Annotated in this window: 44 protein-coding genes (2 of these 44 cut by a window edge); 15 read left to right on the forward strand and 29 right to left on the reverse strand. The window is 63.4% G+C overall.

Features of this window, described 5'->3' with window-relative positions; all coding sequences use genetic code 11:
• The 5 genes from hydA to aptA all read right to left on the reverse strand — a co-directional run.
• Nucleotides 1-906 carry the 5' portion of a dihydropyrimidinase gene (gene hydA, locus AC0L3E_RS14180; protein ID WP_128309932.1) on the reverse strand. It extends 546 nt beyond the left edge of the window, so 906 of the gene's 1,452 nt are visible here — the first part of the coding sequence; its start codon is at nt 904-906; the stop codon falls past the left edge of the window.
• Between the two features lie 34 nt (nt 907-940).
• Complete coding sequence (locus AC0L3E_RS14185) at nt 941-1,381, reverse strand: contact-dependent growth inhibition system immunity protein (protein ID WP_473604996.1); 441 nt, start codon at nt 1,379-1,381, stop codon at nt 941-943.
• On the reverse strand, nt 1,378-2,628 hold the full coding sequence (locus AC0L3E_RS14190; protein WP_128309930.1) for a Zn-dependent hydrolase: 1,251 nt from the start codon (nt 2,626-2,628) through the stop codon (nt 1,378-1,380). Before AC0L3E_RS14190 ends, AC0L3E_RS14185 begins: the two co-directional genes overlap by 4 nt.
• 3 nt (nt 2,629-2,631) lie before the next feature.
• Nucleotides 2,632-3,051 carry an endonuclease domain-containing protein gene (locus AC0L3E_RS14195; protein WP_473601268.1) on the reverse strand — a complete coding sequence of 140 codons (420 nt, stop codon included), beginning with the start codon at nt 3,049-3,051 and terminating at the stop codon, nt 2,632-2,634.
• A gap of 139 nt (nt 3,052-3,190) precedes the next feature.
• Complete coding sequence (aptA, locus tag AC0L3E_RS14200) at nt 3,191-4,519, reverse strand: omega-aminotransferase AptA (protein WP_128309823.1); 1,329 nt, start codon at nt 4,517-4,519, stop codon at nt 3,191-3,193.
• Between the two features lie 227 nt (nt 4,520-4,746).
• Between aptA and AC0L3E_RS14205 the strand changes: the two genes are divergently transcribed.
• Nucleotides 4,747-5,376, forward strand: a complete 630-nt coding sequence (locus AC0L3E_RS14205; RefSeq protein WP_128309822.1) for a TetR family transcriptional regulator C-terminal domain-containing protein — start codon at nt 4,747-4,749, stop codon at nt 5,374-5,376.
• 273 nt (nt 5,377-5,649) lie between these two features.
• On the opposite strand, the gene AC0L3E_RS14210 is transcribed toward AC0L3E_RS14205, so the two are convergent.
• Complete coding sequence (locus tag AC0L3E_RS14210; RefSeq protein ID WP_128309821.1) at nt 5,650-6,537, reverse strand: helix-turn-helix transcriptional regulator; 888 nt, start codon at nt 6,535-6,537, stop codon at nt 5,650-5,652.
• 103 nt (nt 6,538-6,640) lie between these two features.
• Between AC0L3E_RS14210 and AC0L3E_RS14215 the strand changes: the two genes are divergently transcribed.
• Both AC0L3E_RS14215 and AC0L3E_RS14220 read left to right on the forward strand, forming a co-directional pair.
• Nucleotides 6,641-7,486, forward strand: coding sequence for an SDR family NAD(P)-dependent oxidoreductase (locus tag AC0L3E_RS14215; protein ID WP_473604997.1), 846 nt, complete (start codon nt 6,641-6,643; stop codon nt 7,484-7,486).
• Entirely contained in the window at nt 7,483-8,205 is a 723-nt protein-coding gene (locus AC0L3E_RS14220; protein WP_128309094.1) for an SDR family oxidoreductase, read from the forward strand. The genes AC0L3E_RS14215 and AC0L3E_RS14220 overlap by 4 nt, the downstream gene beginning before the upstream one ends.
• A gap of 30 nt (nt 8,206-8,235) precedes the next feature.
• Here the strand turns inward: AC0L3E_RS14220 and AC0L3E_RS14225 are convergent, their stop codons facing one another.
• The 11 genes from AC0L3E_RS14225 to AC0L3E_RS14275 all read right to left on the reverse strand — a co-directional run bounded on the left by AC0L3E_RS14225 (nt 8,236) and on the right by AC0L3E_RS14275 (nt 19,818).
• Nucleotides 8,236-8,484 (reverse strand): hypothetical protein, encoded by a 249-nt coding sequence (locus AC0L3E_RS14225; RefSeq protein ID WP_128309095.1) that lies wholly within the window; start codon nt 8,482-8,484, stop codon nt 8,236-8,238.
• 60 nt (nt 8,485-8,544) lie between these two features.
• Nucleotides 8,545-9,270: a trehalose-phosphatase gene (otsB, locus tag AC0L3E_RS14230; protein ID WP_164873974.1), complete on the reverse strand. Its 726-nt coding sequence runs from the start codon at nt 9,268-9,270 to the stop codon at nt 8,545-8,547.
• A 53-nt stretch (nt 9,271-9,323) separates the two neighbouring features.
• The gene (locus AC0L3E_RS14235; protein ID WP_128309097.1) at nt 9,324-11,105 is read right to left on the reverse strand and encodes an alpha,alpha-trehalose-phosphate synthase (UDP-forming); all 1,782 of its coding nucleotides are present in this window, start codon (nt 11,103-11,105) and stop codon (nt 9,324-9,326) included.
• A 141-nt stretch (nt 11,106-11,246) separates the two neighbouring features.
• Complete coding sequence (locus AC0L3E_RS14240) at nt 11,247-13,409, reverse strand: amylo-alpha-1,6-glucosidase (protein WP_127331184.1); 2,163 nt, start codon at nt 13,407-13,409, stop codon at nt 11,247-11,249.
• Nucleotides 13,410-13,459: 50 nt separating this feature from the next.
• Nucleotides 13,460-14,521, reverse strand: coding sequence for a glycosyltransferase family 4 protein (locus AC0L3E_RS14245; protein ID WP_473604998.1), 1,062 nt, complete (start codon nt 14,519-14,521; stop codon nt 13,460-13,462).
• Nucleotides 14,522-14,635: 114 nt separating this feature from the next.
• Complete coding sequence (locus AC0L3E_RS14250) at nt 14,636-15,013, reverse strand: DoxX family protein (protein ID WP_473604999.1); 378 nt, start codon at nt 15,011-15,013, stop codon at nt 14,636-14,638.
• A 62-nt stretch (nt 15,014-15,075) separates the two neighbouring features.
• Nucleotides 15,076-15,534 carry a carboxymuconolactone decarboxylase family protein gene (locus AC0L3E_RS14255; protein ID WP_473605000.1) on the reverse strand — a complete coding sequence of 153 codons (459 nt, stop codon included), beginning with the start codon at nt 15,532-15,534 and terminating at the stop codon, nt 15,076-15,078.
• Nucleotides 15,535-15,576: 42 nt separating this feature from the next.
• Nucleotides 15,577-16,080 carry an RrF2 family transcriptional regulator gene (locus AC0L3E_RS14260; RefSeq protein ID WP_024501511.1) on the reverse strand — a complete coding sequence of 168 codons (504 nt, stop codon included), beginning with the start codon at nt 16,078-16,080 and terminating at the stop codon, nt 15,577-15,579.
• Nucleotides 16,081-16,278: 198 nt separating this feature from the next.
• Nucleotides 16,279-17,592, reverse strand: a complete 1,314-nt coding sequence (gene preA / locus AC0L3E_RS14265) for an NAD-dependent dihydropyrimidine dehydrogenase subunit PreA (RefSeq protein ID WP_473605001.1) — start codon at nt 17,590-17,592, stop codon at nt 16,279-16,281.
• Nucleotides 17,593-17,594: 2 nt separating this feature from the next.
• Complete coding sequence (locus tag AC0L3E_RS14270; protein ID WP_127272618.1) at nt 17,595-18,959, reverse strand: NAD(P)-dependent oxidoreductase; 1,365 nt, start codon at nt 18,957-18,959, stop codon at nt 17,595-17,597.
• 142 nt (nt 18,960-19,101) lie between these two features.
• Nucleotides 19,102-19,818, reverse strand: coding sequence for a gamma-glutamylcyclotransferase (locus tag AC0L3E_RS14275; protein WP_292336986.1), 717 nt, complete (start codon nt 19,816-19,818; stop codon nt 19,102-19,104).
• A gap of 164 nt (nt 19,819-19,982) precedes the next feature.
• Here AC0L3E_RS14275 and AC0L3E_RS14280 point away from each other — a divergent pair, with 164 nt between their 5' ends.
• Nucleotides 19,983-20,759, forward strand: coding sequence for a VOC family protein (locus AC0L3E_RS14280; protein WP_473605002.1), 777 nt, complete (start codon nt 19,983-19,985; stop codon nt 20,757-20,759).
• 81 nt (nt 20,760-20,840) lie between these two features.
• Here AC0L3E_RS14280 and AC0L3E_RS14285 read toward each other — a convergent pair whose 3' ends face one another.
• Nucleotides 20,841-21,329, reverse strand: a complete 489-nt coding sequence (locus tag AC0L3E_RS14285; protein WP_206631254.1) for a hypothetical protein — start codon at nt 21,327-21,329, stop codon at nt 20,841-20,843.
• A 198-nt stretch (nt 21,330-21,527) separates the two neighbouring features.
• On the opposite strand from AC0L3E_RS14285, the gene AC0L3E_RS14290 reads away from it, so the two are divergent.
• A complete protein-coding gene (locus AC0L3E_RS14290) occupies nt 21,528-21,920 on the forward strand; it encodes a DoxX family protein (RefSeq protein ID WP_127270196.1) in 393 nt (130 codons plus the stop codon).
• Nucleotides 21,921-22,030: 110 nt separating this feature from the next.
• Here AC0L3E_RS14290 and AC0L3E_RS14295 read toward each other — a convergent pair whose 3' ends face one another.
• Both AC0L3E_RS14295 and AC0L3E_RS14300 read right to left on the reverse strand, forming a co-directional pair.
• Nucleotides 22,031-24,457 carry a GcvT family protein gene (locus AC0L3E_RS14295; protein WP_473605003.1) on the reverse strand — a complete coding sequence of 809 codons (2,427 nt, stop codon included), beginning with the start codon at nt 24,455-24,457 and terminating at the stop codon, nt 22,031-22,033.
• A gap of 57 nt (nt 24,458-24,514) precedes the next feature.
• A complete protein-coding gene (locus tag AC0L3E_RS14300) occupies nt 24,515-26,053 on the reverse strand; it encodes a trimethylamine methyltransferase family protein (RefSeq protein ID WP_164898724.1) in 1,539 nt (512 codons plus the stop codon).
• Between the two features lie 216 nt (nt 26,054-26,269).
• Between AC0L3E_RS14300 and AC0L3E_RS14305 the strand changes: the two genes are divergently transcribed.
• Nucleotides 26,270-26,860: a transglycosylase SLT domain-containing protein gene (locus AC0L3E_RS14305; protein WP_023813211.1), complete on the forward strand. Its 591-nt coding sequence runs from the start codon at nt 26,270-26,272 to the stop codon at nt 26,858-26,860.
• A 392-nt stretch (nt 26,861-27,252) separates the two neighbouring features.
• Here the strand turns inward: AC0L3E_RS14305 and AC0L3E_RS14310 are convergent, their stop codons facing one another.
• The 7 genes from AC0L3E_RS14310 to AC0L3E_RS14340 all read right to left on the reverse strand — a co-directional run bounded on the left by AC0L3E_RS14310 (nt 27,253) and on the right by AC0L3E_RS14340 (nt 42,293).
• Nucleotides 27,253-27,471: a CopG family transcriptional regulator gene (locus AC0L3E_RS14310; RefSeq protein WP_127270554.1), complete on the reverse strand. Its 219-nt coding sequence runs from the start codon at nt 27,469-27,471 to the stop codon at nt 27,253-27,255.
• Nucleotides 27,472-27,542: 71 nt separating this feature from the next.
• The gene (locus AC0L3E_RS14315) at nt 27,543-29,891 is read right to left on the reverse strand and encodes a dipeptide ABC transporter ATP-binding protein (protein WP_473605004.1); all 2,349 of its coding nucleotides are present in this window, start codon (nt 29,889-29,891) and stop codon (nt 27,543-27,545) included.
• Between the two features lie 65 nt (nt 29,892-29,956).
• On the reverse strand, nt 29,957-31,114 hold the full coding sequence (locus AC0L3E_RS14320) for an ABC transporter permease (protein WP_027035013.1): 1,158 nt from the start codon (nt 31,112-31,114) through the stop codon (nt 29,957-29,959).
• 12 nt (nt 31,115-31,126) lie between these two features.
• Nucleotides 31,127-32,161: an ABC transporter permease gene (locus tag AC0L3E_RS14325; protein ID WP_027035014.1), complete on the reverse strand. Its 1,035-nt coding sequence runs from the start codon at nt 32,159-32,161 to the stop codon at nt 31,127-31,129.
• Between the two features lie 227 nt (nt 32,162-32,388).
• On the reverse strand, nt 32,389-34,041 hold the full coding sequence (locus AC0L3E_RS14330; RefSeq protein WP_127381765.1) for an ABC transporter substrate-binding protein: 1,653 nt from the start codon (nt 34,039-34,041) through the stop codon (nt 32,389-32,391).
• Nucleotides 34,042-34,307: 266 nt separating this feature from the next.
• Nucleotides 34,308-40,361: a translocation/assembly module TamB domain-containing protein gene (locus AC0L3E_RS14335; RefSeq protein ID WP_473605005.1), complete on the reverse strand. Its 6,054-nt coding sequence runs from the start codon at nt 40,359-40,361 to the stop codon at nt 34,308-34,310.
• Nucleotides 40,362-40,364: 3 nt separating this feature from the next.
• Nucleotides 40,365-42,293 carry an autotransporter assembly complex protein TamA gene (locus AC0L3E_RS14340; RefSeq protein WP_473605006.1) on the reverse strand — a complete coding sequence of 643 codons (1,929 nt, stop codon included), beginning with the start codon at nt 42,291-42,293 and terminating at the stop codon, nt 40,365-40,367.
• Between the two features lie 272 nt (nt 42,294-42,565).
• On the opposite strand from AC0L3E_RS14340, the gene AC0L3E_RS14345 reads away from it, so the two are divergent.
• The 7 genes from AC0L3E_RS14345 to AC0L3E_RS14375 all read left to right on the forward strand — a co-directional run bounded on the left by AC0L3E_RS14345 (nt 42,566) and on the right by AC0L3E_RS14375 (nt 55,230).
• Nucleotides 42,566-48,064, forward strand: coding sequence for an alpha-2-macroglobulin family protein (locus tag AC0L3E_RS14345; RefSeq protein ID WP_473605007.1), 5,499 nt, complete (start codon nt 42,566-42,568; stop codon nt 48,062-48,064).
• Nucleotides 48,065-48,276: 212 nt separating this feature from the next.
• Nucleotides 48,277-50,367: a penicillin-binding protein 1C gene (gene pbpC, locus AC0L3E_RS14350; RefSeq protein ID WP_127395669.1), complete on the forward strand. Its 2,091-nt coding sequence runs from the start codon at nt 48,277-48,279 to the stop codon at nt 50,365-50,367.
• Nucleotides 50,368-50,427: 60 nt separating this feature from the next.
• On the forward strand, nt 50,428-51,180 hold the full coding sequence (locus tag AC0L3E_RS14355) for a M15 family metallopeptidase (protein WP_473605008.1): 753 nt from the start codon (nt 50,428-50,430) through the stop codon (nt 51,178-51,180).
• Nucleotides 51,181-51,400: 220 nt separating this feature from the next.
• Nucleotides 51,401-52,426 (forward strand): sulfate ABC transporter substrate-binding protein, encoded by a 1,026-nt coding sequence (locus AC0L3E_RS14360; RefSeq protein ID WP_127271865.1) that lies wholly within the window; start codon nt 51,401-51,403, stop codon nt 52,424-52,426.
• 21 nt (nt 52,427-52,447) lie between these two features.
• Nucleotides 52,448-53,299: a sulfate ABC transporter permease subunit CysT gene (gene cysT, locus AC0L3E_RS14365; protein WP_013530875.1), complete on the forward strand. Its 852-nt coding sequence runs from the start codon at nt 52,448-52,450 to the stop codon at nt 53,297-53,299.
• Nucleotides 53,292-54,176: a sulfate ABC transporter permease subunit CysW gene (cysW, locus tag AC0L3E_RS14370; protein ID WP_127270916.1), complete on the forward strand. Its 885-nt coding sequence runs from the start codon at nt 53,292-53,294 to the stop codon at nt 54,174-54,176. The genes cysT and cysW overlap by 8 nt, the downstream gene beginning before the upstream one ends.
• A 13-nt stretch (nt 54,177-54,189) precedes the next feature.
• The gene (locus tag AC0L3E_RS14375) at nt 54,190-55,230 is read left to right on the forward strand and encodes a sulfate/molybdate ABC transporter ATP-binding protein (protein ID WP_127381770.1); all 1,041 of its coding nucleotides are present in this window, start codon (nt 54,190-54,192) and stop codon (nt 55,228-55,230) included.
• Nucleotides 55,231-55,245: 15 nt separating this feature from the next.
• Here AC0L3E_RS14375 and AC0L3E_RS14380 read toward each other — a convergent pair whose 3' ends face one another.
• Both AC0L3E_RS14380 and AC0L3E_RS14385 read right to left on the reverse strand, forming a co-directional pair.
• Nucleotides 55,246-55,644: a PIN domain-containing protein gene (locus AC0L3E_RS14380; RefSeq protein ID WP_473605009.1), complete on the reverse strand. Its 399-nt coding sequence runs from the start codon at nt 55,642-55,644 to the stop codon at nt 55,246-55,248.
• Nucleotides 55,645-55,917 carry an antitoxin gene (locus AC0L3E_RS14385; protein WP_127271402.1) on the reverse strand — a complete coding sequence of 91 codons (273 nt, stop codon included), beginning with the start codon at nt 55,915-55,917 and terminating at the stop codon, nt 55,645-55,647.
• Between the two features lie 228 nt (nt 55,918-56,145).
• On the opposite strand from AC0L3E_RS14385, the gene AC0L3E_RS14390 reads away from it, so the two are divergent.
• On the forward strand, nt 56,146-57,132 hold the full coding sequence (locus AC0L3E_RS14390) for a sulfate ABC transporter substrate-binding protein (protein ID WP_128307923.1): 987 nt from the start codon (nt 56,146-56,148) through the stop codon (nt 57,130-57,132).
• Between the two features lie 257 nt (nt 57,133-57,389).
• Nucleotides 57,390-57,671, forward strand: the 5' portion of a protein-coding gene (locus AC0L3E_RS14395; RefSeq protein ID WP_013530871.1) for an RrF2 family transcriptional regulator. The gene runs 168 nt beyond the window's last position; the window shows 282 of its 450 coding nt (coding positions 1-282); the start codon lies at nt 57,390-57,392; the stop codon falls past the right edge of the window.

Here is a 57,671-nt window from a genome sequence, read left to right on the forward strand (position 1 = left end):
CTGCAGGCCGGCCCACAGCGAATCCTGGTGCAATTTGTTGCGGAAGGGCGGGCTCATCACGCGGCGCGCCGCATGGTCCCAGTCCTTGTCGAAATACTCGCTCTCGTCCAGCGTCAGGTGCTGGATCAGCGGTTCTCCGAACACCCGCATGCCCTTCTGGCGCGCCCGACGGATCGCTTCGTGGCTCTGCTCGCAGGAGACATGCACGACATAGAGCGGCACGCCGGCCATGTCGGCGATCATGATGGCGCGGTTGGTCGCCTCGCCTTCCACTTCGGGCGGCCGTGAATAGGCGTGGCCCTCGGGGCCGTTGTTGCCGGCAGCCAGCAGCTTCTGCGACAGGGCGGCGACCACATCGCCATTCTCGGCATGCACCAGCGGCAGCGCGCCGAGATCGGCGCAGCGCTGGAACGACGCATACATCTCGTCGTCGTCGACCATCAGCGCGCCCTTGTAGGCCATGAAATGCTTGAACGACGTGATGCCCTTGTCGACGACAGTGGCCATCTCGTCGAACACCTGCTTGCCCCACCAGGTGATCGCCATGTGGAAGGAATAGTCGCACGATGCCTTCGAGGTCTTGTTGTCCCACATCTGCAAGGCTTCGAGCAGCGACTGCTGCGGCGCCGGCAGGCAAAAATCGACCACCATCGTGGTGCCGCCGGCAAGCGCTGCACGCGTGCCGGATTCGAAATCATCGGCCGAATAGGTGCCCATGAACGGCATTTCGAGATGGGTGTGTGGGTCGATGCCGCCTGGCATGACGTAGCAGCCGGTGGCGTCGAACTCATGATCGCCATGCAGGTCCGAGCCGATGGCGACGATCTTGCCATGCTGCATCAGCACATCGGCCTTCCACGTGCGGTCGGCGGTGACGACGGTGCCGTTCTTGATGACTTTGGTCATTTTTCTTGTTCCCCTGTAATTCGCGCTGGCAGGCCTAGGCTTTCTTCGACCTCGCGCCCTGACTGTTCCAAGCTTCCCACGCGGACTCAAATTGTGGCCGGTGCTTGCCAATGTCCGAAACGGTTTGATCAAGCGACCGCAAGATCCCGTCGAGCTCCACCCACAGGTGTTGGTTCTCCATCCAGAACTTTTGCGGAATCTTGAGGCAGTTCATGAGCAGATCGCCGTCGTAGAACGCCACCCCTATCAGCGGGTTTTCAATCAGGATGGAGATTGCTTTCGGAACCACATATTCCAGCCCGAAACCCTGGCTGACCAAGAGCCTCACCTGATCCTTGGTGAGATCCCGCAACGACGTTGCCAAGGCAATGCTGGCCTGTTCGACAAGAGATGTTGGATATGGAGGTGGATCCGCCTTCCAGCCCAGCAGCACGTTGAGCGTTCGGTCCTCATCAAGATTGCGCCGACCTCTCACCCGACGATCTCCGCCGTCTCCACCACCGCGTGGAACAAAACGTCGGCCCCGGCCGAGGCCCATTCCTTGGTGATCTCCTCCGCCTCGTTGTGGCTGAGGCCATCGACGCAGGGACACATCACCATGGCGGTGGGCGCGACGCGGTTGATCCAGCAGGCGTCGTGGCCGGCGCCGGAGACGATGTTGCGATGGGAATAGCCGAGGCGGTCGGCGGCATCGCGGATCGCCTTGACGCAGCCGGCATCGAAGGTCACCGGATCGAAAGCGCCGACCTGTTCGATCTCGTAACGGATGTCGAGTGCATCGCAGATCGTGTCGATGCCTTCCCGGATGCGGCCGTCCATGGCGTCCAGCACTTCCTTTTCCGGCGAGCGGATGTCGATGGTGAAGACGGTGCGGCCGGCGATGATGTTGCGCGAGTTAGGATAGACCTCCATGTGGCCGACCGCGCCGACGGCGTCCGGCTGGTAGTCCATGGCGATCTCATGCACCAGTTCGATCACCCGGGCCATGCCGAGCCCGGCATTGCGGCGCTTGGGCATCGGGGTCGAGCCGGTGTGGGCTTCCTTGCCTGTCAGCGTCACCTGCAGCCATTTAAGGCCCTGGCCATGAGTGACGACCCCGATGTCGATATCTTCGTCCTCGAGGATCGGACCCTGTTCGATATGCAGTTCGAAGAAGGCGTGGATCTTGCGATCGCCGACCTTCTCGCTGCCTTTCCAGCCGATGCGCTCGAGCTCCTCACCGAATTTCTTGCCCTGCTTGTCGACATGCCCGTACACATCGGCCTGGTCGAGCACGCCGGCGAACACGCCGGACGCCATCATCGCCGGCGCAAAGCGCGAGCCCTCCTCGTTCGTCCAGTTGGTGACGACGATCGGATGTTTGGTCTTGATGCCGAGATCGTTGAGCGAGCGCACCACTTCAAGCCCGCCGAGCACGCCGAGCACGCCGTCGTACTTGCCGCCGGTCGGCTGCGTATCGAGATGGCTGCCGACATAGACCGGCGGCAGGCTGGGATCGGTGCCTTCGCGGCGGGCAAACATCGTGCCCATTTCATCGACGCCCATTTCGAGCCCGGCCGCATCGCACCAGCGCTTGAACAGATGCCGCCCTTCGCCGTCTTCGTCGGTCACGGTCTGGCGATTGTTACCGCCGGCAATGCCGGGGCCAATCTTCGCCATCTCCATGATGGAATCCCACAAACGGTCTGAATTGATTCGCAAATTCTCGCCGGGTGCGGCCATGCTCTAAAACCTCATCGATTGCGGGGCGCCGGCGTCCCCCTCCCCCTCGAGGGGAGGGTGGCCGCGAAGCGGTCGGGTGGGGTCGGCTGACATATGCTCAACCTTCCCCTTGACCATCTGCGCGACATGCCACGCGCTGTTTATGACATCGGGCTCGTCAACACGGAAGACGTGAAACCCGAGAGAGCGCAGATAGGCATCACGAACAGCATCGTGCCGTTTACCCTTCTCGTGTTCGTGCAGATCACCGTCGACCTCAACGATCAGCTTCACCGCCAAGCAAACGAAGTCAACGATATAAGGCCCAATCGGGCACTGACGGCGAAACTTGATGCCTCCCGATTTCAACTCCCGCAGTTCATACCACAGAAGGGATTCGCCCTTGGTCGCGTGAACTCGAAGCGCGCGCGCCTTCTGGCGCATTTCGAAGCTCACGCGGGTACGGGGCATCAGACGCGGCCACGCAGCAAAAGATCAGGTCGGCACCCAGTCGCACCGACCCCACCCGACCGCTTCGCGGCCACCCTCCCCTCGAGGGGGAGGGATATCCGCGTCCAGTTCGTCAATCTATCGCTCGCAAGACTTCTCTGACATGGTCGATCAATTCGTTGATCTGGCCCTTGGTGATGATCAGCGGCGGCGACAGCGCGATGATGTCGCCGGTGGTGCGGATCAGCGCGCCGCGCTCGAACGCCTTGACGAAGGCCGAGAAGGCCCGCTTGGTCGGCTGGCCGGCGATCGGCGCCAGCTCGATCGCGCCGATCAGGCCGATGTTCCTGATATCGATGACGTTCGGCTCGCCTTTCAGCGAATGCAGCGCGTCTTCCCAGTACGGCGCCAGCTCCTCGCCGCGGGTCAGCAGGCCCTCTTCCTTGTAGGTGTCGAGCGTGCCGAGTGCGGCCGCGCAGGCGATCGGGTTGCCCGAATAGGTGTAGCCGTGGAAGAACTCGATCATGTGCTCGGGGCCGGTCATGAAGGCGTCGTGGATCTCCTTCTTGACGAACACCGCGCCCATCGGGATGACGCCGTTGGAGACGCCCTTGGCGGTGGTCATGATGTCTGGCGTGACACCGAAATAGTCGGCGGCGAACGGCGTGCCGAGACGGCCGAAACCGGTGATGACCTCATCGAAGATCAACAGGATGCCATGCTTGGTGCAGATCTCGCGCAGCCTCTCGAGATAGCCCTTCGGCGGCAGGATGACGCCGGTAGAGCCGGCGACCGGCTCGACGATGACAGCGGCGATGGTGGAAGCGTCGTGCAGGGCGACGATGCGCTCCAGTTCGTTGGCGAGTTCCGCACCATACTCCGGCACGCCCTTGGTGAAGGCGTTCTTTTCCGGCAGATGCGTGTGCGGCATATGGTCGACGCCGCCGAGCAGCGTGCCGAACATCTTGCGGTTGGTGACGATGCCGCCGACCGAGATGCCGCCGAAATTGACGCCGTGATAGCCGCGCTCGCGACCGATCAGCCGGGTGCGCGAGCCCTCGCCCTTCACACGATGATAGGCGATGGCCATCTTGAGCGCGGTCTCGACCGATTCCGAGCCGGAATTGGTGAAGAAGACATGGTCCATGCCCTTGGGCGCGAGGTCGACCAGGCGGTTGGCCAGTTCGAACACGATCGGGTGGCCCATCTGGAAGGCGGGCGCATAGTCGAGCTCGGCGGCCTGCTGCTGGATCGCCTCGGTGATCTTGGGACGGCAGTGGCCGGCATTGACGCACCACAGGCCGGCGGTGCCGTCGAGAACCTTGCGGCCGTCGCTGGTCATGTAATGCATGTCCTTGGCGGACACCATCATGCGCGGCGCCTGCTTGAACTGCCGGTTTGCCGTGAACGGCATCCAGAATGCGCTGAGATCGTTCGGCGTGACTTTCAGCCGGTTGGACATGACCAGGACTTCCCCTTGTAATTTGTTTCGGTGCGCCCAACGCTTGGTCTTTGCCGCGTTTTCATGCTACGCAAATTTTTGACCGATTGGACAAACGTTAGCACCGCCCTGTCGGCGGTCAAGGGATTACTAGCGGAAATGCGGCACCTGAAGTGCGTTCCACAGGCTAGGGAAAAACTGGTCCAGAGAATTGGTCCAGATGACCCTCAACGCGAGGGCTGGCAACGGTGACCACGGACGCCCCTCGTCGCACTCGCATCCAGCAGGAAAAGCGCGAACTCATCCTGGAGGCGGCGCTCGAGGTTTTCTCGACCAACGGTTTTCGTGGCTCGACCATTGACCAGATCGCCGAAGCCGCCGGCATGTCGAAGCCGAACCTGCTCTATTATTTCCGCCGCAAGGAAGACATCCACGAGACGCTGATGCAGCGCCTGCTCGACACCTGGCTGGCGCCGCTGCGTGAACTCGATGACATCGGCGATCCCCTCACCGAATTGCGCAGCTACATCAGGCGCAAGCTGGAGATGGCGCGCGACTTTCCGCGCGAGAGCCGGCTGTTCGCCAACGAGATCCTGCAAGGCGCGCCGCGCATCATGCCGCTGCTGGCCGGCGAGTTGAAGACGCTGGTCGACGAGAAGGCCGCCGTCATCAAGGGCTGGATGCGCGCCGGCAAGATCGCCAAGACCGACCCGTGGCACCTGATCTTCTCTATCTGGGCGACGACGCAGCATTATGCCGATTTCGACGTCCAGGTCCGCGCCGTGCTCGGGCCGAACCGCGGCGGCGACGGCCGCTTCGAGGATGCCGCAAGATTTCTCGAGCAGTTGTTCCTCGATGGCCTCAAGCCGAAGGGGTAGCAGCGAGATCACGTCTTGGGTCAACTTGGCAGTCGTCGGGCTATCCCAGACGGTGGGGATTGGCCGAAGCGCACATTGATTTCGTCATTCTAGGGCGAAGCAAGGAGCGAAGCGACGCGGCGCAGACCCTAGAATCCATGCCGCGACTTCAACGCGCCGCAACGGTACAAATTCTGCTCCGCTGTACCCTTCGACCAATGTCACGGAATGGATCCCAGGGTCTCCTCGACGCCGCTTCGCGGCTGCTCCGCCCTGGGATGACGAAGTGGAGGGTTACGCGCTGCGCCGCTCAACCGGCAGCGCGTCCAGCAACGTCTGCAGCTTGGCGATCGAATTCTGCTCGGCGAGCGGCGTGTAGACGATCAGCTTCATGTCGGAGCCATCGCCGATCGACAGGCTCATATGCTCGAAGGTCATGGCGCCCGCGCTCGGGTGCCGGACATGCTTCACCCCCGACAACCGGTGCGCGACATCGCGCTGCGGCCACCAGGCGCGAAATTCGGGGCTCGAACGCGTCATCAACTCGATCAGCCGCTCGAAATCCGGATCGCCGACATAACGCGCACTCGCGGCCCGGAAGGAGGCCAGCACGGTGAGCGCCAGTTGCTCCCAGTCGACCAGCAGGCGCCGGTGGTGCGGGCTCGTGAACACCATGTGGACGATGTTGCGGGCGTCACCCTCCAGCAAGCCATAGTCGCCGAACACCGCGACGGCAGCCGGGTTCCAGGCCAGCACATCCCAGCGCCGCCCGACAACATAGGCCGGCTGCAGCACCAGGCTCTGCAGCATGTGCAGCAAGGGGCCGTCGACTTTTTCCGGCGCCACGGCACGGCGCTCCGGCTGCTGGCGGTCGGCGAGGATGAACAGATGCTGTTTTTCGGCGGCGTCGAGGCGCAGTGCTTCGGCAAGTGCCGTCAGCACCTCGACCGAGGGCCTGACCTCCCGCCCCTGCTCCAGCCATGTGTACCAGGTGGTGCCGACACCGGCGATCATCGCCACCTCCTCGCGGCGCAAGCCCGGCGTACGCCGCCTGAGACCGGTGGCGATGCCGGTGGCCGAGGGCGTCAGCCTTTCGCGGCGCGAGCGCAGGAAGGCGCCGAGTTCGCGCCGGCGGCTGTCTTCAGCCGAATGTGTGGGGGCAGCGTGGGGTTGGGACTCCATGCGGGTATTATAGCAGTATTGATACCAGGATAAAGTTTGAACTGTTTGGCCCGCGCCAACTGTCCCATCTTCGGTTCAGAGCAACAGAACGGAGGCTCTGAACATGGAACTCAAAGACAAGACGATCCTCATCACCGGCTCTACCGATGGCGTCGGCCGGGTCGTCGCGCAACGGCTCGGCGCCGCGGGCGCCCGTGTGCTGGTGCATGGCCGCGATGCGACGCGCGGCAAGGCTGTTGTCACCGGGATCGAAGCCGCCGGCGGCAGGGCGGAGCTTCTGGTCGCCGACCTCTCTTCGCTGGGCGAAGTGCGGCGGCTTGCCGAAGCCGTGCGCGCCCGGACGGATCGGCTCGACATCCTCATCAACAATGCCGGAATCGGCACAGCGGGCCAAGGTGCCAAAAGGCAGGTCAGCGCCGACGGCTACGAACTACGCTTCGCGATCAACTACCTCGCCGGTTTCCTACTGACATCGGAGCTTTTGCCATTGCTGAAGGCGAGTGCGCCGGCCCGCATCGTCAATGTCGCCTCTGCGGGGCAGCAGGCGATCGATTTCAGCGATGTCATGCTGACCCGCTCCTATGACGGCGTGCGTGCCTATTGCCAGAGCAAGCTGGCGCAGATCCTGTTCACCGTCGACCTTGCGGAGCAGCTGAAAGGCACCGGCGTCACCGTCAACGCGCTGCATCCGGCGAGCTATATGAACACCACCATGGTCCGGCAAGCAGGCGTGACGCCGTGGAGCTCGGTCGAGACCGGTGCCGAGGCCATCCTCAACCTCGCCGCCTCACCCGCGCTCGACGGGAAAAGCGGCCTCTATTTCGACGGCCTGCGGGAATCCCGCGCCGATACCCAGGCCTATGACGCCAAGGCAAGGCAAAGTCTGCGAGCCTTGAGCCTTGATCTCATCGGCACGGCCTCCCCCACATCGAAGGAAGACCATTCATGACCCAGACAATCGAACACACCGTCATCATCGGCGGCTCGTCCGGCATCGGCCTGGCGACGGCGCGAAAACTGCTTGGCCCGGGCATGAAGGTGACCATCACCGGGCGCAACGAGGACAAACTGAAGAGCGCTTGGAAAAGCCTTGGCGGCGCTGCCGGGAAGGCTGCGTTCGACGCCGCGAAGCCGGATGAGGTCCGCCGGTTCTTCGAGAGCCTCGGACCTTTCGACCATCTGGTGCTGGCGGCCAGCGGCGGCAAGGGCCTTGGCCCCTTCCCGACGCTTGACCTGAGCGACATCGGCAGCGGCGTCGAGGAAAAGGTCCGCCCGCAGCTGTCCTGCCTGCAGGCCGCCTTGCCGACACTCAACAAGGCCGGATCGGTCACCTTCATCTCGGCGGTGTCGGCGCAGCTCGCGACGCCCGGCGTCGCCGGTATCGCCGCCATCAACGGCATGCTGTTGACTGTGGTGCCGATCCTGGCCCTGGAACTGAAACCGCTGCGCGTCAATGTCGTGGCGCCGGGCGTCATCGACACGCCCTGGTGGGATTTTCTGGCCGAAGAGCAGAGGCAAACGATCTTTGCCGACTATGCCGGCAAGACCCCGGTCGGCCGCGTCGGTCGGGCCGAAGACGTGGCCGACGCAATCGCCTTCCTCGTCTCCAACGGCTTCATGACCGGCCAGGTGCTGACCTGCGACGGCGGGCTGAGATTTGCGGCATAGGAACAGCGACTATCGGGCTCCGACGGGACCTTAATTGGCCTTCTTTGGAACGCGGTCGTTCTCGTCCGCGGGCCTGTCGCCTGCCGGTTTTGCCGAAACAGGCTTTTCCGGCGCATGGGAATAGTCAGATGTATCCGCCCCATACATCTTGTTGTCGATCGCCTCTTGCCAGCTGTAGTCCGCGTCGGACGGTGAAACGTCGGCGATCTCATGGCGGGAGGAGCGAGCGTGAAGCCAGTTCGGGGTGATCTCTCGAACCAATTGTGCAAAGCGTCCCATCGAAACCGTTCCTTTCCTTGTCCTTTCCAGGAGGCGCGATCACGGTTGCGTCGGCTGGACCTAGAGTTGACCTCTCAGCCAGGCCAGCGTCTCGGCAACGCCGGCCAGCCCGTACTGCGCGGTGGTTTGCGCCGGTGGTTTGACCCGTATCGATATGCCGCCGGCATCATTGATCGTTTCGAAGCCGTTTTCGTCCGACGTGTCGTCGCCCAGGAAGACCGGGCGGCGACCTGCGAATGGCGCAATCTCCATGAAACGCCGGATAGCGGCACCCTTGGCCGCCTCCAGCGGCAGCAATTCCACGCCGGCGTTGCCGGCAACCACCCGGTAGCCCTTTGGCAGGCCGGCCAGCGCCTGCTCGACAAGCTGCGTCGCGCGCGGAAGCAGATGCGGGGCGGCGCGCGTGTGGATGGCCAGCACCCGTCCCTTGCGCTCGATATAGGCCCCACGACCGAGCTCGGCCTCGATCTCGTCGGCAAGGGCTGCGATATCCGCCGGCTCGTCCGCGATTTCGACGTCGTCGTCCGGCAGGAGCCGATGTTCCAGGCCATAGAGCCCGGCGGCGCGTAGTTTCAAAGGCTGAAACAGATGGTCGACGGCCGAAACGGACCGGCCCGTGATGAACGCCAACGCCCCGTTCAGCTTGCGGTCCAGGCCTTGCAGCAAGGAGCGAAGCTCGTCGCTGACCGAGACTGCGTCCGGGTGCTCGGCATGTTCCAGCAACGTGCCGTCGATGTCGAGGAACAATGCCCACTCGCCGGCCAGCACAGGCTGCGGTTTCTCCATGTCGGCCTGCGGCTTTTGCAGGGTCTCGCCAATAATCTTCTGCAGCGTATCGCTCATGACATCGCCATCCGTCTGCGCTCAAAGATGGAGACGACATTGTCGACGCTGGGCGGCGGGTCGCCGGCGGCACCGGTTACCCGATCGAGGTCTCCGCGCTTGCGCAAACGTGCCGCATCCAGAAGCATGCTGCCGGCCCAGCGATAGACGTTGTTGTTGCGGATCGTCTCGCGCATGGGTCGCATGCGCTCGCGCTGTTCTTCGGGCGCCATGGTCAATGCCTGCAACAGCGCTCCGCTCATCATGGCGGCATCGTAAGGGTTGACGATCAGCGCCTCCAGCAATTCGCGCGAGGCGCCGGCGAATGTGCTGAGCATCAAAACACCCTGCTCGTCGTCGCGCGCGGCGACGAATTCCTTGGCGACGAGGTTCATGCCGTCATGCAGGCTGGTGACCATGCATATGTCGGCGGCCCGATAGATCTCGTAGACCTGTTCTTGCGAGTGATGCTCGGCCACCATGATCACTGGCCTGTAGCCCTCGCTGCCATAACGCCGGTTGAGCTCTTCGGCATAACGGTGGCACTCGTCATGGAGCAATTTGTAGGCCGGCAGCGTGCCGCGGCTGGGTGCTGCGACCTGCAGGAAGACCAGTTTTCCGATCCATTCAGGCTGTCGCTTGAACAATTCGTTCAAAGCGTGAAACCGATCAAGAATGCCTTTGGTGTAATCGAGGCGCTCGACTCCGACGGCAAGCTTCACATCCGCTTTGAGACCGAACCTCTCGCGCATGCGAGCGCGGCAATCGTCGACATCGGGAAGTTTCGCCAGCAGGTCCGCCGGCCATTCTATCGAGATCGGATAGGCGTGCACCAATGTGGTCCGTCCGCCGTAGGAGATGGCCGCATCGGCCCGCTCGATGCGGCTTTCCAGGAAGCGATCGACGCTTTCGGTGAAATTGTTGGCGTGGAACTGGGTGTGGAAGCCGATGATCGAACTGCCGAGCAGCCCTTCGAGAATGCGTTCACGCCAGGGACAGATGCTGTACACTTCCGAATTCGGCCACGGGATATGCCAGAAAGTGATGACGATCGCCTCCGGCAGGCGCTCGCGGATCATGCGCGGCAGCAGCGCGAAATGGTAGTCCTGGACCAGCACGATCGGCCGCTCGTTGCGGGCCTCGGCAACCACCGTATCGGCAAACTTGCGGTTGACGGCTTCATAGGCAGCCCAGTCGGAGGCGCGAAAAATCGGCCGGGTGAAGGCGATATGGCAAAGCGGCCAAAGGCCCTCATTGGCGAAACCGAGATAATAGCCCTGATGCTCTTCCTCCGTCAGCCAGACCCGGCGCAGCGTGTAGGACGGGTTGCCAGGCGGCACCTGCACACGATCGTGGTTGTCAACGGTGAGCCGGTCCGCCGTTCCGCCGCCATAGGCGATCCAGGTGCCGGCACAGGCGCGGGTAATGGGCTCGAGCGCCGACACCAGTCCGCTGGCCGGGACGAGCAACTCGACGCCGTCGCCCTTCACATTGTGGATGTACGGTTCGCGATTGGACACCACGATGACCTGCGCATCGGGCAGATCGTCGGCCAGGATCTTGCGCAATGTTTCGGGCGACCAGGTCACCAGCGCGGCATCGGCCGATTGGCCATTCTTTTCGAACTCCCGTATCACCTTGCGCGCGGCTTCCGCGGCCACATCTTCGCCTGCCGTATGTGCGACCGCGGGTGGATGACGGCGACGGTGCCGCGATATGGAGAGGAAAACGGCAAAAGCGGAAAAACCGAGGCTCGCGAAGATCAGAACCCAGAGCAGGTCCGCACCGTAGTTTGTCATTGAATGTCAACTCACCCCGGCCGTCGGCGACCGTTTGTTCGTGTTCCCGTTTGAAATGGTCTGCCGACCACGTGGTCAGCGTTCGGACCTGTATTTTTGCAACGCACAAAGCTCGGATCGGTTCCGGCAATTTTGTTCGGATCATGTCCTTACGATGAGCGGCACCAGTCCTTCATGGCGGTCGGCAAGGAAAGCGACGACCCGGTCACCGACGCGCTGGAAGGTGAGATCGACGACCCGGTCGCCGACGCCCAGGTGCCGCAGTGTCAGCGTGTCGATGCCGATCGGCAGTCTCGGGCGGGTGACGCGGATTTCGCCATCCCAGCCGTCGATCTCCAGGCCAAGGCAGGCCTGCATCAGCATGAAGGCGGATCCCGCCGACCACGCTTGCGGCAGGCAAGCGACGGGATAGGCGATGGGTGCTTCGCCCGGCGCGCGTGTAAACCCGCAGAACAGTTCGGGCAGCCGCATGTTGAAATGGACCGCGGATTCGAATGTGCCGCTCATCAGGCGAACCACGCTTTCACGCTCGCCATAATGCGCCAGGCCGGCACCGCATATGGCGGTGTCGTGCGGCCAGATCGAGCCATTGTGGTACGACATCGGGTTAAAGAACACCGCATCGTCGGCAAGCGTCCTCAGCCCCCAGCCGGAATGGAAGGAGGCGGAAAGCAGCTGGTCGGCGACCATCTGTGCCCGCGCCGGCTCAGGCAATCCGACAAAGAGCAGATGCCCGGCATTCGAGGTCCGCACCTTGCAGGGCTCGCCGGCACCGTCGATCGCGAGGGCATAGAAGCCGAGATCGTCAAGCCAGAAATCGCGTTCCACCGCCACCCGCATCGCCTCGGCGCGGTCCTCCCAGTGATCGGCTTTGTCGTCCTCGCCACGGCGGCGGGCAAGCTTGGCCAGCCCGCGGAAGGCGGCAAAGACATAGCCCTGCACTTCGACCAGGGCTATCGGGCCCTTGGGAATGCGGCCATCGGCATGGAAGACCGAATCGAAACTGTCCTTCCATCCCTGGTTTGCGAGGCCGGACTCGGCCGCTCGCTGGTAAGTCACGAATCCGGTCTCCCGGCCCGCCTCCTCCGTCCATTCGGCCGCCGCGCACAGCGAAGGCCACAGGCCGTCGATGAATGCCATGTCACCGGTACGATCGGCGTAGGCGCAAGCAAGATAGATGTAGAGCGGTGTCGTATCGACGCCACCGTAGTAGCGGCCGAAGGGAAGCTCCCGCAGCGCCACCATTTCGCCTTTGCGGGTCTCGTGCATGATCTTGCCCGGCTGCGAATCGCTGAACGGCGATGTCTCGGTCGCCTGATGCTGGGCCAGAAAGGCCAACACGCCCCGCGCCAGCCCGGGATTGAGCCACAGCATCTGCAGCGCCGAGATGACGCCGTCACGACCGAACGCCGTCGAGAACCAGGGGATGCCGGCATAGGGATAGGGGCCGGTCGCCAGTTCGGTGGTCAGCAGCGCGACATCGGCGCGGGCGCGCTCGACCCAATCGTTGAAGACACGGCCCGAGCTGCGCACCGTCGCGCCATGACGACGTTTGGCCCGCATGCCAAAGCGGGCGCGTGCGGCAGCGGCGCGGAACCGGTCGCGGTCGGGCTTGTCGGCCACCTCGGGACCGACCTCGACATAGAGCACCTTCCGGCTGCGCTTGGTCACGGCGATCAGGAAATCGGCACGGTTGGCTGTCAGTTGGTCCGGCGCCTGCGAGAACGATATCGCAGAGAGGCGGGCCAGGCCATCGAGCCCGTCATAGCGCAGCAGGACCGACGTCGCGTCTGTTTCGGCGGCATGGGCCAGCCCACGCTTCAGCCGTGTCGAGCCGCGCACTTCGAACATGTCGCGGAAATCGGCGGAATAGTGCAGGGAAACGCTGATCGTCGAATGTTCCCGGCTGTAATTGGAAAGGGTGATGCGTTCGAACAGCCTGTCCTGCCAGAGCAGTCTGACGCGTTCGATGTGAATGGCTCCCTGCGGGATGTCGCGTCCGCCGGCGCTCTGTATCGGCAGATTGGTCAAATTGGTGGTGAACAGCACATTGTCCTGGCTGAGCGAGGCGCCGAGCAGCGATGTCTGCCTGCCGCCGACGGTCAGCCGGAACTCGGAAAGAACCCGTGTGTCGTCGCGAAAGAAACCGTCGCCGGCTCCACGTATGTCGCCATAGGCGTCGGCAACCGCGAAGCAATCGCCCTGTTTGAGCGCAAACAGCCGATGCGGCTCGCGAGGTGCGGTGGCGTCGAGCGATGCAAGCGCAACCGCAGGATCGAGCTGGCGCTCATCGAGTTGGGCCATTCGTCAAAGATCCCTGTTGTTTCGTTGTCGTGGCTCGAGCACGTCGTTGCTCAAGACGCCTTCGCCTCGGTCGGCACGCCGATCAGGCGTGCATAGGCGGCCAGATAGTCGCCGGCCATTCTTCGAGCGGAAAAACGCTTTTCAAAAACGGCCCTCACCTTGCGCCTGTCGAGTTGCAGCAAATCAGGCACCGCGGCGACCGCGCCATCCAGCGTGTCAGCGATGAAACCGGTCACGCCTTGATCGATGATCTCGGGCAGCGCACCGCAATTCCAGGCGATCACCGGCGTACCGCAGGCCATGGCCTCAATGGCGGCGAGCCCGAACGGCTCCGGCCAGTCGATCGGGAACAGCAGGCCGGCCGCCTTGCCGAGAAATTCCGCCTTCTGGTCCTCCTCGATCTCGCCGACATAGACGATGCGATCGCCGTCGATCAACGGTTCGACCACCTCGTGGAAATAGGCGCGGTCGTCGTCGCCGATCTTTGCCGCAAGCTTCAGCTTGAGCCCCGACCGCAAGGCGATCTCGATGGCACGATCCGGGCGCTTGTCGCGTGAGAACCGGCCGAGGAAGGCAAGGTAGGGTTCTTCCGCCGTCGTCTCGCAAGTCGGTTCGTAGAGGGTGGTCGGCAATCCATGATGGATCGTCGCCAGCCAATTGGCCTTGGCAAGGCCCGCCTTCTGGCTGTGCGAAATGGAAATCAGGGGAAAACGCGGGAACCGTTCATAGGCCGGCGCCAGGTCCACATAATCCAGCCTGCCATGCGGCGTCGTCACCGTGCGGTCGGCGAGATCCTCGAAGAAGGAAAAGTGCAGGAAATGGCTGAGGTGAAAGTGGATGACATCGAACTCCGACGCCCGGTCCCTCACCTGCGCAAGCATCGAAATATGCGCCGCGATCTCGGATTTGAGCGGACGCGGATCGAGGCGCAGCGCGCGCTCCCGGCTGGGTACCAGCGTCGCGGAAGTCTGGCTGTCGCCACTGGCGAACAGCGTCACCTCATGGCCCAGATCGACCAGCGCTTCGGTCAGATACGAGACGATGCGCTCGGTGCCGCCATAGAGCCTTGGCGGCACCGATTCATAAAGCGGCGCGACATGGGCGATTTTCATATTCCATCCTGGATGCTGGGCATGCAGGTGTGAAATGCGTCAACGGCTCGATTGGTTCCGATTTTATGATCGAGCCGTCGGCACCAGAGGCCGCAGTCGGCATGCAACTGTGCGTCAAACGGATTGTGCGATCAGGGTCAGAAAGCCACCGCTCAGGGCGACATTGCCGACGAAGCCATTGATGCGGGACGCACGGTCCGGACCCTGATGGTCCCAGAAATTGTGGAACATCGGCGTGGCAACGATCAGGAACACCAGCAGCACCGCGGCCGCGAGTGCCGTCCACAATCCTGCGATGACCAGCGCGCCGGCGGCGATCTGAAGCACGATGCCGAGCCACAGCGCCAATCTCGCCTGCGGCACGCCGCGCGCGGCCATCAGCTGGGCCAGGAAGGCCGCGTTCTGGATGTTGCGCAGGCCGGCGAAGACGAAGGCGCCGCCGAGCAACAGGCGAGCGAGAAACAACAAGGTCGAAGGCAAATCGGCAGGCATCAAACGCTCCCTTGGAAAGTGGAGCGCCGCCTTTCGACGGCGCTCCCAACATAACTGGACAATCAGGCGGCCTTGGCCGCCGGCATCGGGTGAATGGCCTGGAACGGAATGCACAGCCGGTTCCAGGTGTTGATCATGCCGAGCGCAACGGACAGCTTGACCAATTCCTCTTCCGAGAAATGCTCGAGCGTCTTTGCATAGAGCTCGTCCGGCACGCCATTGTTGGCGATCAGGGTGACGGCCTCGGTCCAGGCCAAGGCGGCGCGTTCGCGCAGGGAAAACAGCGGCGATTCCTTCCAGGCTGAAACCAGGTAGAGCCGCTGCTCGGTCTCGCCGTCGCGCCTCGCCTCGCGGCTGTGCATCTCCACGCAGAACGAGCAGCCATTGATCTGCGACGCTCTGAGCTTGATCAGGTGCAGCAGGCTCACCTCGAGCCCGCATTCGTCCACCGCCTTGTTGAGCGCCGAAACCGCTTTCATGATCTCCGGCGCCTTGGCGAAAAATTGCAGCCTCTGTTTCATCTTCTTGTCCTTTCAAATCTGCTTGGGTTTGGGTCTGCGGGGTTAACTGGATTTCTGCGGCCGCTGGTGGCGCTCGACGAAGGCGCAGCTCGCGGCAAGCGACCTGGGATCGCCTTCTGCCGCATAGGTGGCCACGATATCGGACAGCTTGGTCTCGGCGAGCGCGGCGCGATAGGCGCGCTCGGCCTTCAGCATCGCCGCGTTGATGCCGCAGGGTTTGACATAGGCTGAAGCATCGAGCTTCACCGGACCGCGCTGGCGGATCTCGCCGCAACGGAAGGCCGGCTCGCGGCCCTCGACGGCCAGCACGATGTCGAGCAGCGTGATGCGCTCGGCCGGCCGCGCCAGCCGATAGCCACCGGCAGGCCCGGGCACCGATTCCAGGATGCGCGCGGCGCTCAGCATGTTGAGATGCTTCAGCAGATAGCTAGGCGACAGGCCAAAGGCCTCGGCGAGAGCAGCGCCAGGCATGGTGCTGTTCCCCTCCACACTCGCCAGCGTGGCAGCGCAATGGATGGCTGCCTCAACGCCCTCGCCCAGCTTCATTGGATCGGCTCCTTTATCATGGATACAAAGTATCGTGGATAATTCTTATCTGCAATAGGAAAATGCAGAGTCGTCCGCTTTCGAAAAAGGAATACGTTGGTGATTGGCGAAATCGGCGATGACAGCGTCTTTCTCCCCGTCACTATACGGGGAGAAGAGAAGCTGCTGCGCCCTCGGCGCTCTTCTCGTGACGTGTCCCTATTCCCCAGCCACCTTGGCCATCGGATTGTTCGGGTGCGTCGTCCAGTTGGCATAGACCGGCGATACCGGCCTCCCAGTGCGCTGGTCCATCACGCCGGCTGCCAGCGGCTCCATGGTGATGCAGTTCTCGACCGGGCAGACATTGACGCAGAGATTACAGCCGACGCATTCGGCCTCGATCACCTCGAAGTGCCTGACGCCGTCGACCATGCTGGTGATCGCCTGGTGCGAAGTGTCCTCGCAGGCGATGTGGCAGCGGCCGCATTTGATGCAGGCATCCTGGTCGATACGCGCCTTGGCGACGTAGTTCAGGTTGAGATACTGCCAATCGGTCACATTGGGCGTGGCGCGGCCGACGATGTCGTTGAGCGAGGCGTGCCCCTTCTCGTCCATCCAGTTTTCGAGGCCCGCGATCATTTCCTGCACGATCTTGAAGCCATAGGTCATCGCCGCCGTGCACACCTGCACATTGCCGGCGCCGAGCGCCATGAATTCGGCCGCGTCACGCCAGGTGGTGATGCCGCCGATGCCGGAGATCGGCAGGCCGCGGGTTTCGGGATCGCGCGCGATCTCGGCCACCATGTTCATGGCGATCGGCTTCACCGCCGGGCCGCAATAGCCGCCATGCGAGCCCTTGCCGTCGATTGTCGGCTGCGGCGCGAAGCTGTCGAGGTCGACACCGGTGATTGAATTGATGGTGTTGATCAGCGACACCGCGTCGGTGCCGCCGGCATGTGCCGCCCGTGCGGGCTTGCGCACATCGGTGATGTTGGGCGTCAGCTTGGTGATGACGGGCATGCGGGTGTTCTGCTTGCACCAGCGCACCACCATTTCGATATATTCCGGCACCTGGCCGACAGCGGCACCCATGCCGCGTTCCGACATGCCGTGCGGGCAACCGAAATTGAGCTCGATACCGTCGGCCTCGGTCTCCTCGACCACCGGCAGGATCGCCTTCCAGGCCTCCTCGACGCAAGGCACCATCAGCGAGACGACGATGGCGCGGTCGGGCCAGTCCTTCTTGACCTGCTTGATCTCGCCCAAATTGACCTGCAGGTCGCGGTCGGTGATCAGCTCGATGTTGTTGAGGCCGAGCAGGCGGCGGTCGGCGCCCCAGATCGCGCCATAGCGCGGGCCGTTGACGTTGACCACCGGCGGGCCTTCCTCGCCGAGCGTCTTCCACACCACGCCGCCCCAGCCGGCCTTGAAGGCGCGGATGACGTTGTAGGCCTTGTCGGTCGGCGGCGCCGAGGCAAGCCAGAACGGATTGGGCGACTTGATGCCGACGAAATTGTTTCTGATATCTGCCATGCTCATGCCCTCCCGTTCGAGGTCAGTGCCCGGTTGATGCTCTCCGCAGCGTCGCGCCCCTGCGCGACCGCCGAGACGGTGAGGTCGTCGCCACCGAAGATGCAGTCGCCGCCGGCCCAGACCCTGGCAAGCGACGTGCGCCCTTCCGCATCCACCTTGATGCGGCCGGCTTCGAGATCGATCGACGCACCGCTGCCGTTGAGGGCTGCCGGCACAAAACTCTGTCCGATCGCCTTGAACACCTGGTCGGCAACGAGCGTCAGGGTCTCGCCGGTGCCGGCAAGCCTGTCGCCGTTCATGGCGGTGTATTCGAGTTCGATGCCCGACACTTTGCCGCCCTCGGCGATCACCCGCTTCGGCTGCAGCCAGTGGCGGATGGTGACGCCATTGGCGGCGGCCAGATCCTGCTCGAACTCGGACGCATTCATGTGCTCCTGGCCGCGCCGGTAGCAGATCGTCACCTCCTCGGCGCCGAGCAATTTCGACTGCACGGCCGCGTCGATCGCCGTCATGCCGCCACCGATGACGACGACGCGGCGGCCAACCGGCAGGCCGGAAAGGTCGCTGGCCTGGCGCAGTTCGGCAATGAACTCGACCGCGTTGATGACGCCGTCGGCGTCCTCGCCATCGGCACGCAGCGCATTGACGCCGCCAAGGCCCATGCCGAGAAACACCGCATCGTAATTGCGGATCAGATCCGACAGCTGATAGTCGCGGCCGAGGGCCTTGCCGTTCTGGATGTCGATGCCGCCGATCGCGGTCACATAATCGACTTCGGCCTGGGCGAAATCGTCGACACTCTTGTAGGCGGCGATGCCGTATTCGTTGAGGCCACCGGCCTTCGCGCGCGCCTCCAGAATGGTCACGTCATGGCCGTGGCGGGCGAGCCGGTGCGCGGCGGCAAGGCCGGCCGGCCCGGCGCCGACCACGGCGACAGTCTTGCCGGTCGGCTCGGCGCGCGGATAAAACTGCTTGTTCTCGCTCATGGCGACATCGGTGGCATAGCGCTGCAGGCGGCCGATCTGCACCGGCTTGCCTTCCGCCACTTCGCGCACGCAGACTTCCTCGCACAGCGTTTCGGTCGGGCAGACGCGGGCGCACATGCCGCCCAATATGTTCTGGTCGAAGATGGTCTTGGCCGAACCGATCGGATTGCCGGTCGAGATCTGGCGGATGAACAGCGGAATGTCGATCGAGGTCGGGCATGCATTCATGCACGGCGCGTCGTAGCAGAAATAGCAGCGATCGGATTCGACCAGCGCCTCGTGGTGATCGAGCGGCGGATGCAGGTCGGAAAAATTATCCGCATACTGGTCGGCCGAGAGCCTGCCGCCCGCAATGCCTTCCCTGAATTGGCCTTCTGGCATCGTCAGTTCCCCATGTTTTCTTTTGGGGAAGGCTAGCACGTTTTATTTTTTTATCAATTGGTCAATTTTCGGCGCAAGTCCCTGAAAAGGCTGGATAATAACATGATTTTTTTACTCATGTTATCGGAGGCCGAGGCTGCTTTTACAGTGCGAGCGAATGGCCGGGTTCAAGCTTACAGCCATGAATAGCCCTGACCTCGTCCGCGACCAGCTGCTGCAACCGCCACAGATTGCGGTCATGGATGCCGAACGCCTCGAGGTGACTGACCGTGTTGTAGAGATATTCGGCGCCGGATCCGATATGCCCGCAGGCTCTGGCCAGCACGCTCGCCACTCTGTCCAACGGCTGGTTCAGCGACGTTCCCCTGCCCTTCACGCCGACCCAAAAACCGAGCGCGCGCAGCGTGCCTTGCGGCGTATGCACCGGCAGCCACCGGACCGTCTCGATGCTTTCGTGGTCGCTGATCTCGCGCCGCAGCAGCCTTTCGATCTGCGCCGGCTTCTCACCCTCAGGCAAGCGATAGATCACGCCGTTGCAGCGCCCGCCCCGTTCGAGCGCCATCATCAACCCAGGCTGCTCGGCGCTGCCGCGCCACCGCACCATGTCGAGGCAGAAAGAGCGGTGCCAGCCAAAGGCCGTGGCGAGCTGTTGCTCCACCGACTCGAATTCCGGCTTCCAGATCAGCGACCCATAGGCGAACACCCATAGTGGTCCCTCATCGGCTTCATTGGACAGCCGCAAGGCAAGGGTTCGAAAGTCCTCGTCGTTCATGTCTGTCCAGCTCGGGTCCGGGCCGGGATCGGCCTCCTCCCGATGGCACAGAGCGACAAGCTCGGGCGTGAGCGACATCAAGCGCATGAACGACAACCCTTCATAGCCGTAGAGAAATCGAAAACCGCTGGGTGCGCAACCAGGGAACGCTTGGCACACACACCCATTGTTTTCCGGGCGGTGTCGGATTCCCGTCGTGAGGATCGTCCTATGATGGACGACGATCACGTATGAAAGGTGAGGAGACCGAAATGCCAAAAGCCCCGATGCCCTTCTTCTGGTACGAATTGATGACATCAGATCTCGATGCCGCCGAGGCATTCTACACCCAAGTCATCGGCTGGACGGCGCAGCCCTTCGACAAGGCGCCCGGCATGCCGCGCTATGTCGTCATGAATGTCGGCGAACGTGGCGTCGGCGGCCTGATGACCTTGCCCGAGGATGCCGCCAAGATGGGCATGCCGCCCGCCTGGCTCGGCTATATCCACACCAGGGATGTCGACGCTGCCACGGCATCGCTGGAGAAAGCCGGCGGCACCGTTCACCGCCAGCCCGACGACATTCCGGGCGTCGGCCGCTTTGCCGTCGTCGCCGATCCGCAAGGCGCGACCTTCATGTTCCTGCAGCCGAACGGTCCCGACCAGCCTGTCGTGCCGGCCGGCACGCCGGGCCACATCGGCTGGCACGAGCTTTATACGAGCGACTGGAAAGCCGCGTTCGATTTCTATTCCGAGCAGTTCGGCTGGGTCGACGCCGGCGATTTCGACATGGGCCCGATGGGCACTTACCAGACCTTTACAGCCGGCCCCGAATCCGGCGGCGGCATCATGAACAAGCCCGAGCAGATTCCGGTCCCGGTCTGGCAGTTCTATTTCAATGTTGCGGCCATCGATGCGGCGGCCAAACGGGTGACCGACAATGGCGGCAAGATCCTGATGGGGCCGATGGAGGTCCCGGGCGGCAGCTGGATCGTCCAATGCCAGGACCCGCAGGGCGCGCATTTCGCCTTGATGGCGCCGGTCCGCTGACCGCGATCGAACATCGCTGAAACAAAGCGCCGGCTTCCATCGAACCACCGATGAAGGCCTCTACCCCTGCCTGGCGCCGTCTCATTCCGGCGCCAGCACCGCGACCTTCAGCTCTGCTTTTTTCGCACCGCTGAACTGAACGGTGGCCGGGCCAGGCGCAAGCTTGAAGCGCACGCTCTTGCGGATGCCAGGGCATGTTTTCACGCCACTATAGCCCGCCGACTTGATGGCCTGGCCATCCTGAATGACATCTATCCAGGCCTCGCCCGAGAGACTTATCTGGATGGCTCCCTCGGATGGCACTTCCACGCTGGTGACGGCCCCAAACGTGTCCGATGCCGGCGCACGTTCGGGCGCCACTGCAAAACCCGCTTTCTCTACCGGCACCAGCGCCAGGTCCGCAGCCGCACCAACCGCCAGCGCCGCTCCTGACGGCGTTGCCGGTGCTGCGGCAAACAGGGTCTGCTCCCGCGTCACCGGCCACTTGAACGCCTCACAGCCGGCGTCCTCGGCCATGGCGAAGCTGGTGCCTGCGAGTATCGCGAAAAGGCTGATGACGACTTTTTTCATGGCAAAGGCCCCCACACATTCAGGATTGTTGTACACGCATCAATACAACCATAGAGATACTAATGCAACCTTGGCGAGAAAAATTTAAATGGGAATTGGGAACATTCCAATCACCGATTGTTGACGGCAGGCCATGCGAAGTGAATGGTCATTCCTGGGCGATAATCTATGGCCGGGCGGATTGAAAATGGAGTCATTATGAAGCTTTTCGAAAGCCTCTCCAGATACCAGCCGCAGGCGCTCGGCGTGTTGCGCATCATGACCGCGCTGCAGTTCATCGAGCATGGCAGCCAGAAACTGTTCAACTTCCCCGTCAGCGCCGATCCCCACGCCCTTTCCGGGCTGACCATGACCGCCGGCATCCTCGAATTCGCCGGCGGCATCCTGCTGGCGCTCGGCCTGTTCACGCGGCCCGTAGCTTTCCTTCTGGCCGGCGAAATGGCGATCGCCTATTTCATGGCGCACATGCCGCGCGACTTCTTCCCGGTCAACAATGGCGGCGATTCGGCGATCTCTTTCTGCTTCATCTTCCTCTATCTGGTGTTTGCCGGCGCCGGCGCCTTCGCGCTGGACAACCGCCGCAGCGCCTGACGCCCAGAAGAAGGGGCGTGACTAGTGCATGTCGCCCAAAGTGCCCAGCGGTTTTGGGACACGACATGCACAAACAGGAATCTGAAGCGCATCGGCGAAGCCGAAGCGCTTCAGGCACGCATCCGTTCGAAATTGGCGTCGAAAAGCGGCACCGCCTGAATGCGCGCCGCATGACGCTTGCCCAGCAGCTCGATTTCGAAGCCGTCGCTCTCATCTGCGATCTCCTTCGGCACATAGCCGACGGCGACGGACTTCTTCGAATGATGTGCATAGCCGCCCGACGTCACCCAACCGCGCACGGCGCCATCGAACCAGATCGGCTCGTCGCCAATGACATCGGCATCGTCGGCATCGACGATAAAGGCGCGCAGGCGCAATTTGCCGCCCTGCCTGCGCTCGGCCAGCGCCGCGGCCTTGCCGATGAAATCGGCGTCCTTGCCGTAAGCAACAAAGCGGTCGAGCCCCGCTTCCAGCGGCCCGTAGATCGGCCGGTACTCGCGCCCCCATGAGCCGTAATTCTTGTCCAGCCGCAGCGCATTGAGCGCGCGCGAGCCGAAGAGGCCGATGCCGAATTCCTCGCCCGTCGCCATCAGCGCTTGATAGGCGGCGCGCTGGTATTCCGGCGCCACCCAGATTTCGTAGCCGAGATCGCCGGTATAGCTCACACGGCCGACCAGGCACGGCGCCATGCCGATATCCATCCGGCCAATGGCCATGAAGGAAAATGCCGCGTTGGAGACATCCGAGCGCGTGGCCTTTGCCAGCACATCCCGCGCCTTCGGGCCGGCGATCGACAGACCGGTGAGCCTCGCGCCCAGCGCTTCGATGCGGACCGATCCATCGTCAGGCAGGTGCTTCTCGAACCAGCGCATGTGGTATTGCTCGGCGATGCCGGAGCCGGCGAGGAACCAGCCATCCTCCCCCAGATTGGCCAGCGTGAAGTCGCCGATGAGCCTGCCGTCCTGCTTCAGCATCGGCGCCAGCGTCATGCGGCCGGGTTTCGGCAGTTTGCAGGTAAGCATCCGGTCGAGCCAGGCGGCCGCTCCCTCACCCGTCACCTTGTATTTGGCGAAGCTCGAAATCTCGGACAGGCCGACACTGTCACGTACCGTCGCGACCTCCTTGGCGACCTGCGTGAAGTCGCTCGAGCGGCGCCACGAGAACTCGTCCTTGACGCCTTCCGGCGCGTACCACAGCGGCACTTCCAGCCCATAGGCAACGCCCCATTGCGCACCCCCAGCAGACAGCAGATCATAGATCGGCGTCGTCTTCAGCGGCCGCCCGGCGGGCAGCTCCTCATTGGGGAAGCGGATCGAAAAGCGCCTGGAATAATTCTCGCGCACCTTGGCGTTGGTGTAGGCCATCGTCGCCCAGTCGCCATAGCGCGCGACATCCATCGCCCAGATATCGGCGCCGGGATCGCCCTCGATCATCCAGTTCGACAAAGCAAGGCCGACGCCGCCGCCTTGCGAAAAACCGGCCATGACACCGCAGGCGACCCAGAAGCCCGGCAGGCCGCGCACCGGCCCGACCAGCGGGTTGCCGTCAGGGGCGAAAGTGAAGGGGCCGTTGATGATCTGCTTGATGCCGGTGTTCTGGAAGGCGGGGAAATGGCGGAAGCCGACTTCCAGAGACGGCGCGATGCGGTCGATGTCCGGCTCCAGCAATTCATGGCCGAAATTCCATGGCGTCTGGTATTCGGACCACGGCTTGTTGGCCTTCTCATAGGTGCCCATCAGCATGCCGCCGCGCTCCTGGCGCAGGTAAAGCTCGCCGTCGAAATCGACCGCGTGGATGATCTCGGTGCCGGTCTTGGCATTCCAGGCGGCGACCTCAGGCATGTCCTCGGTGATCAGGTACATGTGCTCCATGGCCAGCACCGGCAGTTCGAGACCAACCATGCGGCCGACCTCGCGCGCCCACAGGCCGCCGGCATTGACGACATGCTCGGCCACCACCTCGCCCTTGTTGGTGATGACGCGCCATAGCCCGTCGGGCCGGCGCACGATGTCCTCGACCTTGGTGAAGCGCTCCACTTCCGCCCCAAGTTTCCGCGCGGCCTTGGCATAGGCATGGGTAACGCCTGAGGGATCGAGATGGCCGTCCTCCTTGTTCCTGACGGCGCCGACGAACTGCTTGGGATCGAGCAGCGGCATCAGCTCGGCCGCTTCGTTGGGCGAGATCTCCTCGAGCTCGATGCCGAGATAACGGCCCTTGGCGACGACGCCGCGCAGCCAGTCCAGCCGCGCCTCGGTTGCCGCCAAAAGCACGCCACCGGTCAGATGCACGCCGGTCGCCTGGCCGGAAAGCTCCTCGATCTCCTTGTAGAGGTTGATCGTGTATTTCTGCAGCTTGGCGACGTTGGGGTCGCCATTGATGGTGTGCATGCCCCCGGCCGCGTGCCAGGTCGAGCCGGACGTCAATTCGTCGCGCTCCAGCAGGACAACATCGGTCCAGCCGTGGCGGGCGAGATGGAACAGCACGGAGCACCCGACGACGCCACCGCCAATGACCACGACCTTTGCATGCGATTTCATGAGTTTTGCTCTGTTATCAGTGAGTTGGATGGGTGAGTGGATTCAAGCTGGGAGGCATCACGGCTCGCCCTGCCCGATCGCTTCCTTGCGCCTGGCCATGTAAGCCTCCAGCGCCTCGCGCACGGCGATATCCATCACCGGCTCGACATAGTCTTCCAGCGCCTTCTTCCACAGCCGCGTCGCGCGCGCCGTCGCGTCGAGCCCGCCGGCTTCCTGCCAGGCCTCGTAATTCTGCCAGTTGGACAGCATCGGCTGGTAGAAGGCGGTGGCGTAGCGCTCCAGCGTGTGCGGCTCACCGAAGAAATGGCCGCCGGTCGGCACCGCGCCTAAAGCCTCGACGGCAAGCTCGGCCTCGTTGACCTCGATCGGGCGCAAGAACTCCATCATGTGCTGGATCATCTCGACATCGATGATGAGTTTTTCGAATGACGCCGTCAGCCCGCCCTCCTGCCAGCCGGCGGCGTGGTAGACGAGGTTGCCGTGGCCGAGCACCGCGCCCCACAGCGCCATCAGCGTCTCATAGGCGCCCTGCGCATCGGCGGCGTTGGAGGCCGAGCCCGGCGTCGTGCGGTAGGGCAGCCCGTAGCGCCGCGCCAGTTGCCCCGAAGCGATGTTGGCCTTGGTGTTCTCAGGCGTGCCGAAGGCCGGCGCGCCCGACTTCATGTCGACATTGGAGGTGAAGGCGCCATACATGACCGGCGCGCCCGGACGGACAAGCTGGGTCAGTACGACGCCGAACAGCGCCTCGGCATTCTGCTGCGCCAGCGCGCCGGCCAGCGTCACCGGGCTCATCGCCCCCATCAGCGTGAACGGCGTCACCGCCACCGACTGGCCGAACTCGGCCATGGTCATCAGGCCCTCGGCCATCATCTCGTCGAAGCGGCGCGGCGAGTTGACCGAGATGATCGTGGTGATGCCGGGATCGTCGCGCATCTGGTCGAGCGTCAGCCCGCGCGAAATCGCCATCATCTCGATGCCGTCAAGCGCCCTGCCCCGGCCGATAGCCGAGACATGGAAACTCTTGTCGGTCAGCGTCAGATTGGTGAAGTAGGTGTCGAGATGGCGGGAGTTTGCCGGCAGCTCCACCGGTGCGCAGACCTGGTTGCCGAGCATGTGGATGCAGTTGAAATGCTGCGCCAACCGGGTCAGATCCGAATAGTCGCGCAAATTGCCGGCACGGCGGCCGCGCTCCATATCGTGCACATTCGGCGGCCCGGCAACGAGCGTGAAATTGATGGTGTTGCCGCCCAGATGAACCGCGTTGGCCGGATTGCGCGGCGTCAACACATAGCTGGACTGCGTGGTCTTCAGCACGTCTTCGATCAGGCCGCGATCGATGCGGACATTCGCCGATGCATGATCGACCCTGGCGCCAGCCTTCTCGAACAGCGACAGCGCCCGCGGGCTCATCACCTCGATGCCGAAATTCTCCAATATGTGCATCGACGCCTGATGGATCTGCTCGATCTGGTCGGGCGACAGCATGGCCATTGGCGGATAGGGATTTGTCACCCGCCTGAGCGGCAGTTGCGGGATGGCCGACGGGCCCCTGTTGCTGGTGCGCTCGGCGCCGCGTTTGCGTCTTGGTTCGTTCATGCCCGGCATCAAAGCCCCGGCAAACCGGGCAAGCTGTCAGAAATACGCCGTTTGCGGGCGTGATTTTAGCCACGGCGGCATTTCTGTAATATCTATTTAGAGAAAGCGACGAAATACGTCGGATTACTGACACAAATTCCCTCACGCGACTGCCTGGGCGAAGCGTTAACGGACGCTGCAAGATTCCCTTTATGATTTCGGCCTATTGCTGCGCCAATGCGTAGTTCGAGTTTTAGTAAAATTGGTGCGGTTTGCGTGCTGCTGGCGCTTTCGGCCTGCGCCACGCCGCCCAGCCACATCAACAATGTCTGTGCCGTCTTCGACCAGAATGACGGCTGGTTCGACAACTGGCAGTCGGCCGCCGAGCGCGCCCAGCAGAAATACGGCATCCCCGTTCCCGTGCTGATGGCGACGGTCCGCAAGGAATCCGGTTTCAAGAGCAATGCAAGGCCGCCGCGCACCAAGCTGCTCGGTTTCATTCCTTGGAAGCATGTCTCGTCGGCCACCGGCTTTTCGCAGGCGCTGGACGGCACCTGGTCGCAATATCAGCGCGAGACCGGCAACTGGGCGGCCCGGCGGACGAAATTCGCCGACGCCGTCGACTTTGTCGGCTGGTATCATTCCAAAACGGCAGACACGTATGGCGTCGCCCGCAACGACACCTACAATCTCTATCTCGCCTATTATCTCGGCTGGACCGCCTATGGCCGCGGCAACCGGGGCGATGCAGGCGTCCAGGGCTATGCCCGGGCCACCGACAAGATGGCGCGGGACTATGCGCAGCAACTGAGCGAGTGCGGGAACTGAACTAATTCCGGGCATGAGCATTTCAACCACCCGCTGATGGACGGCATGCCTTGCCGACTAGCGGCAAACGCTCATCGCTTCGTCATCCACGGGCGGAGCAAGGAGCGCAGCGACGCAGCGCAGACCCGAGGAGCTGCTCCGCAGCCCAAGGGATCCATGCCGCGACTTCAAATCGCCGCCGCGGGCAGAAATTGTGCTCCGCTGCGCCCTCGGCTGAGGTCGCGGCATGGATCCCAGGGTCTCCGCGACGGAGCTTCGCTCCTGCTACGCCCTAGGATGACGAAGTTTGGGGAGGCTCCAGCCAATCCCGAATGCCAGCGATGGTCCACCGAGGGAAGACATCTTGCTGCCGACAGATCCCCAACCCTGCCAGATCCTCTGTTCCAGCGCGGCTAGTCGCGAAGCGCATTGACCGTTTCGAGATCGACCATCGGCCCGCCGGGCCGCGACGAAAGCAAGGGAATGCCGTTACGCTCACCGCCCGCCTGCGGCGGACGCAGCGAACGGCGAACCAGATCGGAAATGACTTCGCCCACACTGCGATCCTGCTGCCGCGCCATAGCTTTGGCGGCAAGAAGGACATCGTCATCGATTGCAAGTGTCGTTCTCACAATTCGCCCTCCCTCCAAGCATCAAACATCACGCATCACATGGCGCAGCATATGAAATTGCGTGATGCCGGTCAGTTCGGTTTCCTGGGCTTGCCCGGCTTTGGAGAACGGCCGGTTTCCGAAACCTCGTCGCGGACCTCGTGACGGCGGGCTTTCGAAACGGCTTCGGCCTCCTCGGCAGCCTGCCCCACCGCATCGGCTGCCGCGCTGCCCGTCTTGCCGCGCGGACGTTTGGGCGGCGTGCCGGCAAAACCGGGGCCATCGCCGTGCGGCGCGTCATCCGGCACGCCTTCGTGCGCGGCGTGTTCCTTGTCGAACTTGATCACCGGCTCCATCTTGGCCAGCACGTCGTCGGAGAGCCAGCACAGGCTCATATGGCCGTCGCCGAGATGCTTGACCGGCGGCACCTTGGTCTCGCACAGATTGTCAGGCACCAGCTTCTTGTAGCCGCAGCGGGTCTGGAACGGGCAGCCGGACGGCGGGTTCATCGCCGAGGGAATGTCGCCCTCCAGCACGATGTGCCGCTTGACCACGCTGGTGTCAGCGATCGGGATCGCCGACAGCAGTGCCTCGGTATAGGGATGGTAGGGCGGCGCGAAGATCTGGTCGGTCGTGCCTTGCTCGACAATATAGCCGAGATACATGACCACGACGCGGTCGGCGATGTAGCGCACGACCGACAGATCATGGCTGATGAACAGCATTGTCGTCTTGTTCTTGCGCTGGATGTCCATCAGCAGTTCGGTCACCGCCGCCTGCACCGAAACGTCGAGCGCCGACACCGGTTCGTCGGCCACCACCACCTTGGCGTCACCGGCAAAGGCGCGCGCCACGCCGATGCGCTGCTTTTGGCCGCCCGATAGCTGGCGCGGCTTGCGGGTTTCGAATGCCCGCGGCAGCTTCACCAGGTCGAGCAGTTCCAGCATGCGCTTGCGGCGATCGGCAACCGTCTTGCCGACGTTGAACTTCTCCAGCGTGCGGATGATCTGCGAACCGACCGAATGGCTGGGATTGAGCGTGTCGAACGGATTCTGGAACACCATCTGGATCGACGACACCGTGTCGACGCTCCGTTTCTCGATGCCGGTCGACTGGATTTCCGTGTTGCCCAGCGTCACCGTGCCGGCACTTGCCGTCTCCAGCCCGAGCAGCACCTTGGCCAGCGTCGACTTTCCGCAGCCGGATTCGCCGACGATGGCAACCGTCTCGGATTCGCGCGCCATGAACGAGATCGTCTCGTTGGCCTTGACGACGCGGCCCTCGCTTGAGCCGAACACCTCGTTGCCGCCGACCCTGTAGTATTTTCTGAGGTCCTCGATCTTGAGCACCGGCGCACCGGGCACGACGCGCTCATTGACCTTCTTGGCGCCGGGCGGCAGCGCCTCCCAATCGATCTCATTGAAGCGCACGCAGCGCGAGAAATGGCCTTCATGACCAGCGACCTCGATCATCGGGATTTCGGCGGCGTTGCAGACGCCCTCGACGAAATGGTGGCAGCGCGGGCCGAAATTGCAGCCCTTGGGCCGCTCGTGCGGCAGCGGCAGTTGGCCGGGAATCGAGATCAGCGGCCGTGAGTTCTTGTCGGCGCCCGGCAGCGGGATCGAGCGGAACAGCCCTTGCGTATAGGGATGGCGCATCCGGTCGAACACGTCCTTGATCTTGCCGGTCTCCACCGCCTCGCCCGAATACATCACAGTGATGCGGTCGCAGGTCTCGAGGATCAGGCCGAGATTGTGCGACACGAAAATCATCGACGTGCCGAACTTCTCGCCCAACCCCTTGACTAGGTCGACGATGCCGGCCTCCACCGTCACGTCGAGCGCCGTCGTCGGTTCGTCGAGCAAAAGCAGCGCCGGCTTCGACAGCAGCGCCATGGCGATGACGATACGCTGCTGCTGGCCGCCCGAAAGCTGGTGCGGATAGGAGCGCATCATGCGCTCGGGATCGGGCAGCTTGACCGAGCGCACCATTTCGATCGCGCGCTTATAGGCCTCTTCCTTCGACACCTTGTCGTGGATCAGCGGCACTTCCATCAACTGCTGCCCGACTTTCATTGCCGGGTTCAGGCTGGCCATCGGCTCCTGGTAGATCATCGCGATCTTGTTGCCGCGAATTGAGCGCAACTCCTCGTCGGAGAGCTCGCCCATGTCCTTGCCCTGGAACTTGATCTTGCCGCCGACGATCTTCCCGATGTTGGAGAGGTCGCGCATGATGCCGAGCGACACGGTCGACTTGCCGCAGCCGGATTCGCCGACGATGCCCATCGCCTCGCCCGGCATGACGGTGCAGGAGAAATCCATGACCGCCGGGATCTCGCCCTTGCGGGTGAAGAAGGAGATCGACAGGTTCTCGATCTCGATGATCGGCGCGTTGGCCGGCCCATTGGTTGGCGTGGCGGGATTTCGAACTGCCTCGTTCATGGGTCGCTCCAATCCTGGTTCTTCTAGGCCTGTTTCTCTCAGGCGCATCGGGTCGAAACCCGAGATCAGTCTTTCATCGATTGTTCGCGCAGCGAGTCGGCGAGCAGGTTCAAGCCCAGCACGAACGACATCAGTGCGATCGTCGGCGGCAACGCCGGGTGGATGAAGGAGCGCAGCAGGCGGCTGGCGTCCTTGATCGCGGTGCCCCAGTCCGGACTTTCCGGTGCCAGGCCAAGGCCGAAATAGCCGAGCGTGCCGAGCAGGATGGTGGTGTAGCCGATGCGCAGGCAGGCGTCGACGATCAGTGGCCCGCGCGCATTGGGCAGGATCTCCCACAACATGATGTACCAGGGTGATTCACCGCGCGTCTGCGCGGCCGCCACATAGTCACGCGTCTTGATGTCCATCACCAGGCCACGCACGATGCGGAACACGCCGGGGCTGGAGGCGAACACCACTGCCACGAAGATGTTGAGCTGGTTGGGATCGATATGCACGATCTTCAGCGGATCGGCGTCGAAGACCAGGCCGGCATAGATCCAGCCGCCGAGGATCAGGGTGATGCCGAGCAGGATGTAGAGTCGGTCGGGCCGGTTCTTGTAGCGGGTCCAGAACAGCACGCTGAAAAAGATGATCGGGAACAGGAAGAAGACGCCGGCCATGCCATAGGGGATCGGCGTGTCCATGATGCCCGGCGTCACCAAAAGGTAGAACAGCAGGATGACCGGGAAGGCCAGCACGAGGTTGGCCAGGAACGACAGTACGGTGTCGATCTTGCCGCCATAATAGCCGGCCGGCAGGCCGAGCGTGATGCCGACCATCAGCGCGAAGCCGGTTGCCGCAGGCGCGATGATCAACACGATCTGGCTGCCATAGACCATGCGCGAAAACACGTCGCGCGCCAGCTTGTCGCCGCCGAACAGATAGGTCAGCCCCGATTTCGGTTCGACGGCGCCCGGCAGCACATCCTTCATGATGGGAATCTGGGCCAGCGGGTCGAAGGGAGAAATGGTCGCGGCGAAGATCGCCGTGAACAGCCAGAACAGGCAGATGCCGACGCCGACGATGCCGACGCCGCTGTCGAACAGCTGGCCGTAGAGCGCCAGCTTCTTCTTGTAGGCGAAGCTCGCGCCCATGACGATGACGAGCGCGATCCAGACCGGCCAGAAGCGCGACAGCACTTCGAGAACGATGGTGAAGCCACTGATGTATTGAACCGGCATCCGCTTCGCCCCCTACTGAACTCTGATACGCGGATTGAGAAACGCGTAGCCGACATCGGAAATGAGCTGCGTGATCAGGACGATGAACACCGAGACCAGCGAGCAGCCGAGCAAAAGGTCGATGTCGTTGTTGCCGGCCGCCTCGACCAGCGTGTAGCCGAAGCCCTGGTAACGGAACATCACCTCGACGATCACGACGCCGGTGAGCAGCCACGGGAATTGCAGCATGATGACGGTGAACGGTGCGATCAGCGCGTTGCGCAAGGCATGTTTGACCACGACGCTGCCGAAGGAAAGACCCTTCAGCCTGGCAGTGCGGATATATTGCTGCGTCATCACTTCGACCATCGAAGCACGCGTCATGCGGGCGATGTAGCCGATGCCGTAGATCGCCAGCGTCATCACCGGCAAAGTGAAATTGTAGAAGGTGATGCCCTGGCTGGCCGAAGCCGCCGAGCCGTTCAGCCAGCCTAGCCATGAGGCGAAGATGACAGTGAAGATGACGCCCGACACATATTCAGGCGTCGCCGTCGAGGCGATCGACGCCACGGACAGCACCCGGTCGGTTCGCGACCCCTCGCGCATGCCGGCCAGAATGCCGATCAGCAGCGAGATCGGCACCATCACCACCAGCACCCAGAACATCAGGATGCCCGTAGCGCCGAGTGCCGGAAACAGCTTTGAGGCGACGGTCGCCTTGAACTTGGTCGAGCAGCCGAAATCGCCCTGGAAAACGCCGGCGAAGGTCGGCACGAGCGGATCGTTGCAGAAGGAGAAACGCTGCGCCGGCTTGCCGGTCGCCGGGTCTGTAACAGGTTGCTTGGGCACCACGCCCAGCCACTGCCCATAGCGGACGAAGAAGTTCTGCCGGTAGCCATGGTTGACCAGCCAGCTCTCGAGCTGCTCGGCCGACGTATGCATTTCGGTCTGGCTGATCGCCAGCTTCTTCAGATTGGGTTCGAGGTTGATCAGGAAGAAGACGACCATGGTCAGGCACAGCATCGTCAATGCCATGGTACCAAGACGCCTGATAACGAAGGAAAGCATGGCGGCCCCCTGCCGATGGGTTGGGGTTTGAGCCGGCTATGAAAGCCAACCCTGCCGTAACCGGCGGGGCTGGCTCTCAAACAGGCCTTCGGATGCGATCAACCCTGTTTTTGTTGCATGGCCTTGCCCGCGAGTCCGCAACTTTTTTGAGAAAGTGCGGACCAGCAGGGACGGACGATGCAAAGAGCAAGGGAAGGGAGCGAGCCCCTTCCCCCATGTCGATGCGATCAAGCCTGCTCGAGCCAGACCTTGCCGTAGTCGCGCTCGAAGGTCGGGTGCATCTTGTAGTTCTGCACCGCCTTGACCGAGTGGCTGTAGAGCTTGCGCCAGTACGGCTGGATCATGATGCCGGAATCCTGCAGGATCTGCTCGATGTCCTTCATCATTTCCTTGCGCTTGGCGGCGTCGGCAACGGCGAGCGCCGCATTGAGCTTGGCATCCCAGTCCGGATTCGACCAGCCGGCCTCGTTCCAGGCCTCGCCGGTGCGATAGGCGATGGCCAGAACCTGGACGCCGAGCGGGCGCATGTTCCAGTTGGTCATCGACAGCGGATACTTCGTCCAGTCGTTCCAGAACGTCGAACCCGGCAGAACGGTGCGCTTCACCTTGATGCCGGCGTCGCGCATCTGGGCGGCGATCGCATCGCCGGTATTCTTGTGCCAGTCTTCGTCGACAGTGATCAGCTCGTGTTCGAAGTCGGCCTGGCCGGCTTCCGCCATCAGCGCCTTTGCCTTGGCCGGATCACGGGCAACCTTGGGCAGCTCGTAATATTCCGGATGGATCGAGCAGACATGGTGGTTTTCGGCGACCGAGCCGGCATTGCCGTAGCCGAGCTGCAGGACGACATTGTTGTCGACCGCAAGCTGCAGCGCGTTGCGCACCTTCTGGTCGCCATAGGGCTTGTTGTTGACGTTGGTGCGGCAGACGATGGTCGACGCGGTGACGATCTCCGACTTCACCAGATCCATGCCGTCTAGGATCGACACGTAGTCGGCCGAAGTCTCGAAATTGGTGTGCACTTCGCCGGCTTCGAAAGCGCTGACCATGGCTGCCGGATCGGTGCCGTAATCGATGAATTCCAGGCCGTCGAGGAACACTTCGCCGTCCCACCACTTGTCGTCGGTGCGGCGCTTGTAGACCACCTTCTGACCGACATCGTAGGAGACGAGTTCGAACGGACCGGTGCCGATCGGGCAGGCCTTGAAGTCGCCGCCCTTCTCATCGAAGGTCTTGTGGACGATGAGGCCGGGATAGTCGCACATGTTCGGAATCAGCGCGATGTCCGGCTTGGTGAGCTTCAGCACGACCGTGTGGTCGTCCGGCATGGTCACGGCGCTTTCGTCGAGCTTGTCGTCCTTGACCAGCGAGCCAAGACGGCCTGGCATGGAGTTGCCTTCGGCTTTCTTGTCGGCCCAACGCTTCAGGTTGAAGACGACGTCGGCGGAGGTGAAGGCATCGCCATTCGACCAGGTGACGCCCTTGCGCACATGCAGCGTGTACTGCGTGGCATCGTCGTTGACGTCCCAGCTTTCCAGCAGATAAGGGCGGAACGTGTATTCGGACGTGTACTTGACCAGCGGCTCGAGCGCCTGGCGCTCGGCATTGGCGATTTCCGACCAGTCGGCCTTGCGCGGGTCCTTGGGATCCTTGATCCACTGGGCGATCTTCAGCGTGCCGCCCTTCTTGCCCTTTACCTCTTCGGCCTTCGCCGGAGTCGGATCGGCGAGGCCGAGCAAGCCGTAAGCCATTGCCGTCGATGCGCCGAAGACGCTGGCCATGGCCAGGAATTCGCGGCGGTCCACCTTGCCTGCCTTGGCTTCTTCGGCCATGGCCAGGATGTGATCCGGAACGCGATCGCCATTACTCTTATAAATTGTCATGACTTAACTCCCATTGTTGGCTTTCCGCCTTTTAACATTCCGCATCCAGGCCATGATGTCAAAGACGGCGTGGATTGAGAACATGTTAGGGAATGTGCAACTTTGAAAGGGGAGCGGTTCGCGTGATAACGACAGTCTTGGCGCAAATTTGCTACTGTCCGACGGATTCTTCTGGAATCTCGGTAGTCGATTAAACTGAGACATTTACTCCAGCCCGGACAGCGCCAGAATCGATCCATCATGAGGCCAAAAGTCCTGCCGAACTATCAGTATTCCTTCTCGTAGAAGATGCCGCCCTTGGCTTCGCCGGCATCATTGGCCTCGCCGCGCAGCTTGACGCCGCGCCCGACATTGAGGTCGATCGTAGCCTTGCCCGAGCCCGGCTTGTCGCCTTTCTGGATCGTGACATAGGTGCGGTCGTTGAGGTATTTGCCCGCCGAAACCGCCGTGCCGCCCTGGTCGTCGGTGGTGACGTCGAGGTCGTCGACGCCAATGGCGCTGCGCAGGTTTTCCAGCAGCGACGTCGAGCCGCCGACGCCGGCCAGTTGCCCGGCGGCCTCGGCCAACTGGGCGATCTGCAGCGGCGACAGGTTCGACATCGAGCGCCCGAAGATCAATTGCGCCAGCACCTCGTCCTCGGGCAGCGCCGGCACGGAGGAGAAGGTGAACTTCGGATTGGTCGCCTCGCCCGACACCACGATGGTGACGGTGGCGCCGGTCGTCGTCGTGGTCGCCGTCAAATTGAGATAAGGCACCAGCGAGCCGGAAAACCCGACCGTGCCTTCGGTAAAGGTCAGCCGCTTGCCGAGAATCGACAGCCGTCCGCGCTGCAGGGTGAAGGTGCCGACCGCTTGCGGCGACGAGGCCGGGCCGGTCAGCTTCAGCGAGCCGCCAAGTTCGGCATCGACGCCCCTGCCCTGGATGAAGATCTGGTTCGGCGCGTTGACCGTGACATCGAGTGCAAGGCCGCTACCGCCGCCCTTGCCGCTGGTCGTCGGCGGCCGCAGCGCCTTGTCCTGCGCCTTTACCGCACCTGGCGCGTTCTTGTGCTTGACGTCGAGCGCCGCCAGCGAGCCCGGCAATTTGTCCGGAACGGTGATCACCGTCTTGGCGAGATTGACGGTGCCGGCAATGACCGGTGCGGAGGTCAGCGGTCCCTTGATCGTCAGGTCGCCGCCGAGATTGGCGGTCACCACCCTTCCGTCCGTATAGCGGCCGTCGACCAGCTTGATCGACAAATCGGCCGGAAAACCCTGCGCCGGGTTGATGCCGACCGTGCCGCTGGCCGACAGGCTGCCGCGCGTCGACAGCGTTCCGGTCAACCGGTTGATCCTGGCGACGCCGCCGGCAATCGAGACATCGGCGGCGAGATCGTTGACGGCGAGGCCGGAGCGCGCATCGACAAGGCGCGCACCCGAGGTGCTGACGCTGCCGCCGATGACGGGCGATGTCGCGGGACCGCGCACCTGCACGTTGACATTGGCGGTTCCAGACAGCGACAGGCCCTGCGCGGCAAGCTTCTGGCTGAGCAGGCCGAACGGCACGACGCCATTGAAGTCGAGCACCAGCGCCGGCGTCCCGGCCGTCGTCACGCTGCCGCCGCCCTTGACGCCAAGGCCGGCTCCATCGCTGACATTGGCATTGAAGGTCAGCTTGTTGGCGCCGAAGGTGCCCGACGAGGAGACACTGACCGCACCGACACCGGCACCGCGGGTCTGCGAGGTCTGCACGCCCGCCGCGTCGAGATTGAAGGCAATGGCGGGATTTGCCGGCGCGCCCGTCACCTTGACCGTGCCCGAAATCCAGCCGGCGGCGTCGAGGCCCGGCGAAAAACTGTTGGCGAGCGACATCGGCACCCGCGCCAGCGTCGCATTGATGTCGAGCGCCGTGCCGACCTTGCCGGTCACCGTCGCCGTGCCACCGCCAAGGTTGAGCACCAGCCTGTCCAACGTCGTCGTGCCATTGGCTATGCTGACGGTCGAGGCCTGGGCAATGGCCGCCTTGATGCCCTGGACGGTCGCCTGGCCGGAGGCAAGCTCGATAGTTGTCGTGCCGTTTGCCACTTTCACCCGGCCGGCGGCCCGCGCCGGAATGCCCTTGACGGTTGCGCCGCCGGAAAAACCGGTCCAGTCGCCGTCGCGCTTCAAATCGACATCGATGCCGCTGATCACGGTACCGCCCGAAATGACGGTGTCGGCGCGGATCTTTCCGGAGATCACGGGCGCCGCCAGATAGTTGGCGACCAGCGCATCGATCGAGACGGCTTTCGCCTGCAGGTCGCCGCGCGTGATCGACGCTGTCGCCGCCTTGATGGCGACCTGCGGTGCGGTGCCGTTCTTCGAAAAGGCGATCGTGCCGCGCACGTCGCCTTCGGCCTTTTCCAGGGCAAGTGCCGCCAGCGGGCCGATATCGGGCAGGTCGAGCGCGATGGTGCCGACCGGCACGAACTTCTCGTCCAGCGCCAGATCGCCGGAAATCCTGTTCTTGCCGAGCGACAGCAGCAGGCCGTTGATGGCGCTCTTGCCGTCCGCCGTCGCCAGCACCGCACTGCCTTGCAGCGCCTGGCCGGCGACATTGCCGGTCAGTTGCACATTCGCCGCCGGATTGGCGGCGTCGGCCTTGCCGGTGGCGGTCAGCTTCAACCCGGTGATCTCTCGCGCCGCCACGAGAAGGCGGTCGCTGTCGACCGTCAGTGACAGATCCGGCGCCGTGGCCGGCCCCTGTGCGTTCAACGCGAAGGCGATGGCGCCCTTGGCATCCTTCGACAGCAGCGAGATGTCGCTCAGCGCGCCCTTGATGTCGGCGGCCACCTTGTTGTCGGCAAGGCTGGCTTGCCCGTCGGCGGTCAGCGCACCCGAGGTCAACTTCAATCCGCCTATGTTGATGCTGCCGTTGGGGTCGCGCTTCAGCGTGGCGCTGATCTCAGCGCGTTCGCCAAGCATGCCGCGCGCCGCCGCAGGCAAGGCCGACGATGGGGCATCCGCCTTCAGGTTGAGGTCTATGGCACCGTCTCGCAGCGATACCTGGCCGGCGACCTGGCTGTTCAGCGCATCGCTCTTGAGCGAGCCGCTGTCGATGGCAAACAGGTCGGCCGTCAGGCGGCCGCTGACGGCTGCCGTGACCTTGCCGGCGATCAGCGGCGCGATCACCGGATTGTCGAGACCGACCTTGTCCACCGACACGGTGCCGGAAACCGGCCCTGCACGGTTCTTGAGATCGAACGCATCCGAGTGCAACGCCAGGGCAAGCCCCTCCACCCTCGCCGGACTGGTGACGATCGAGGGCAGGATCGCGGAGATATCCAGGCGGGCCCGCGTGCTCTCGCCCGCCACCTTTGCCGACAAGGACTGGATCTCGATCTTGACCGGGCTCTCGGCGCTGCCGACAGTCAGGGGCAGGCTGGGGCCGGATGAGATGAGATCGAGCGCGAAATCGCTGGCGCCGTTCGGGTTGAGGGTGCCGGTCGCCTTGCCGGAAATCTTGTCGCCGGTCAGCGTCGCCCGATCGAGCACCACGCCGCCGGCAATCGTGTAGCTGCCGGCCGCATCGACGGCGAGCAGTCCGAGCCCGGCCTGCCGGGTCTGGCTGGTTTCGATACCGGCCAGTTGCGCATTGAAGCGGACATCGGGAGCGGCCGGCGGTCCGGTCACACCAGCCGTGCCGCTGAGCGTGCCCACAGCATCGAGGCCGGGCGAAAATCCATTGGCGAGCGCCGCGGGCAGTGCCGAAAATTGCGCCGCGAGATCGAGCGTCTGGCCAGCTGTCCCGGACAAGGTCACCGAGCCGCCGCCGACGTCGAGCGTCAGCCTTTCGATGCTGGTCGTGCCGTTGGCGATGCTTAGTGTCGACGCCTGGGCGATTGCCGCCTTGATGCCGCGAACCGTCGCCTCGCCCGAGGCAATCTCGATGCTCGTCGTGCCGTCGGCGATCTTCACCCGGCCGGCAGCGGTCGCCGGAATGCCCGCTATGGTGGCGCCGCCGGTAAAATTGGTCCAGTCGCCATCACGCTTCAGGTCGACGCCGATGCCGCCGATTTCCGTGGTCCCGGAGGTGACGCTGTCGGCCTTGATCGTACCCGCGATCGCCGGCGCCTTGAGATAATTGGCGATCAGCGCATTGACGGTGATGGCCTTGGCCGTCACCTCGCCACGCGCGATCGATGTGCTCTTCGCATCGATCGCAACGGAGGGCGCGTCGCCCTCCTTGGCAAACCGGATAGTGCCGTCGATGTCGCCCGTCACCGCCTGGCCAGCGAGTGCGGCCAGCTGGTCGATGGCAGGTGCATCTAGCGTCAGCGTGCCGAGCGGCATGTACTTGTCGTCGAGCGCGAGATCGCCCGAGACCTTGTTGTCGCCCAGCGAGACCAGGAATCCGTTGATCGAACGCTTGCCCTCGCTTGTCACCAGCGCTGCCTTGATGTCGAGCGGCTGGTCGTTGACGGAGCCGGTCAGCGAGACGTTGGCGGCGGGACTGGTGATATCGGCCTTGCCGCTAGCCGTCAGCTTGATGCTCTCCACCGTGCGGCCCGATGCCGTCAGGCTATCGCTATCGGCGGTAACCGTGAAATCCGGCGCCGTCATCGCGCCGCTTGCCGACAGCTCGAAGTCTATACCGCCGGCGACCGGCACGCCGACCGTCGGCGACAGCACCGAAACGTCGCCCAATTTGCCCTTGATGTCGGCTTGGATGTCGGTGCCCTGCATGCTGGCCGTACCGGCGGCGCTGAGCGTGCCGGAGGTGAATTCGATCGAATTGGCGGCGAAGGATCCCTGCGGATCGCGGGCCGCGCTGGCCGAGAATTTCACCCTAGCGCCGAGCACCGAGGCGATCTGCGGCGGAAAGGCCGTCGCCACGGCATCCGCGTTCATCTTGAGCTGCATAGACAGGTCGGCAAGCGCCACCGTCGCGGTCAGCGAAGCGTTGAGCGCGTCGGAACGCAGCGTGCCCTGGTCGATGGCAATGGCGTCCTTGCTGACCGACCCGGCCAGGTCGACATCGATCTTGCCGGTGATCAGCGGCGCCAGCGTCGCCACGTCGGTGTTGAGGCCGCCCGCCTCCAGCTTGACGGTGACCGGCCCGGCGCGGTTCTGGATGTCAAAACCGTCGGAATGGATCTGGGCCGCCAGATCGTCCAGCCGCGTGCCGCCGGCGACGATGGAGACGAAGGAGGCGCCGATGTCGATGATCGGCGCCTTGCCGTCGCCGAAGGCGCGGGCGGTGGCATTGCTGATCGCCAGCGTGATCGGCTGCGCCTTGCTGCCGACGCTGATCACCACGGGCGGCCCCTTGGCGGCGAGTTCGACCGAGAGGTCGCTGGCGCCGGCAGGATCGACAATGCCGGTCGCGGTGCCGTGCACCGCATCGCTGTCGATGTTGGCGCGGTCGACACTGACGCCACCGGCCGATGTGGCGGTGCCGGCAATGTCGAAACTGGTCTTGCCGGCAAACAGCGGCTTGAGATTCTCAGGCAGGAAGCGAGCGAAATCGCCGTCGCCCTTGGCCTCGATATGATTGCCCTTGTCGGTCAGTTGGTGGCGACCCGTCACCTGGGTGACGATCTTGCCGTCGACCGAGAACGTGCCGATGCCGTTCCAATTGGCGAGTGGCCCCGTGCCCGAGACATTTATGTCGACCGGCGGCGTGTCGGGCAGCTTGAGCAGGTTGGCGATGATGCCGCCTGCCGGCTCCGAGGCCTTGAGGTCGAGGTCGAGCCGGTTGTCCGCCGGCGCAAAGTGGATCTTGGCGTCGACATTCCCTTGCTTGCCGTCATGACGGGTGATGTTGAGCACCGTCTCGACCGCCAGTGGCGCGGCATCGGCCTTGACCGATCCCTTGGCCGCAAGCTCGGCGATGCCGCTGCCGGCCAGTTGCTGGCCAAGCGCGATCTCGGGCAGGTCGATCTGCTTGATGTCGATGGAAACCGGCAGCGTCGTCGTGCCCCCGCTCGGCGCTGGCTGCGTGCTGGCCACCGGCAATCGCGCCAGCTCAATACGCTCGGCAGCGATACGGTCGGCGCTGAAGTTTTTCGACAGCAGCGCCAGCGGCGACCAGTCGACGGCGACCTTGCGCGCCACCAGCCAGGCGCCCTCGCGGTCCTCCAGCACGACATGGTCGACGCTGAGCGCTCCGGACCAGATGCCGTCTATGCCGCTGACCGTGATCTTGCGATCGTCGTTCGAAGCCAGCCGCGAGATGATGCCGGCGAGATTGTCGCGGCCGCGCTCGGTCTTGGTCAGCACCACCAGCGCCCCGATGGCGCCAGCGACCACGATCAGCAGCGTGTAGAAAACAATGCGGAGGATGCGCCAGACTGTTTTCATCGCTCAGAATGCCTGTCCGATGCCGGCATAGATGCCGAAATGCGGGTCACCCGGATCACGGTTGAGCGGCACGGCGGCATCGATGCGCAGTGGCCCGAACGGCGTGACATAGCGCAGCCCGACGCCGGCGCCGACCTTGACATCGGAGAAATCGGGAGCTGATTTGGTCGATACGGTGCCGGCGTCGACGAACGGCACGATGCCGATCGTATCGGTGATGGCGATGCGCATCTCGACCGAGGTTTCGAAGAAGGACAGGCCGCCGATCGGCTGGCCGGTGAAGTCCTTGGGTCCGATGCCCTGATAGGCATAGCCGCGCACCGAACCGCCGCCCCCGGAATAAAAGCGCCGGTCGGCTGGCACATGTTCGAGGCTGGTGCCGACGATCGAACCGATGGCGACACGTTCGGCCAGCACGAACTTCGAAGCCGAATCCAGCGACTGATAGGCCGACCCTTCGCCCCTCAGCTTCAGGAACGCCGCACCGCTCAAAATGTCGTAGCTGGGCTCGGCATAGGCCAGCACCCGGAAGCCGCTTGTCGGGTTCAGCCGGTTGTCCCGGTTGTCATAGACATATTGCAGCGGAATGCTGGCGATCAGGTATTTGTGCTTGCCGAAAGCGTCGTGGATGCGGGAATAATCGAGCGCCACCTCGGCGGAAACCGTCTGCTTCTTGGTCAGCTCGTAGGACAGCCCGGTGCTGCCCTTGACCGAGAAATGGTCATAGGCGTCAGGATGTTCGAGTACCGTCTTGACGCCGGCGAAGAACTTCGATGCCGGCCCGATCACGCCCGGCTTTTCGAACATGATGCCGGCATTGTAGTTGAGCTCGCCGAGATCATTGCTGCCGATGCCACTGATCTTGCCGTCGATGCGCAGCTTCTCGGCCCGGCCGAACAAATTTCGGTGGCCCCAATAACCTTCCAGGCCCAGCCCCTCGGTGTTGGAGAAGGTGCCGCCGACGCCGAAATAGCGTGGCTTGCGCTCGCTGACCTGGACGCCGATCGGAATGTTGCCGTCGGCATCGAGCGTGTCGGCTTCCTTGAACGTCACGCTGTTGAAGACCTCGAGCGCCAGCAGCCGGTCGCGCGCGTCATCGATCTCTTGCGGCGAGTACTGCCGGCCGCGCTTGAGGCCGGTCATGTATTCGGTGAAGTCGCGGTCGACCTTTTCGGTGCCTTCCACCGTTGTGTCGCCATAGCCGGCGACCGGCCCGGCGGCGACCGTCAGCGTCACGTCCAGCGTCGAAGTGGCATGGTCGGCGACGATCCGCCGGTCGGTTACCTCTGCCAGCGGCCTGCCTTGCTCCTTCAGCGTCCGCACGATCAGCGCCTCGGCCTTGAGCACAGCGCCGGATCCCGCATCGCCGCCTGATATCAAGCCATAATCGGCGCTCATCAGCCCCGCTGCGTCGCCCTCGAGGTGGATATTGCCCAAGGTGAATTTCGGCCCGCTGGCGATGTCGATCACCACGGGAACCGGCTGCGGCCCCTTGAATTCGGCATCCGGCGGCAAATCGTCGAGCGGCTTGCCGTCGATGGTGACGGTGACGACGCCTTCGTAGCGGGCATCGGCATAGAGCGCGGCGACAAGCTGTTCGCGGTCGCTGCGCGCCTTGGCCATCAGCCCGAGCGAGCCGGAAACCGGACGCTCCTCGTCACTCTTCAGCGCCGAGGCATTTTCGAGCTTCTTGACCAGATCCTTGTCGGCGTCGGGGGCGGAAATGGTAACGGCGTAGCGCAGGGGATCGACGATATCGGCATCCTCGTCGCTGGACGACCCCCACAGCTTGATGCCGAAAAGCTCGAAAGCGGCCGCCGGCCGCGATTCGGCGACGAGCACGGTCGAGCACATCATGGCCAGCAGCAGGGCGCGCGGAAGCGCACGCCCTGGCGCGCGACCTCCTGACATCTGCTCTTCATGCGCCGGCATTAAGACAACCTAGATTACAAAACTAAAATTGGAATGAAGTTCTGAAGCGCTCGTAAAGGGGCCACAATCCAATTGTCTGAAATAGGGCGGGCTTGGAATTCACACCTTTTGCGTCGCCGCAAGAAAGCGTGATCCCCTGTCCTATGGAGGTACTACCGGTCATCGGCCGGAAAGGAAACCGTTGGCAGGCGGAACCCTGCCGCGTCCTCGTGTTGACAAGCCTGACTGAAGCTTGATCATGCCCGGACGTCAGCTGTGTCTGGAGGGGTGTTATGGCAATGCGCGCGGCTCGTGGTCTTTCGATTCTGATTCTCCTGTTTTTTGCCTGGGCCAATGTCCTGGCCTGGAGCAGCGCCGCGCAAGCGGCCGAGGCCCGGCGGATCGCGACAACGGACAATTCCGATTATTTCGGCTTTGATCTCAGGTCCGACCAGAATGTGACAATCGACCAGTGCAAGACGACATGCCTGGGAGACCCGGCCTGCCGCGCCTTCACCTACAACAAAAAAGCCAAATGGTGCTTCCTCAAATCCGACTACAACCAGCTGAAAACCTTCAACGGCGCGGTCGCGGGCAAGGTCGTCAACATCGATGGCGATCCTGATATCGGCGCGCCGCCGGAACTCGCTTTCTTCCCCAACTGGATGGCCGATCAGGCCCAGCAATACCGCAACAAGCTGCTCGGCCCGGCCTATGACAAGCCGACCGAAGGCATGGCTGCCTTGCTGAACGCCGCCGAACAGGCCGTGCTGACCGGGGATCACCGCTCCGCCATGCTGAAATACGAGGCCGCGGTCTCGGTGCTGCCCGATGATGGCCAGCTCTGGCTCAACCTGGCGCGTGAAACGCTGGCCGTTCAGCCCGCCGCAAGCACCTCCGAAGCATCCACTTTGCCGGCGAACGGCACGTCGGCCGCTTTCAATGCCTATAAATTGCTGCGCACCACCAAGACGCGCGCCGAAGTGCTGGCGCTGCTCGGCAACGGGCTCGACAAGCGCGATCTCTACCGGCCGGCGCTGCAGGCCTATGAGGCCAGCCTTGCGCTGAACCCTTCGCCGGCGGTCCAGGCCGACTATGCCGATCTCAAGGCGCGCAAGGGTTTCCGCGTTATCGACCACACCATCGACGCCGACACCAGCGCGCCGCGCATCTGCGCGCAATTCTCCGAGGATCTGGTTAAGACCGGCGTCGACTACGCGCCGTTCGTCACCGTCGACAACGCGCCACCCAAGGGCGTCGAGGCCAAGGACAAGCAAATCTGCGTCGAAGGGCTGGAGCATGGTCAGCATTACGACGTCACCTTCCGCGCCGGCCTGCCGGCGGCAATCGGCGAAGTGACCGCGGCCCCCGTGGTGCTGTCGATCTATGTCCAGGACCGCGCACCGTCCGCCCGCTTCACCGGTGACAGCTTCGTGCTGCCGGCCGGCGCGCGCCGCGGCATTCCGATCGTCACCGTCAACATGAATGCCGCCGAAATGAAGCTCTACCGCGTCGGCGATCGTTCGCTGGCCCAGCTTCTGTCGGGCTACCAGTTCCTGCACCAGCTCGACGGCTACGACATCTCCAACATTTCCGAGCAGATGGGCGCGCCGGTCTGGCAAGGCCAGCTCGACATCGCCAATGATCTCAACAAGGAGGTCACCACCTCCTTCCCGGTCGACGAGGCGGTGCCGCAGCGCAAGCCCGGCGTCTACGTGCTGACCGCGCAGGCCGTCAACGACAAGAGCGACAACTACAATTCGATGGCCACGCAATGGTTCGTCGTCTCCGACATCGGCCTGTCGACCTATACGGGGCAGGACGGGCTCAACGTCTTTGCGCGTTCACTGGGCAGCGCCAAGCCGATAGCCGGCGCCGAACTGACGCTGGTTGCCAGGAACAATGAGGTTCTCGGCACGGCGACATCGGATGCCGACGGCCATGCCGTCTTCAACCCCGGCCTGACGCGCGGCGACGGCGGCATGGTGCCGGCCGTGCTGATGGCCAAGCAGGGCGACAATGATTTCGTCTTTCTAGATATGGGCCGGGCCGGCTTCGACCTGTCCGACCGCGGCGTCACCGGGCGCGCGGCGCCAGGTGCGCTGGACGTCTATGCCTGGACCGAACGCGGCATCTACCGCGCCGGCGAAGATGTTCATGTCGCGGCGCTTGCCCGCGACGGCGCCGCCAAGGCGGTCGAGAACCTGCCGTTGACCTTCATCTTCTCGCGCCCCGACGGCGTCGAGGACCGCCGCATCGTCAGCGACGGCGCTTCCGCCGGCGGCCATGCCGTCGACCTGCCGCTCGCACCCAACGCCATGCGCGGCACCTGGTCGGTGTCGATCTACACCGATCCCAAGCAGCCGGCGGTGGCCAGCCAGATGTTCCTGGTCGAGGATTTCGTGCCGGATCGCATCGAATTCGACATGAAGGCCGACAAGCAGGAAATCGCCCAGGGCGAAACCGCCAACATCGACATTGACGGCCGCTTCCTCTATGGCGCGCCGGCGGCGGGCCTGGCGCTGGAAGGCGAACTGACGCTGTCGACGTCGCGCGACTGGGACCGCTTCCAGGGCTTTTCCTTCGGTCTCGCCGACGAGCAGTCGGCCGAACCCACGGTCACTCCCCTCGCCGATCTGCCGGTGGTCGGCGATGACGGCAAGGTGACCTTCCCGGTCTCCGTCGACCAACTGCCCTCGACCACCAAGCTGGTCGACGCCAAGGTGACGGTGAGGATGCGCGAAACCGGCGGCCGCGCCATCGAGCGTTCGCTCAACATCGGCATCCGCCCGCAAGGCCATATGATCGGCATCCGTCCGGATTTCGCCGACAATGAAGTGCCGCAGGGCGGCACCGCCAAGTTCAGCCTGATCGCCGTCGATCCCGACGGCAAGCGCGAGGCGCTGAAAGGCGCGCAGTGGACGCTGGTCAAGGTCGAACGCAATTACCAGTGGTACCGCTCCAACAATTCCTGGAACTACGAGCCGGTCACCTTCACCAAGTCGATCGCCAACGGCCAGGTCGACCTTAGCGCCGACGGCGGCGCGACGGTCTCCGTGCCGGTCGATTGGGGTCAGTACCGCCTCGAGGTCGAGACATCGGATCCCGAGGGACCGGCGACAAGCTACGAGTTCGATGCCGGCTGGTATGTCTCCTCGACCACCACCGAAACGCCTGACGGCCTCGAAATCGCCCTCGACAAGGACAATTATGCCGCCGGCGAAGTGGCCAGGCTGAAAGTCTCGCCGCACTTTGCCGGCGAACTTCTCATCAACATCGGTTCCGACAAACTGTTGAAGACCGTCACGGCATCCGTGCCGGCCGGCGGCAGCACGGTCGACATACCGGTCGGCGACGATTGGGGTGCCGGTGCCTATGTCACGGCAACCCTCTTCCGGCCGGGCGATGCGCAGGAAACGCGCATGCCGGCCCGCGCCATCGGCGTGAAATGGCTGAAGGTCGATCCGGGCTCGAAAAAGCTCGCCATCACCTTGACGCCGCCGGACAAGACCATGCCGCGCCAGCAGCTGTCGATCCCGGTTTCGGTCGCCGGCGTGCAGCCGGGAAGCAATGCCTACGTCATGGTTGCCGCCGTCGATGTCGGCATCCTCAACCTGACCAACTACAAGGCCCCGGATCCGGAGAACTGGTTCTTCGGCCAGCGCATGCTGGGCATGGAAATCCGCGACATATACGGCCGCCTGATCGACGGCTCGCTCGGCAACACCGGCAAGCTCAGGACCGGCGGCGACGGCGCCAACATGCAGGCGCAAGGCAACCCGCCGACCGAAAAACTGGTCGCCTTCTTCTCCGGCATCGTCGAACTCGATGCCGGCGGCAAGGCGCGGGTCGACTTCGACATCCCGCAGTTCAACGGCACCGTGCGCGTCATGGCCGTCGCCTGGACCAAGGATGCGGTCGGCCACGCCCAGTCCGATGTCATCGTGCGCGATCCCATCGTGATCACCGCTGGCCTGCCACGCTTCCTGGCGCCTGGTGACGCCGCCGTCATGCGCCTCGACGTCGCCGACACCGATGGTCCGGCCGGCGACTATGCGTTCTCGATCGAAACGACGGGTGACCTGTCGACCGGCGACAAGCCCCTGCCCCAGAAGCTGACGCTCGCCCAGGGCAAGCGCCAGACGCTGACCGTGCCGCTGATCGCTCAGACGGCCGGCAATGCCTCGCTCACCATCAAGCTTGCCCATGCCGACGGCACCAAGGTCGAGCAGACACTCTATGTGCCGGTGCGCCCGGCGCAATTGCCGGTGACCACCCGGCTGGTGGTCGACCTCAAGGGCAATGGCGGCGCGCTACGCGTCGACAAGGAACTGCTGGCAGCCAGCCTGCTCAACGGCGCCTCCGTCAGCGTCGGCGTTTCGCAGGCCGCCGCCTTCGACGTGCCGTCGCTGCTGATGACGCTCGACCGCTACCCCTATGGTTGCGCCGAGCAGACCACCAGCCGCGCCATGCCGCTTCTCTACGTCAATGAGTTGGCTTCCGGCGTCGGCATGGCCAGCGATCCCGATATCCATAGCCGCATCCAGGACGCCATCTATAAGGTTCTGAGCTATCAGGCCTCGGGCGGCAGCTTCGGCCTGTGGGGTCCGGGCTCCGGCGATCTGTGGCTTGATTCCTATGTCACCGACTTCCTGACCAGGGCGCGCGAGCAGAAATACGACGTGCCGAGCCTGGCCATGAACCAGGCGCTGAGCAATTTGCAGAACTCGCTCGGCTACGACCAGAGCGTGCAGGACCGTGGCAGCGAGATCGCCTACGCCCTCTACGTTCTGGCCCGCAACAAGAAGGCCTCGATCGGCGACCTGCGCTACTATGCGGATACCCAACTCGAAGCTTTCTCAAGCCCGATGGCCGTTGCCCAGCTGGCGGCAAGCCTGGCGCTCTACGGCGATACACCGCGCGCCGAAGCCACCTTCAAGACCGCCTTGCAGTTGGCAAAGTCCACCACCGACTACGACTACTACCGCTCCGACTACGGTTCGCGGCTGCGTGATGGCGCGGCGATGCTGGCGCTGGCGGCGGAATCGAAGCCGGTGCCGACCATCGTGCCGGAACTGATCAAGCTGGTGACCAGGGAACGCGCGGAAGCCCGCTGGACCACCACCCAGGACGAATCCTGGATGCTGCTGGCGGCCCGCGCGCTGAAGGAGGGCAATGATACAATCACGCTGGCCGTCAATGGCGCGGCGCATTCCGGCGGCTACTCCAACCAGGTGGAAGGCTCTGACCTGGCCGACAGCCCGCTGACCATCGCCAACACCGGCAAGACCCCGCTGCAGGCCGTCGTCACCACCGTGGCGTCGCCGGTCCAGCCCTTGCCGGCCGGCGGCGACGGCTTCACCATCAACCGCACCTACTACAAGCTCGACGGCACCGAGGCCAATGTCACCGAGGCGACGCAGAACGAACGCTATGTCGTCGTGCTCAAGGTCAACGAGCAGAACAAATGGCCGTCGCGCCTGCTGGTCACCGACCTGTTGCCGGCCGGCTTCCAGATCGACAATCCCGGCCTGGTCTCCAGCGCCCAGTTGACGAACTTCTCGTGGCTGGCGCAGACCGATGCCGCGCATCTCGAATTCCGCGACGACCGTTTCGTCGCGGCGTTCAACCCGGCCGACGGCGATCATGACCACAATCTGACGCTCGCCTATGTCGTGCGCGCGGTGACGCCTGGTACCTATGCGCACCCGGCGGCAACGGTGGAGGACATGTACCGGCCGCAATATTCGGCCCGCACCGCCACCGGCATGATGGAGGTCAAGGCGCCGTAAGGCGCCTTGGCGAATATGAAAGTGAGGCTTGTGCTGCCCCTCATTGCCCTGCCGGGCATTTCTCCCCGTATAGTGACGGGGAGAAAGAGGCCTGCACCAAGGCTTTCGCCAGCTTTGAACGTTGCAGCAAAGGCGCCGATGCATGCCATAGCCCCCTTCTCCCCGTCACTATACGGGGAGAAGGTGGCGGCAGCCGGATGAGGGGCGGCGCCATGCTTTCCAAGAAGTTCCTTCGTCGCACGGCCGTTGCAGGAGCCTCCCTCATTGGACTCACCGCAATTGCCGCCACCACCCTCTGGGCGCTCGACCGTGCCTTCCCACCCCCGCTTCCAGCCGAACTCACGGTCTCCACCGAAGTCCAGGACCGCGACGGCGAATTGTTGCGCGCCTTCGCCACGCCGGACGGCTACTGGCGGCTCGAAACCCGCCTCGACCAGGTCGACAAGCAGTTCGTCGACATGCTGGTCACCTACGAAGACAAGCGTTTCTGGGACCATGAAGGTGTCGACGTGCTGGCGCTGGCCCGCGCCGCCGGCCAGTTCGCCACCAGCGGCCGCATCGTCTCCGGCGGCTCGACGCTTTCGATGCAGCTTGCCCGGCTGATCGAGCCGCGCGAAAGCCGCAGCCTCGGCTCCAAGGTCAAGCAGATGCTGCGCGCCATCCAGATAGAGCGGCGGCTGTCGAAACGCGAGATCCTCGAACGCTACCTGACGCTGGCGCCTTATGGCGGCAATCTGGAAGGCGTGCGCGCCGCCTCGCTCGCCTATTTCGGCAAGGAGCCGAAACGGCTCACCGTTTCCGAGGCCGCCCTGCTCGTCGCTCTGCCGCAACTGCCGGAAAAGCGCCGGCCCGACCGCAATTTGAAGATCGCCCACGCCGCCCGCGACCGGGTGCTGACCCGAATGGTCTCCTCCCGCCTGCTCGGCGAGCGCGAGGCCGCACGGGCCGCCCTCGACGATGTCTCGGACCTGCGCCGCACGCTGCCGGCGCTCGCCGCGCACGCCGCCTATGCGATGTTGCCCAAGGCCGTCCCCGGCCAGCCCTTGCAGCTGACGATCCGCAAGAGCGTCCAGGAGGGGCTGGAACAGGTGGCGAGGGACGCGGCCACCAAGCTCGGCCCCCGCCTGTCGGTCGCTATGGTGCTGGCCGACTCCCGCACCGGCGACATCCTTGGCGAAGTCGGCTCGGCCAATTTCTTCGACGCAAGCCGCTCCGGCTGGATCGACATGACAAAGATCGTCCGCTCGCCAGGCTCGACGCTAAAGCCCTTCATCTACGGTTTGGCCTTCGAACAGGGCCTGGTGGCGCAGGAAACGCTGATCGACGACAGCCCCGTCGATTTCTCCGGCTACCGGCCGAAGAATTTCGACATGGGCTACCAGGGCGATGTCAGCATCCGGCAAGCGCTACAATTGTCGCTCAATGTGCCGGCGATCCGCGTGCTCGACGCGGTCGGGCCAACGCGGCTGATGGCGCGCTTCCGCCAGGCCGGCGTCAGCCCCATACTGCCGGTCAACGAAGCCCCGGGCCTGGCCATCGGTCTTGGCGGCGTCGGGGTGACATTGCGCGACCTCGTCCAGCTCTACACAGGGCTCGCCAATGGCGGCAAGACGCACACGCTGCATGACGGCACCGAGCCTGCCGATGCCGAGCGCACCAGCGCCACCATCCTCGACGGTCAGGCCAACTGGCAGATCATCGACATATTGTCAGGCGTCAAGCCGCCCGAGGGGGCCTTGCAGCGCGGCATCGCCTACAAGACCGGCACGTCCTACGGATACCGCGACGCCTGGTCGGTCGGCTTCGACGGCCGCTACGTGCTGGGCGTCTGGGTCGGCCGCCCCGATGCCGGCGCGGTGCCCGGCCTTTCCGGCTATGTCTCGGCCGCTCCCATCCTGTTCGAGGGTTTTGTCCGCTCGGGCCTCGCCACCGTCCCCTTGCCGGGCAAACCGCCCGGCATGTTCAGCCCCAGACGCGAGGACCTGCCGGTGACGCTCGCCCGCTTCGGCGCCGGGTCGGATGGCCTGGTGCAGGCGACGGTGAGCGAACCCGCACCGACCATCATCTTCCCGCCTGACGGCGCCCGCGTCGATCTCGGCACCAATTCGGCCGACGCCTCGCCACTGGTGCTGAAGCTGCAAGGCGGCCGTGCGCCGTTCCGCTGGCTCGCCAACGGCAAGCCGCTGGCAGGCATCGATCGTCGCCGCACCGCGACCTGGCAGCCCGACGGCGCCGGCTATTCGACGCTGACCGTCATCGACGCAGCAGGGCGTGCGGCGAGTGTGAAGGTGTTTGTCGAATAGACGGCTGCAAGCGATTCATAGGCTTAGCTTTCCAAGGCAGAGGATAGCAGACACTTGCCCATGGTTGTTCCAAGGCACCCCTCGCGCAATCCGTTCTTGTCGGCAGCCTCAGCACTGGCAGCAACAATCTTTGTCACGGCAACCACCCTCCCCGCTTTGGCCGATGCCCTGCCCGCCGGCTTCGTCCGGCTCGCCGATGTCGATCCCTCGATCCGCCAGGACATACGCTACGCCGGATCGGACAATTTTCTGCATCGCAAGGTGGACGGCTATGACGCCCCGGCCTGCATCCTCACCGAGCAGGCGGCAAAGGCACTGTCCGCCGTCCAGAAAGCGATCGCCGCCAAAGGCCTGACCCTGGTGTTGTTCGATTGCTACCGCCCTGCCCGCGCCGTCGCCGACATGAATGAATGGACGCGCGATGGCGGGTCGCCCGATCCACAATGGTATCCGAAGGTCAGGCGCAGTGAGCTGATCGCCAAGGGTTATGTCGGAGAACTATCGACCCATTCACGTGGCTCGACCGTCGATGTCGCCGTCGCCCGGACGGACCGCAGGTCCAGCCCGAACCCGGCCTGCGGCGCGGGCGATGCCGACACGCTCGATTTCGGCACCGGTTTCGACTGCTTTGATCCGATGAGCGAAACCGCCCACCGCGGCCTTGCCATTGAAGCGGCGGCAAACCGCAAGATGCTTGTCGACGCCATGCGCGCCGGCGGCTTCAAGAACTATGCAAGGGAATGGTGGCACTTCACGCTGAAAAGCGAACCGTTCGCCAGACAGCGTTTCGACTTTCCCATCACCGCAGATTGATGCACCCGACCAAATTCCACACCTTGCCTCGGCACCGCCCCTTGCTAGATAGGCTGAGTGGCCGGGCCATGGATTCTTCCTTAGGCCGCAAGAGGAAAATATTTCTCCTAACGGCGAAATAGCGTCGAACATTTTCTCAAGAGGGGCAAAAAAGGCAACATTGAATGCATCTAATTTCTACCAATTCGGTAGATTTGGCGCGGGTTCAACGGAGGCAGAAATGACCAAACCTCATTTCAGGAAACTGCTCGGCGCACTGGTCGCCACATCTGTCCAGTTCGGCACGCTCGGTTTCGCGTTTGCCGATACCACCATTCTCAACGTGTCCTACGATCCGACACGCGAGCTCTACAAGGCCTATGACGAAGCTTTCGTCGCGCATTGGAAGGCCGAGACCGGAGAGACCGTCACCGTCCAGCAGTCGCATGGCGGATCGGGCGCCCAGGCCCGCGCCGTGATCGATGGCCTCGACGCCGATGTGGTGACGCTGGCACTTGAAGGCGACATCAACGCCATCGTCTCGAAGGCGAAGAAGATCAATCCGGACTGGCGCACCAAATTCGAAAACAATTCAGCGCCTTACACCTCGACCATCATCTTCCTCGTCCGCAAGGGCAATCCCAAAGGCATTCACGACTGGAGCGACCTCGTCAAGGACGGTGTCCAGGTGATTACGCCCAATCCCAAAACCTCCGGCGGCGCGCGCTGGAACTATCTCGCCGCCTGGGCCTACGCCAACGCCAATGACGGCGGCGACGAGGCCAAGACCAAGGAATTCGTCGGCAAGCTCTACGCCAATGCTCCGGTGCTCGACACCGGCGCGCGCGGCTCGACCGTGACCTTCGCGCAAAAGGGTCTTGGCGATGTGCTTATCGCCTGGGAAAACGAGGCCTATCTGGCGCTCGACGAGTTCGGTGCCGATAATTTCGACATCGTCTACCCGCCGACCTCCATCCTGGCAGAACCGCCGGTGGCGGTGGTCGACGCCAATGTCGATGCCAAGGGCACGCGCAAGGTCGCCGAAGCCTATCTGAGCTGGCTCTATTCCAAAGAAGCGCAGACGATCATCGCCAAGAACCATTATCGTCCTGCCAAGCCCGATCTGGTGCCGGCCGAGGACCTCGCCAAGCTGCCGCCGATCAAGCTCGTAACCATCGACGATCCACAGTTTGGTGGCTGGAAAAAAGCACAGCCTTATCATTTCGGCGACGGTGGTATATTCGACCAGATCTACAAGCCCCAGTAAGCAGTCGATATTCAGGACGACATGACCACAGCACCCGCCCAGGCGGGGTGGCGATTCAGGCAGCCGAGCGTCATTCCGGGTTTCGGATTGACGCTCGGCTTCTCGCTTGCCTACCTCACCCTCATCATCCTCATCCCGCTATCCGGGCTGCTCTGGCGCTCGGCCGCCCTTGGCTGGCCTGAATTCTGGGCGATCGCCACCGATCGCCGCACCATCAATGCGCTGAGAATCAGCTTCGGCACCGCCTTCGTCGCGGCTGCGGTCAACGTCGTCTTCGGCACGCTGGTCGCATGGGTGCTGGTGCGCTACCGTTTCCCCGGCCGCCGCATCGTCGATGCCATGGTCGACCTGCCCTTCGCCCTGCCGACGGCTGTGGCCGGCATCGCGCTGACCACGCTCTACGCGCCGAACGGCTGGATCGGCAAATTGCTGATGCCGCTCGGCATCAAGGTCGCCTATACGCCGCTCGGTATCGTCATCGCGCTGATCTTCATCGGCCTGCCCTTCGTCGTGCGCACCGTGCAGCCGATCATGGAGGAGATCGACAAGGAAGTGGAGGAAGCCGCCGCCACGCTGGGCGCCAATCGCTTCCAGATCATCACCCGCATCCTGTTTCCGGGCTTGGCGCCGGCCATCGTCACCGGCTTCGCCCTCGCCTTCGCGCGTGGCGTCGGCGAATACGGCTCGGTCATCTTCATCGCCGGCAACTTGCCCTACAAATCAGAAATCGCACCCCTGCTGATCGTCATTCGGTTGGAGGAATACAATTATCCGGCGGCGACAGCGATCGCGGCGATCATGCTCGCTCTGTCGTTCATCATGCTTTTGGTCGTCAATCTCGCACAGTCATGGAGCCGCAAGCGCTATGGCTGACCCGGAGATCAAATCCTACGAACCGCATCATGAAAGCCAGTCGGCGGCGGTCACGGAAAGCCGCCCTGCGCGCCTGGCTCTGATGGCCGTCGCCTTCGCCTTCCTCGGCATTTTCCTGCTCTTGCCGCTGATCATCGTCTTCAACGAAGCCTTCGCCAAGGGCATCGGTGCCTACACCGAAGCGCTCGGCAGTGCCGACACGCGCTCGGCGATCCGGCTGACGCTGCTGGTGGCGGCGATCTCGGTGCCGCTCAACATCGTCTTCGGCATCTCCGCCGCCTGGGCGATCGCCAAGTTCGAGTTCAAGGGCAAGGCCTTCCTGACCACGCTGATCGACCTCCCCTTCTCGGTCTCGCCGGTCATATCGGGCCTCGTCTATGTGCTTCTGTTCGGCGCCCAGGGGCTGCTCGGCACCTGGCTGAAAGCGCATGGCATCGTCATCCTGTTTGCCGTGCCGGGCATCGTGCTGGCCACAATCTTCGTCACCTTCCCCTTCGTCGCCCGCGAGTTGATCCCGCTGATGCAGGAGCAAGGCAATGGCGACGAGGAGGCAGCGCTTTCGCTCGGCGCCAATGGCTGGCAGACCTTCTGGTACGTGACCTTGCCCAACGTCAAATGGGGGCTGCTCTACGGCGTGCTCCTGTGCAATGCGCGTGCCATGGGCGAGTTCGGCGCGGTATCGGTGGTGTCGGGCCACATACGCGGCCTGACCAACACCATGCCGCTGCATGTCGAAATCCTCTACAACGAGTACAACGCCGTCGGTGCCTTCGCCGTCGCTTCATTGCTTGCGGGCCTAGCGCTCGTCACGCTGGTCTTGAAAACACTTCTCGAGATGCGCTACGGCGCCGAGATCGCCGCGACACGCGGGCACTGACAAAGGGACCACTATGGAAGTTCGCGTTGCCAACGTGCGCAAGGAGTTTGACCGGTTTCCGGCGCTTCACGACGTGTCGCTCGACATCAAGTCGGGCGAACTGATCGCGTTGCTGGGACCGTCCGGTTCCGGCAAGACGACGCTGCTCAGGCTGATCGCCGGGCTGGAGCGGCCGACACGGGGAAAGATATTCTTCGGCGACGAGGACGCCTCGCACAAGTCCATCCAGGAGCGCAATGTCGGCTTTGTCTTCCAGCACTATGCGCTGTTCCGGCACATGACGGTGGCGGACAATATCGGCTTCGGCCTGAAGGTCCGGCACGGACCGTCGCGCCCGCCGGCGCAGGAGATCCGCCGTCGCGCCTCCGAGCTTCTGGACCTCGTCCAGCTTTCAGGGCTCGAAAAGCGCTATCCGGCGCAGCTCTCCGGCGGTCAGAGGCAGCGCGTGGCGCTGGCGCGCGCCATGGCGATCGAGCCCAAGGTGCTGCTGCTCGACGAGCCGTTCGGCGCGCTTGACGCGCAGGTGCGCCGGGAATTGCGCCGCTGGCTGCGCGAAATCCATGACGCCACCGGCCACACCACCGTCTTCGTCACCCACGACCAGGAAGAGGCGCTGGAGCTTGCCGACCGCGTCGTCGTGATGAGCCAGGGCCGCATCGAGCAGGTCGGCACCGCCGACGATATCTACGACACGCCGAACTCGCCCTTCGTCTACGGCTTCATCGGTGAATCGAGCTCGCTTCCCGTCAAGGTCGAGAATGGCGAAATCTGGCTCGCCGACCGTCCGATCGGGCTTGCCGCGCCCAACGAGCCCTCGGGCGATGCGACGCTCTACTTCCGCCCGCACGATGTCGAATTGCTGGACGGCTGCAGCGGCTGCATCGCCGGCACGGTCGCCGCCAGCCGCCGCGTGGCCGGCACGCGCCGGGTCGAGCTTGAGATAGGCGGAGAGCGCCAGCGGGTCGAAATCGAACTGCCTGTCGACCACCCTGCAGCGCAGAAAAGCCGGGTGGCGTTCCGCCCCGGACGCTGGAAGCTTTTTCCTGCGGCTTGATCCTCTGGTCTATGGCTACGCCAGCCAGTTCTCGACCTTCAGGCCCTTGATCCGGTTGAACTCTCCCGGGTTGGCGGTCACCAGCGTGGTGCCCAATGCACAGGCATGAGCGGCGATAAAAAGATCGTTGTGGCCAATGGTCTGGCCCGCGGCTTCAAGTTCGGCGCGGAGTCCGCCATACTCGGCATCCACCGGCACATCGAGCGGCAAGACAGGAATCTCGGCCAGCAAGTCTTCAACCTTCTTGAGCAGCTTGGCCGATCCCTTCTTGGCGCAGGCATATCGCAATTCCGAGGCGACCACGATGCTGGTGCAAACGGCGTCATCTCCCTCGCGCGACATTGCCCTCGCGGCCTTGCCAGCCGGGTTTCGGATCATGTCGCTGATAATGTTCGTATCCAGCATGAACCGCATCTAGAAAATGTCCTCGGATTTGACTGGCGTGTCGTAGATCTCGGGGAAGTCGTCTTCAGGATCGAGCGGCGGCTCTTTCGCCCACTGGGCGAGCAACGCGGTGAGGCCAGGTTTGCGAACCGGCTCGATGACAAGACGATCGCCTTCCCGGCTGATCAGGACTTTTTCGCCGGGAAGCTCGAACTCGACAGGAATGCGCACCGCCTGGCTGCGGTTGTTGCGAAACAGCTTCGCCTCCTTGGGCGGCGTTGTTGAATGTCGGCTCTGGGGCATGTTGCAGCTCTTTTGTATATGCCTTTTGTAGATGCCATGCAGCGCCGCAAAACAAGGCGCAGAAAAACTCCGACGAAGTTAGCATTCCCCTGGAACAGAATTCCAACATTCATCGACTTAGGCGACATATTTTCCTACGATGAGGCCACGAACCTACGGCGCATGCCTCGTCGCACACCACGCACCCCGGCTATGGTCCCACCATAAATTGCATCGGAGCCTGTTTTCATGAGACGATTTTTCCTCGGGCTTGCCACCGTCGCAGGCCTGTTCCTTGCATCCTCCCAAGCCTGGTCGGCCGACAAACTGCTCAATGCGTCCTATGACGTCGGCCGCGAACTGTTCGTGCAGGTGAACAAGGCCTTCATCGCGCAGCATCCGGGCGTCACGGTCGATCAGTCGCATGCCGGCACTTCGGCGCAGGCGCGTGCCATCGCCGAGGGCCTTGGCGCCGATGTCGTTACCTTCAACCAGGTCACCGACATCGACTTCCTGGTCAAGAAGGACCTCGTCTCGGCCGACTGGCAAAAGGATTTTCCCGACAACGCCTCGCCCTTCTATTCGCTGCCGTCCTTCCTTGTCCGCGCGGGCAATCCCAAGCATATCAAGGACTGGAACGATCTCGTGCGCGACGACGTGCAGGTGATTTTCCCAAATCCGAAAACCTCCGGCAATGCGCGCTACACCTATCTGGCGGCCACCGCCTACGCCAACGAAGCCTTCAAGGGCGACGAGGCCAAGGTGAAGGAGTTCATCACCAAGCTTTTCAACAACGTGCCGATTTTCGACACCGGCGGCCGCGCCGCGACCACCACCTTCGTGCAGCGCGAGATCGGTGATGTGCTGATCACCTTCGAGTCGGAGACGCGCGGCATTCGCAAGGAGTATGGCGACGGCAAGTTCGAGCAGGTCACTCCGACGGTCAGCCTGCTGGCCGAATTCCCCGTCGCGATCGTCGACAAGGTTGCCGACGAGCACGGCACGCGCGATCTGGCCAAGACCTATCTCGACTTCCTCTACACGCCGGAGGGCCAGGACATCGCCGCCCGCAACGGCCTCAGAGCCCGCGACGCCGCTGTGGCGGCAAAATACAAGGCCGATTTCCCCGATATCCGGCTGCTGACGGTGGAAGACGTCTTCGGCGGCTGGGACAAAGTGCAGAAAGAGCATTTCGCCGCTGGCGGCCTGCTCGACCAGACCTACGGCAGCCGCTGAAGGCCGCGATATCTGCGCAGTTGACGGAAAAGCCGGCGCCCTGCCGGCTTTTTTCGTTTTGAACGCCGAAAACCTGGTTATCAGCGGAATATCCGCCTTCTCAGTGCAAAACGTTACAAAGAATCAACGCGTTTGTGCCTAACTGCAATCCGGCGGCTTGTTTTCGCGAAACATCATCGCGCGGCGAAAACGTCATTATTTGCACACAAACAGTCGCCAGATGCGAGTGGTTGGGGCTTCAATGGGTTGATCTGGGCATGCTGACGAAAAAAGGCAAATACGGCCTCAAGGCCCTCGTGCATCTGTCCGGCCTGCCGGCCGGCCAATTGGCCTTCGTCAATGACATCGCGGTGGCCAACAACATCCCGAAGAAATTCCTCGATGCCATTCTGGGCGAGTTGCGCAACGCCGGCTTCGTCCAGAGCCGCAAAGGCAAGGAAGGCGGCTACCGCCTCGCCCGGCCGGCCTCCGAAATCAAGATCGGCCATGTCGTGCGCGTGCTGGATGGGCCGCTGGCGCCGATCCCTTGCGCCAGCCGC

This window comes from Mesorhizobium sp. WSM4822, from assembly GCF_055811155.1.

Coding starts and splice junctions, on each gene's coding strand:
- AC0L3E_RS14190 (WP_128309930.1), bottom strand. CDS start 2,628: ATGGCCGCACCCGGCGAGAATTTGCGAATCAATTCAGACCGTTTGTGG.
- AC0L3E_RS14195 (WP_473601268.1), bottom strand. CDS start 3,051: ATGCGCCAGAAGGCGCGCGCGCTTCGAGTTCACGCGACCAAGGGCGAA.
- aptA (WP_128309823.1), bottom strand. CDS start 4,519: ATGTCCAACCGGCTGAAAGTCACGCCGAACGATCTCAGCGCATTCTGG.
- AC0L3E_RS14210 (WP_128309821.1), bottom strand. CDS start 6,537: ATGGAGTCCCAACCCCACGCTGCCCCCACACATTCGGCTGAAGACAGC.
- AC0L3E_RS14215 (WP_473604997.1), top strand. CDS start 6,641: ATGGAACTCAAAGACAAGACGATCCTCATCACCGGCTCTACCGATGGC.
- AC0L3E_RS14220 (WP_128309094.1), top strand. CDS start 7,483: ATGACCCAGACAATCGAACACACCGTCATCATCGGCGGCTCGTCCGGC.
- AC0L3E_RS14225 (WP_128309095.1), bottom strand. CDS start 8,484: ATGGGACGCTTTGCACAATTGGTTCGAGAGATCACCCCGAACTGGCTT.
- otsB (WP_164873974.1), bottom strand. CDS start 9,270: ATGGAGAAACCGCAGCCTGTGCTGGCCGGCGAGTGGGCATTGTTCCTC.
- AC0L3E_RS14235 (WP_128309097.1), bottom strand. CDS start 11,105: ATGACAAACTACGGTGCGGACCTGCTCTGGGTTCTGATCTTCGCGAGC.
- AC0L3E_RS14240 (WP_127331184.1), bottom strand. CDS start 13,409: ATGGCCCAACTCGATGAGCGCCAGCTCGATCCTGCGGTTGCGCTTGCA.
- AC0L3E_RS14245 (WP_473604998.1), bottom strand. CDS start 14,521: ATGAAAATCGCCCATGTCGCGCCGCTTTATGAATCGGTGCCGCCAAGG.
- AC0L3E_RS14250 (WP_473604999.1), bottom strand. CDS start 15,013: ATGCCTGCCGATTTGCCTTCGACCTTGTTGTTTCTCGCTCGCCTGTTG.
- AC0L3E_RS14255 (WP_473605000.1), bottom strand. CDS start 15,534: ATGAAACAGAGGCTGCAATTTTTCGCCAAGGCGCCGGAGATCATGAAA.
- AC0L3E_RS14260 (WP_024501511.1), bottom strand. CDS start 16,080: ATGAAGCTGGGCGAGGGCGTTGAGGCAGCCATCCATTGCGCTGCCACG.
- preA (WP_473605001.1), bottom strand. CDS start 17,592: ATGGCAGATATCAGAAACAATTTCGTCGGCATCAAGTCGCCCAATCCG.
- AC0L3E_RS14270 (WP_127272618.1), bottom strand. CDS start 18,959: ATGCCAGAAGGCCAATTCAGGGAAGGCATTGCGGGCGGCAGGCTCTCG.
- AC0L3E_RS14275 (WP_292336986.1), bottom strand. CDS start 19,818: ATGCGCTTGATGTCGCTCACGCCCGAGCTTGTCGCTCTGTGCCATCGG.
- AC0L3E_RS14280 (WP_473605002.1), top strand. CDS start 19,983: ATGCCAAAAGCCCCGATGCCCTTCTTCTGGTACGAATTGATGACATCA.
- AC0L3E_RS14285 (WP_206631254.1), bottom strand. CDS start 21,329: ATGAAAAAAGTCGTCATCAGCCTTTTCGCGATACTCGCAGGCACCAGC.
- AC0L3E_RS14290 (WP_127270196.1), top strand. CDS start 21,528: ATGAAGCTTTTCGAAAGCCTCTCCAGATACCAGCCGCAGGCGCTCGGC.
- AC0L3E_RS14295 (WP_473605003.1), bottom strand. CDS start 24,457: ATGAAATCGCATGCAAAGGTCGTGGTCATTGGCGGTGGCGTCGTCGGG.
- AC0L3E_RS14300 (WP_164898724.1), bottom strand. CDS start 26,053: ATGAACGAACCAAGACGCAAACGCGGCGCCGAGCGCACCAGCAACAGG.
- AC0L3E_RS14305 (WP_023813211.1), top strand. CDS start 26,270: ATGCGTAGTTCGAGTTTTAGTAAAATTGGTGCGGTTTGCGTGCTGCTG.
- AC0L3E_RS14315 (WP_473605004.1), bottom strand. CDS start 29,891: ATGAACGAGGCAGTTCGAAATCCCGCCACGCCAACCAATGGGCCGGCC.
- AC0L3E_RS14320 (WP_027035013.1), bottom strand. CDS start 31,114: ATGCCGGTTCAATACATCAGTGGCTTCACCATCGTTCTCGAAGTGCTG.
- AC0L3E_RS14325 (WP_027035014.1), bottom strand. CDS start 32,161: ATGCTTTCCTTCGTTATCAGGCGTCTTGGTACCATGGCATTGACGATG.
- AC0L3E_RS14330 (WP_127381765.1), bottom strand. CDS start 34,041: ATGACAATTTATAAGAGTAATGGCGATCGCGTTCCGGATCACATCCTG.
- AC0L3E_RS14335 (WP_473605005.1), bottom strand. CDS start 40,361: ATGAAAACAGTCTGGCGCATCCTCCGCATTGTTTTCTACACGCTGCTG.
- AC0L3E_RS14340 (WP_473605006.1), bottom strand. CDS start 42,293: ATGCCGGCGCATGAAGAGCAGATGTCAGGAGGTCGCGCGCCAGGGCGT.
- AC0L3E_RS14345 (WP_473605007.1), top strand. CDS start 42,566: ATGGCAATGCGCGCGGCTCGTGGTCTTTCGATTCTGATTCTCCTGTTT.
- pbpC (WP_127395669.1), top strand. CDS start 48,277: ATGCTTTCCAAGAAGTTCCTTCGTCGCACGGCCGTTGCAGGAGCCTCC.
- AC0L3E_RS14355 (WP_473605008.1), top strand. CDS start 50,428: ATGGTTGTTCCAAGGCACCCCTCGCGCAATCCGTTCTTGTCGGCAGCC.
- AC0L3E_RS14360 (WP_127271865.1), top strand. CDS start 51,401: ATGACCAAACCTCATTTCAGGAAACTGCTCGGCGCACTGGTCGCCACA.
- cysT (WP_013530875.1), top strand. CDS start 52,448: ATGACCACAGCACCCGCCCAGGCGGGGTGGCGATTCAGGCAGCCGAGC.
- cysW (WP_127270916.1), top strand. CDS start 53,292: ATGGCTGACCCGGAGATCAAATCCTACGAACCGCATCATGAAAGCCAG.
- AC0L3E_RS14375 (WP_127381770.1), top strand. CDS start 54,190: ATGGAAGTTCGCGTTGCCAACGTGCGCAAGGAGTTTGACCGGTTTCCG.
- AC0L3E_RS14380 (WP_473605009.1), bottom strand. CDS start 55,644: ATGCGGTTCATGCTGGATACGAACATTATCAGCGACATGATCCGAAAC.
- AC0L3E_RS14385 (WP_127271402.1), bottom strand. CDS start 55,917: ATGCCCCAGAGCCGACATTCAACAACGCCGCCCAAGGAGGCGAAGCTG.
- AC0L3E_RS14390 (WP_128307923.1), top strand. CDS start 56,146: ATGAGACGATTTTTCCTCGGGCTTGCCACCGTCGCAGGCCTGTTCCTT.